The 55,233-nt window shown below is 66.3% G+C and carries 56 protein-coding genes and 3 tRNA genes (1 of these 59 only partly in view); 27 read left to right on the top strand and 32 right to left on the bottom strand.

Annotated features, from left to right (window positions below; all coding sequences use genetic code 11):
* The 8 genes in view from A9G05_RS20175 to A9G05_RS20140 are tightly spaced (at most 7 nt apart) and all read left to right on the top strand, a layout consistent with a single transcriptional unit that may run on beyond the window.
* On the top strand, positions 1-474 hold the 3' portion of the coding sequence (locus A9G05_RS20175; RefSeq protein WP_044404502.1) for a MerR family transcriptional regulator. It extends 462 nt beyond the left edge of the window; the window shows 474 of its 936 coding nt (coding positions 463-936); its start codon lies beyond the left edge, outside the window; the stop codon is at positions 472-474.
* 7 nt (positions 475-481) lie between these two features.
* Positions 482-1,912, top strand: a complete 1,431-nt coding sequence (gene phrB, locus A9G05_RS20170; protein ID WP_069562637.1) for a deoxyribodipyrimidine photo-lyase — start codon at positions 482-484, stop codon at positions 1,910-1,912.
* On the top strand, positions 1,912-2,337 hold the full coding sequence (locus A9G05_RS20165) for a nuclear transport factor 2 family protein (RefSeq protein ID WP_069562636.1): 426 nt from the start codon (positions 1,912-1,914) through the stop codon (positions 2,335-2,337). The genes phrB and A9G05_RS20165 overlap by 1 nt, the downstream gene beginning before the upstream one ends.
* Positions 2,334-3,095 (top strand): SDR family oxidoreductase, encoded by a 762-nt coding sequence (locus tag A9G05_RS20160; protein ID WP_069562635.1) that lies wholly within the window; start codon positions 2,334-2,336, stop codon positions 3,093-3,095. Before A9G05_RS20165 ends, A9G05_RS20160 begins: the two co-directional genes overlap by 4 nt.
* Complete coding sequence (locus A9G05_RS20155; RefSeq protein WP_069562634.1) at positions 3,092-4,339, top strand: NAD(P)/FAD-dependent oxidoreductase; 1,248 nt, start codon at positions 3,092-3,094, stop codon at positions 4,337-4,339. The genes A9G05_RS20160 and A9G05_RS20155 overlap by 4 nt, the downstream gene beginning before the upstream one ends.
* Positions 4,336-5,136 (top strand): DUF1365 domain-containing protein, encoded by an 801-nt coding sequence (locus tag A9G05_RS20150; protein WP_069562633.1) that lies wholly within the window; start codon positions 4,336-4,338, stop codon positions 5,134-5,136. Before A9G05_RS20155 ends, A9G05_RS20150 begins: the two co-directional genes overlap by 4 nt.
* Positions 5,123-6,391, top strand: coding sequence for a cyclopropane-fatty-acyl-phospholipid synthase family protein (locus A9G05_RS20145; protein WP_069562632.1), 1,269 nt, complete (start codon positions 5,123-5,125; stop codon positions 6,389-6,391). Before A9G05_RS20150 ends, A9G05_RS20145 begins: the two co-directional genes overlap by 14 nt.
* Positions 6,384-6,902, top strand: coding sequence for a DUF2878 family protein (locus A9G05_RS20140; RefSeq protein ID WP_083272619.1), 519 nt, complete (start codon positions 6,384-6,386; stop codon positions 6,900-6,902). The genes A9G05_RS20145 and A9G05_RS20140 overlap by 8 nt, the downstream gene beginning before the upstream one ends.
* 144 nt (positions 6,903-7,046) lie before the next feature.
* Here the strand turns inward: A9G05_RS20140 and A9G05_RS20135 are convergent, their stop codons facing one another.
* The 6 genes from A9G05_RS20135 to hemA all read right to left on the bottom strand — a co-directional run bounded on the left by A9G05_RS20135 (position 7,047) and on the right by hemA (position 12,401).
* Entirely contained in the window at positions 7,047-7,562 is a 516-nt protein-coding gene (locus A9G05_RS20135; protein ID WP_069562631.1) for an acyloxyacyl hydrolase, read from the bottom strand.
* Between the two features lie 113 nt (positions 7,563-7,675).
* Positions 7,676-8,473, bottom strand: coding sequence for a glutamate racemase (murI, locus tag A9G05_RS20130; RefSeq protein ID WP_069562630.1), 798 nt, complete (start codon positions 8,471-8,473; stop codon positions 7,676-7,678).
* Positions 8,466-9,221, bottom strand: coding sequence for a molybdopterin-synthase adenylyltransferase MoeB (locus A9G05_RS20125; protein ID WP_069562629.1), 756 nt, complete (start codon positions 9,219-9,221; stop codon positions 8,466-8,468). Before A9G05_RS20125 ends, murI begins: the two co-directional genes overlap by 8 nt.
* Entirely contained in the window at positions 9,215-10,045 is an 831-nt protein-coding gene (gene prmC / locus A9G05_RS20120) for a peptide chain release factor N(5)-glutamine methyltransferase (RefSeq protein WP_069562628.1), read from the bottom strand. Before prmC ends, A9G05_RS20125 begins: the two co-directional genes overlap by 7 nt.
* Before the next feature lie 2 nt (positions 10,046-10,047).
* Positions 10,048-11,130 carry a peptide chain release factor 1 gene (gene prfA / locus A9G05_RS20115; RefSeq protein ID WP_044404472.1) on the bottom strand — a complete coding sequence of 361 codons (1,083 nt, stop codon included), beginning with the start codon at positions 11,128-11,130 and terminating at the stop codon, positions 10,048-10,050.
* Positions 11,127-12,401 (bottom strand): glutamyl-tRNA reductase, encoded by a 1,275-nt coding sequence (gene hemA, locus A9G05_RS20110; protein WP_069562627.1) that lies wholly within the window; start codon positions 12,399-12,401, stop codon positions 11,127-11,129. Before hemA ends, prfA begins: the two co-directional genes overlap by 4 nt.
* 186 nt (positions 12,402-12,587) lie before the next feature.
* Between hemA and A9G05_RS20105 the strand changes: the two genes are divergently transcribed.
* The 9 genes from A9G05_RS20105 (at position 12,588) to ychF (ending at position 19,531) form a co-directional block, all read left to right on the top strand.
* Entirely contained in the window at positions 12,588-14,315 is a 1,728-nt protein-coding gene (locus tag A9G05_RS20105) for a tetratricopeptide repeat protein (RefSeq protein ID WP_069562626.1), read from the top strand.
* A 3-nt stretch (positions 14,316-14,318) separates the two neighbouring features.
* Complete coding sequence (gene lolB / locus A9G05_RS20100) at positions 14,319-14,936, top strand: lipoprotein insertase outer membrane protein LolB (RefSeq protein ID WP_069562625.1); 618 nt, start codon at positions 14,319-14,321, stop codon at positions 14,934-14,936.
* Between the two features lie 8 nt (positions 14,937-14,944).
* Positions 14,945-15,796: a 4-(cytidine 5'-diphospho)-2-C-methyl-D-erythritol kinase gene (gene ispE, locus A9G05_RS20095; protein ID WP_069562624.1), complete on the top strand. Its 852-nt coding sequence runs from the start codon at positions 14,945-14,947 to the stop codon at positions 15,794-15,796.
* A 34-nt stretch (positions 15,797-15,830) separates the two neighbouring features.
* Positions 15,831-15,905 (top strand) — tRNA-Gln (locus A9G05_RS20090).
* 56 nt (positions 15,906-15,961) lie between these two features.
* Positions 15,962-16,036: transfer RNA gene (locus A9G05_RS20085), tRNA-Gln, on the top strand.
* An 85-nt stretch (positions 16,037-16,121) separates the two neighbouring features.
* Positions 16,122-17,063, top strand: a complete 942-nt coding sequence (locus A9G05_RS20080; RefSeq protein WP_044404458.1) for a ribose-phosphate pyrophosphokinase — start codon at positions 16,122-16,124, stop codon at positions 17,061-17,063.
* 108 nt (positions 17,064-17,171) lie between these two features.
* Positions 17,172-17,774 (top strand): 50S ribosomal protein L25/general stress protein Ctc, encoded by a 603-nt coding sequence (locus A9G05_RS20075; RefSeq protein ID WP_069562623.1) that lies wholly within the window; start codon positions 17,172-17,174, stop codon positions 17,772-17,774.
* A gap of 30 nt (positions 17,775-17,804) precedes the next feature.
* Complete coding sequence (gene pth / locus A9G05_RS20070; protein WP_044404452.1) at positions 17,805-18,389, top strand: aminoacyl-tRNA hydrolase; 585 nt, start codon at positions 17,805-17,807, stop codon at positions 18,387-18,389.
* 41 nt (positions 18,390-18,430) lie between these two features.
* Entirely contained in the window at positions 18,431-19,531 is a 1,101-nt protein-coding gene (gene ychF / locus A9G05_RS20065; RefSeq protein ID WP_069562622.1) for a redox-regulated ATPase YchF, read from the top strand.
* Positions 19,532-19,682: 151 nt separating this feature from the next.
* Here the strand turns inward: ychF and A9G05_RS20060 are convergent, their stop codons facing one another.
* Genes A9G05_RS20060 through A9G05_RS20035 form a run of 6 tightly spaced genes read right to left on the bottom strand, consistent with a single transcriptional unit; the run spans position 19,683 to position 24,432 of the window.
* On the bottom strand, positions 19,683-21,023 hold the full coding sequence (locus tag A9G05_RS20060; protein ID WP_069562621.1) for a dihydroorotase: 1,341 nt from the start codon (positions 21,021-21,023) through the stop codon (positions 19,683-19,685).
* A gap of 2 nt (positions 21,024-21,025) precedes the next feature.
* Positions 21,026-21,586, bottom strand: coding sequence for a carbonate dehydratase (locus tag A9G05_RS20055; protein WP_043245640.1), 561 nt, complete (start codon positions 21,584-21,586; stop codon positions 21,026-21,028).
* Positions 21,583-22,014 (bottom strand): phosphoribosyl-AMP cyclohydrolase, encoded by a 432-nt coding sequence (gene hisI / locus A9G05_RS20050; RefSeq protein WP_069562620.1) that lies wholly within the window; start codon positions 22,012-22,014, stop codon positions 21,583-21,585. The genes A9G05_RS20055 and hisI overlap by 4 nt, the downstream gene beginning before the upstream one ends.
* A complete protein-coding gene (locus A9G05_RS20045) occupies positions 22,011-22,886 on the bottom strand; it encodes a metal ABC transporter solute-binding protein, Zn/Mn family (RefSeq protein WP_069562645.1) in 876 nt (291 codons plus the stop codon). The genes hisI and A9G05_RS20045 overlap by 4 nt, the downstream gene beginning before the upstream one ends.
* A gap of 17 nt (positions 22,887-22,903) precedes the next feature.
* The gene (locus A9G05_RS20040; RefSeq protein ID WP_043245644.1) at positions 22,904-23,764 is read right to left on the bottom strand and encodes a metal ABC transporter permease; all 861 of its coding nucleotides are present in this window, start codon (positions 23,762-23,764) and stop codon (positions 22,904-22,906) included.
* Positions 23,764-24,432 (bottom strand): metal ABC transporter ATP-binding protein, encoded by a 669-nt coding sequence (locus A9G05_RS20035; protein ID WP_069562619.1) that lies wholly within the window; start codon positions 24,430-24,432, stop codon positions 23,764-23,766. The genes A9G05_RS20040 and A9G05_RS20035 overlap by 1 nt, the downstream gene beginning before the upstream one ends.
* Positions 24,433-24,651: 219 nt before the next feature.
* Here A9G05_RS20035 and A9G05_RS20030 point away from each other — a divergent pair.
* Positions 24,652-24,728: transfer RNA gene (locus A9G05_RS20030), tRNA-Met, on the top strand.
* A gap of 123 nt (positions 24,729-24,851) precedes the next feature.
* Here A9G05_RS20030 and A9G05_RS20025 read toward each other — a convergent pair.
* The gene (locus A9G05_RS20025; protein ID WP_069562618.1) at positions 24,852-25,220 is read right to left on the bottom strand and encodes a hypothetical protein; all 369 of its coding nucleotides are present in this window, start codon (positions 25,218-25,220) and stop codon (positions 24,852-24,854) included.
* Between the two features lie 238 nt (positions 25,221-25,458).
* Here A9G05_RS20025 and A9G05_RS28210 point away from each other — a divergent pair, with 238 nt between their 5' ends.
* Positions 25,459-25,605: a hypothetical protein gene (locus A9G05_RS28210; RefSeq protein ID WP_256548471.1), complete on the top strand. Its 147-nt coding sequence runs from the start codon at positions 25,459-25,461 to the stop codon at positions 25,603-25,605.
* 509 nt (positions 25,606-26,114) lie between these two features.
* Positions 26,115-26,573 carry a hypothetical protein gene (locus A9G05_RS27380; RefSeq protein WP_139131195.1) on the top strand — a complete coding sequence of 153 codons (459 nt, stop codon included), beginning with the start codon at positions 26,115-26,117 and terminating at the stop codon, positions 26,571-26,573.
* 478 nt (positions 26,574-27,051) lie between these two features.
* Here the strand turns inward: A9G05_RS27380 and A9G05_RS20015 are convergent, their stop codons facing one another.
* The 4 genes from A9G05_RS20015 to A9G05_RS20005 all read right to left on the bottom strand — a co-directional run bounded on the left by A9G05_RS20015 (position 27,052) and on the right by A9G05_RS20005 (position 28,663).
* Positions 27,052-27,648 carry a Fic family protein gene (locus tag A9G05_RS20015; protein WP_069562616.1) on the bottom strand — a complete coding sequence of 199 codons (597 nt, stop codon included), beginning with the start codon at positions 27,646-27,648 and terminating at the stop codon, positions 27,052-27,054.
* On the bottom strand, positions 27,648-27,818 hold the full coding sequence (locus A9G05_RS27375) for a YhfG family protein (RefSeq protein ID WP_139131194.1): 171 nt from the start codon (positions 27,816-27,818) through the stop codon (positions 27,648-27,650). Before A9G05_RS27375 ends, A9G05_RS20015 begins: the two co-directional genes overlap by 1 nt.
* 363 nt (positions 27,819-28,181) lie before the next feature.
* Positions 28,182-28,397, bottom strand: coding sequence for a hypothetical protein (locus A9G05_RS20010; RefSeq protein ID WP_069562615.1), 216 nt, complete (start codon positions 28,395-28,397; stop codon positions 28,182-28,184).
* Positions 28,394-28,663, bottom strand: a complete 270-nt coding sequence (locus A9G05_RS20005; protein WP_044403789.1) for a hypothetical protein — start codon at positions 28,661-28,663, stop codon at positions 28,394-28,396. Before A9G05_RS20005 ends, A9G05_RS20010 begins: the two co-directional genes overlap by 4 nt.
* Before the next feature lie 166 nt (positions 28,664-28,829).
* Between A9G05_RS20005 and A9G05_RS20000 the strand changes: the two genes are divergently transcribed.
* Entirely contained in the window at positions 28,830-29,015 is a 186-nt protein-coding gene (locus A9G05_RS20000) for a DNA-binding protein (RefSeq protein ID WP_240915819.1), read from the top strand.
* A gap of 160 nt (positions 29,016-29,175) precedes the next feature.
* Here the strand turns inward: A9G05_RS20000 and A9G05_RS19995 are convergent, their stop codons facing one another.
* Positions 29,176-29,637: a hypothetical protein gene (locus A9G05_RS19995; protein WP_069562613.1), complete on the bottom strand. Its 462-nt coding sequence runs from the start codon at positions 29,635-29,637 to the stop codon at positions 29,176-29,178.
* Positions 29,638-29,837: 200 nt separating this feature from the next.
* Here A9G05_RS19995 and A9G05_RS19990 point away from each other — a divergent pair, with 200 nt between their 5' ends.
* Positions 29,838-31,616, top strand: a complete 1,779-nt coding sequence (locus A9G05_RS19990; protein ID WP_069562612.1) for an acyl-CoA dehydrogenase C-terminal domain-containing protein — start codon at positions 29,838-29,840, stop codon at positions 31,614-31,616.
* Between the two features lie 741 nt (positions 31,617-32,357).
* Here A9G05_RS19990 and A9G05_RS19985 read toward each other — a convergent pair.
* The 11 genes from A9G05_RS19985 to A9G05_RS19935 all read right to left on the bottom strand — a co-directional run bounded on the left by A9G05_RS19985 (position 32,358) and on the right by A9G05_RS19935 (position 44,784).
* Positions 32,358-32,714: a hypothetical protein gene (locus A9G05_RS19985; RefSeq protein WP_083272618.1), complete on the bottom strand. Its 357-nt coding sequence runs from the start codon at positions 32,712-32,714 to the stop codon at positions 32,358-32,360.
* A gap of 682 nt (positions 32,715-33,396) precedes the next feature.
* Positions 33,397-34,785, bottom strand: a complete 1,389-nt coding sequence (locus A9G05_RS19980) for an amino acid permease (protein WP_083272617.1) — start codon at positions 34,783-34,785, stop codon at positions 33,397-33,399.
* 395 nt (positions 34,786-35,180) lie between these two features.
* Entirely contained in the window at positions 35,181-36,089 is a 909-nt protein-coding gene (locus A9G05_RS19975; protein WP_069562610.1) for a DMT family transporter, read from the bottom strand.
* Positions 36,090-36,092: 3 nt separating this feature from the next.
* The gene (gene can / locus A9G05_RS19970) at positions 36,093-36,737 is read right to left on the bottom strand and encodes a carbonate dehydratase (RefSeq protein ID WP_069562609.1); all 645 of its coding nucleotides are present in this window, start codon (positions 36,735-36,737) and stop codon (positions 36,093-36,095) included.
* A 114-nt stretch (positions 36,738-36,851) separates the two neighbouring features.
* Positions 36,852-37,304 carry a ribosomal protein S18-alanine N-acetyltransferase gene (rimI, locus tag A9G05_RS19965; RefSeq protein WP_044407854.1) on the bottom strand — a complete coding sequence of 151 codons (453 nt, stop codon included), beginning with the start codon at positions 37,302-37,304 and terminating at the stop codon, positions 36,852-36,854.
* Positions 37,301-38,107, bottom strand: a complete 807-nt coding sequence (locus tag A9G05_RS19960; protein ID WP_069562608.1) for an energy transducer TonB — start codon at positions 38,105-38,107, stop codon at positions 37,301-37,303. Before A9G05_RS19960 ends, rimI begins: the two co-directional genes overlap by 4 nt.
* On the bottom strand, positions 38,104-39,654 hold the full coding sequence (locus tag A9G05_RS19955) for a 2-isopropylmalate synthase (protein ID WP_069562607.1): 1,551 nt from the start codon (positions 39,652-39,654) through the stop codon (positions 38,104-38,106). Before A9G05_RS19955 ends, A9G05_RS19960 begins: the two co-directional genes overlap by 4 nt.
* 153 nt (positions 39,655-39,807) lie before the next feature.
* The gene (locus A9G05_RS19950) at positions 39,808-42,129 is read right to left on the bottom strand and encodes a DUF6160 family protein (protein ID WP_069562606.1); all 2,322 of its coding nucleotides are present in this window, start codon (positions 42,127-42,129) and stop codon (positions 39,808-39,810) included.
* 15 nt (positions 42,130-42,144) lie between these two features.
* On the bottom strand, positions 42,145-42,741 hold the full coding sequence (locus A9G05_RS19945; RefSeq protein WP_069562605.1) for a DUF6160 family protein: 597 nt from the start codon (positions 42,739-42,741) through the stop codon (positions 42,145-42,147).
* Positions 42,731-43,753 carry a hypothetical protein gene (locus A9G05_RS19940; RefSeq protein ID WP_069562604.1) on the bottom strand — a complete coding sequence of 341 codons (1,023 nt, stop codon included), beginning with the start codon at positions 43,751-43,753 and terminating at the stop codon, positions 42,731-42,733. The genes A9G05_RS19945 and A9G05_RS19940 overlap by 11 nt, the downstream gene beginning before the upstream one ends.
* A 2-nt stretch (positions 43,754-43,755) precedes the next feature.
* The gene (locus tag A9G05_RS19935) at positions 43,756-44,784 is read right to left on the bottom strand and encodes a DUF6160 family protein (protein WP_069562603.1); all 1,029 of its coding nucleotides are present in this window, start codon (positions 44,782-44,784) and stop codon (positions 43,756-43,758) included.
* A 311-nt stretch (positions 44,785-45,095) separates the two neighbouring features.
* Here A9G05_RS19935 and A9G05_RS19930 point away from each other — a divergent pair, with 311 nt between their 5' ends.
* From A9G05_RS19930 to mksF, 5 genes are all read left to right on the top strand, one after another.
* On the top strand, positions 45,096-45,779 hold the full coding sequence (locus tag A9G05_RS19930; RefSeq protein WP_069562602.1) for a hypothetical protein: 684 nt from the start codon (positions 45,096-45,098) through the stop codon (positions 45,777-45,779).
* 147 nt (positions 45,780-45,926) lie between these two features.
* The gene (locus A9G05_RS19925) at positions 45,927-46,532 is read left to right on the top strand and encodes a hypothetical protein (RefSeq protein WP_069562643.1); all 606 of its coding nucleotides are present in this window, start codon (positions 45,927-45,929) and stop codon (positions 46,530-46,532) included.
* 101 nt (positions 46,533-46,633) lie between these two features.
* Positions 46,634-47,881 (top strand): Mks condensin complex protein MksB, encoded by a 1,248-nt coding sequence (mksB, locus tag A9G05_RS19920; protein ID WP_069562601.1) that lies wholly within the window; start codon positions 46,634-46,636, stop codon positions 47,879-47,881.
* Positions 47,871-48,575 (top strand): Mks condensin complex protein MksE, encoded by a 705-nt coding sequence (mksE, locus tag A9G05_RS19915; protein ID WP_069562600.1) that lies wholly within the window; start codon positions 47,871-47,873, stop codon positions 48,573-48,575. Before mksB ends, mksE begins: the two co-directional genes overlap by 11 nt.
* The gene (gene mksF, locus A9G05_RS19910) at positions 48,572-51,412 is read left to right on the top strand and encodes an Mks condensin complex protein MksF (protein ID WP_069562599.1); all 2,841 of its coding nucleotides are present in this window, start codon (positions 48,572-48,574) and stop codon (positions 51,410-51,412) included. Before mksE ends, mksF begins: the two co-directional genes overlap by 4 nt.
* Positions 51,413-51,478: 66 nt before the next feature.
* Here the strand turns inward: mksF and A9G05_RS19905 are convergent, their stop codons facing one another.
* From A9G05_RS19905 to A9G05_RS19895, 3 genes are read right to left on the bottom strand one after another with little or no spacing between them, the layout of a single operon-like run.
* Positions 51,479-53,770 carry a PqiB family protein gene (locus A9G05_RS19905; protein ID WP_069562598.1) on the bottom strand — a complete coding sequence of 764 codons (2,292 nt, stop codon included), beginning with the start codon at positions 53,768-53,770 and terminating at the stop codon, positions 51,479-51,481.
* Entirely contained in the window at positions 53,763-54,386 is a 624-nt protein-coding gene (locus A9G05_RS19900) for a paraquat-inducible protein A (protein ID WP_069562597.1), read from the bottom strand. The genes A9G05_RS19905 and A9G05_RS19900 overlap by 8 nt, the downstream gene beginning before the upstream one ends.
* Positions 54,373-55,035, bottom strand: a complete 663-nt coding sequence (locus A9G05_RS19895) for a paraquat-inducible protein A (RefSeq protein WP_069562596.1) — start codon at positions 55,033-55,035, stop codon at positions 54,373-54,375. Before A9G05_RS19895 ends, A9G05_RS19900 begins: the two co-directional genes overlap by 14 nt.
* Positions 55,036-55,233 lie beyond the last annotated feature (198 nt).

The following is a 55,233-nucleotide window of genomic DNA, read 5'->3' as shown; positions in this document are numbered from 1 at the left end:
GACCAGTACGGCGCGCGGCTGGAGCGGGTCTTCTTCAATGCCTGGCTGCGCAGCAAGCTGGGCACCCGCATCCACCACAACAACCGCCAGAACAGCGGCGCGCCGCTGCTGCTGATCAACCCCTGCGAGCAGCCGATGAACCCCGGCCTCTGGCTCACCGCCTGGCTGGCGAGCAACACCGGCTGCCCGGTGGAGGTGCTGGAGTGGCCGGTGCCGGTGGCCGAGCTGCCCCTGGCCCTGGCCCGCATGGAGCCCCGCGCCCTGGCCTTCCACGCCGACCACGCATTGAACGGGCAGTTGCCGCGCCTGCTGATGGGCCACGCCTGCCCGGTGCTGCTCAGCGGCGCCGCCGTGCGCATCCACCGCGAAGCGCTGGCACCGCTGGAGCACGACCACCCCGACATCCACCTGGCCGACGACCCGGTCGCGGCCCTGAACACCCTGTACGGGCTCGGCCTGCTGGCCGGCTCCTGAGGTTCCCATGCAGCAACTGATCTGGTTCCGGTGCGACCTGCGGGTCCACGACAACACCGCCCTGACCGCCGCCCTCCAGGCCGGCCCGACCCTCGCCCTGTTCCTGGTCAGCCCCGGGCAGTGGCAGGCCCACGATGACGCACCGGCCAAGGTCGACTTCTGGCTGCGCAACCTCGTCGAACTGCGACGCGAGCTGCAGGCCCTGAACGTGCCGCTGCTGGTGCGCCACATCGGCCATTGGGACGAAGCGCCCGAGGTCATCGCCCAACTGTGCCGCGAGCAGGCCGTGGGCAGCGTCCAGGTCAACGAGGAATACGGCATCCACGAGCAGCGCCGGGACGAGGCCGTGCGCGCCCGCCTGGCCCGCGACGGCATCATCCTGCACAGCCACCTCGACCAGTTGCTGCTGCGCCCCGGCAGCGTACTGACCCGCACCGGCGGCTACTTCCAGGTCTACAGCCAGTTCCGCAAGGTCTGCTACGAGCGCCTGCACAGCGCCCTGCCTCCGTGCCTGCCGCTGCCCGCCGCCCAGGCGCCGCTGAATGTGGCCAGCGACCCGCTGCCGGAAGCCGTGGACGGCTTCCCGACCCCGCCGCAGAGCCTGCGTGACCTGTGGCCCGCCGGTGAACGCGCAGCCCTGGCCCGCCTGGCGGCCTTCACCGAGGATGACCTGCACGGCTACCGTGACCGCCGCGACCTGCCCGCCGAGCCCGGCACCAGCCAGCTCTCGCCCTACCTCGCGGCCGGCGTGGTCTCCCCCCGCCAGTGCCTGCACGCCGCCCTGACGCAGAACCGCGGCGAGTTCGACAGCGGCAGCGAAGGCGCCGTGACCTGGATAAACGAACTGCTCTGGCGCGAGTTCTACAAGCACATCCTGGTGGGCTATCCCCGCGTCAGCCGGCACCGCGCCTTCCGCCCGGAGACCGAAGCGCTGCCCTGGCGCGACGCCCCCGCCGACCTGGAAGCCTGGCAGCAGGGCCGCACCGGCGTGCCCATCGTCGACGCCGCCATGCGTCAACTGCTCGCCACCGGCTGGATGCACAACCGCCTGCGCATGATCACCGCCATGTACCTGACGAAGAACCTGCTCATCGACTGGCGCGAAGGCGAGCGCTGGTTCATGCGCCATCTGGTCGACGGCGACCTGGCCGCCAACAACGGCGGCTGGCAGTGGAGCGCCTCCACCGGCACCGACTCCGTGCCCTACTTCCGCGTGTTTAACCCGGTCACCCAATCCCGTCGCTTTGATCCCAAGGCGCGCTTCCTGCGCCAGTGGCTGCCGGAGCTGGGCCGCCTGGACGACGACGCCGTGCACGACCCGTCCGCCCTCGGCGGGCTGTTCGGCGTGCAGGGCTACCCGCGCCCGCTGGTGGACCTGGCGGCCAGCCGTGACCGCGCCATCGCCGCCTTCCGCGACCTGCCCAAGGAGCCCCGCTGATGGACGCCTTCCTGCCGCGCTTCGCCGAGGACTTCGCCGCCATCGGCCGCGACAGCCTGGACCGCCTGGGCCAGCTCTACAGCGACGACGTGGTGTTCCAGGACCCGCTGCACCGCATCGAGGGCCTGACCGCACTGCGCCGCTACTTCGCCGAGCTGTACGAGAACGTCGAGGCCCTGGCCTTCCAGTTCCACGGCCACGACAGCGTCGGAGAGGGCGAGGGCTACCTGCGCTGGACCATGCGCTACCGCCACCCACGCCTGGCCGGTGGCCGCGAGATCGCCGTGGAGGGCTGCTCGCACCTGCGCTGGCGCGACGGCCGCGTGTACCACCACCGTGATTATTTCGACGCAGGCGCACTGCTCTACGAACACCTGCCGCTGATGGGGCGGGTCATCCACTGGCTGAAAGGGAGATTGGCATGAACATCCGACGCATCTGGCTCACCGGTGCCAGCAGCGGCATCGGCGCCGCCCTGGCCGAGTGCCTGCTGGAACAGGGCCACCACCTGGCCCTCACCGCGCGCTCGCTGGCCGCGCTGCAAGCCTTCGAGCAGCGCTATCCCGGCCAGGTACTGGCCTTGCCCGGTGACCTCGGCGCCCCCGGCGTGGCCGCTGACATCGGCGAGCACATCAAGGCGCACTGGGGCGCGCTGGACACCGCCATCCTCAACGCCGGCACCTGCGAATACCTCGACGCCCGCCAGTTCGACGCCGACATGGTGGCCCGGGTGGTCAACCTCAACCTGGTGGGCAGCGCCCGCTGCATCGAGGCGGCCCTGCCGCTGCTGCGGGCCGGCCGCGCCCCCCATCTGGTGGGCGTGGCCAGCGCCGTGACCCTGTTCGAACTGCCCCGCGCCGAAGCCTATGGCGCCTCCAAGGCGGGCCTGCGCTACCTGCTGCAATCGCTGCGGGTGGACCTGGCCAGCGAAGGCATCGACGTCACCGTGGTCAGCCCCGGCTTCGTCGACACCCCGCTGACCCAGCGCAACGACTTCCCCATGCCCATGCGCTGGCCGGTGGAGCGGGCCGCCCGCTACATCGCCGACCGCCTGGAACGCCGCCCGCTGGACATCGCTTTCCCGCGCCCCTTCATCCTCACCCTCGGCCTGCTCGGGAGCTTGCCCGCGCGGCTGCGACTGGCCATCGGCAAACGCCTGTCGCGCAACGGAGCCCCTTCATGAAGATCGCCATCATCGGCAGCGGCATCGCCGGCCTCACCACGGCCTACCTGCTGAACCGCCGCCACGACATCCAGGTGTTCGAAGCCAGCGACTGGATCGGCGGCCACACCCACACCGTGGACGTCACCCTGCACGGGCGCAGCTACGCAGTGGACACCGGGTTCATCGTGTTCAACGACTGGACCTACCCGAACTTCATCCGCCTCATGGAGCAGCTCGGCGTGGCCCACCAGCCCACCGAGATGAGCTTCTCCGTGTGCGACCCGGTCAGCGGCCTGGAATACAACGGCAACAACCTCAACAGCCTGTTCGCCCAGCGCAGCAACCTGCTCTCCCCGGGGTTCCTGGGCATGCTGCGGGACATCCTGCGCTTCAACCGCGAATCCCTGGCCGACCTCGACAGCGGCCGCGTGCCCGCCACCGCCACCCTCGGTGACTACCTGCGCGAGCGCGGCTACGGCCAGCGCTTCCGCGACCATTACCTGGTGCCCATGGGCGCGGCCATCTGGTCCACCTCACTGGAAGACATGCTGGCCTTCCCCCTGGCCTTCTTCGTGCGCTTCTTCAAGAACCACGGGCTGCTCTCGGTCAACGACCGCCCGCAGTGGCGGGTCATCAGCGGCGGCTCGCGCAGCTACGTGGCGCCCCTGACAGAGAGCTTTGCCGAACGCATCCGCCTGGCCTGCCCGGTCAGCCGCGTGGAGCGCGATGGCGACGGGGTGACCGTGCACAGCGCCGCCGGCGCCGAACGCTTCGACCAGGTGGTGTTCGCCTGCCACAGCGACCAGGCCCTGAGCCTGCTGGCCGAGCCGAGCCAGGCCGAGCGCGAGATCCTCGGCGCCCTGCCCTACGCCGACAACGAGGTGGTGCTGCACACCGACGCCCGCCTGCTGCCTCGCCGCAAGCTGGCCTGGGCGAGCTGGAACTACCGCCTCGGCGGCCCGGCCCACCAGCCGGCAGCCGTGACCTACGACATGAACCGCCTGCAAGGCATCGAGGCACCGGAAACCTTCTGCGTCAGCCTCAACCAGACCGACGCCATCGACCCGGCACGCATCCTCGCGCGCTTCACCTACGCTCATCCCCAGTACAGCCTGGCCGGCATGCAGGCTCAGGCTCGCTGGGCGGAAATCAGTGGCCAGCAGCACAGCCATTTCTGTGGCGCCTACTGGGCCAACGGTTTCCATGAGGACGGCGTGGTCAGCGCCCTGCGCGTGGCCCGTGCATTCGGGGAAAACCTGTGAACAGCGCCCTTTATAGCGGCTGGGTGCAACACCGCCGGCACAGCCCGCGGGCCCACGCCTTCCGCTACCGCATCGGTCTGCTGTATCTGGACCTGGACGAACGCGAGGCAGTGCTCGGCCTGTCGCCCCTGGCCGGCAGCGGGCGCTTCGCGCCGTTCTCCTTCCGCGAGCGGGACTACCTGTGCGCCTACACCGCCAACGGCCAGCCCCTGGCCGAGGCGGCCCGCCAATTGGTGGCCGAAGCCCTCGGCGAGCGGCCGGAGGGCCCGGTGTGCCTGCTGACCCAGGTGCGCAGCTGGGGCCTGGCCTTCAACCCGGCCAGCTTCTACTACTGCCACCACGCCGACGGCCGCCTGGCGGCCATCCTCTGCGAGGTGACCAACACCCCCTGGCGCGAGCGCTACCACTACGTGGTGCCGGCCCAGGGCGACGGCGCCCAGCGCATCCAGGTGGACAAGGCGTTCCACGTCTCGCCCTTCATGCCCCGCGACATGACCTACCGGATGGCCTTCACCCCGGTGAGCCAGCGCCTGGGGGTGCACATCGAAAACTGGCGCGAGGGCCAACGCGCCTTCGACGCCACCCTCGACCTGACCCGCGAACCACTGGACCGGGGCAGCCTGCATGGCTACCTCGCACGCTTCCCCTGGATGACCGCCAAGACCGGCCTGGCCATCTACTGGCAGGCCCTGCGCCTGCTGATCAAACGCACACCCATCTTCAACCATCAGGTGGCGGCGGACGCCTACCGCGTTGCCGTCCCGCTTTCCCAGGAGCATGACCATGAAAAACCCTAGCCTCGCCCGGACCGGTCTGTTCGGCGGCAACGGCCTGGCCAGCGGCCTGCTGAGGCGGCTGGTGACCTCGCGCCTGGCGCAACTGCGCCACGGCCAGCTCACCGTGCTGGAAGACGGCGAGGAGCACGTCTACGGCGACCCGCGCGCCACCCTGCGGGCACGCATCGAGGTCCTTGATCCGGCAGCCTGGGCGCTGGTGGCCAGCAACGGCTCCATCGGCTCCGGCGAAGCCTACGTTCACGGCTACTGGACCACCCCGGACCTGACGGCGGTGATCCGCGTGTTCGTCGCCAACCTTGACGTGCTGGACGACATGGAGGGCGGCCTGGCGCTGCTCGGCCGCCCCCTGCTGCACGGCCTGCACTGGCTCAACCGCAACACCCGCGCCGGCTCCCAGCGCAACATCTCCGCCCACTACGACCTGGGCAACGACCTGTTCGAGCGCATGCTGGACCCGACGATGATGTACTCGGCGGCCCAGTACGAGCACCCGGAGCAGTCCCTGGAGGCCGCGCAACTGAACAAGCTGGAGCGCATCTGCCAGAAACTGCGCCTGACCCCCGACGACCACCTGCTGGAGATCGGCAGCGGCTGGGGCGGCATGGCCATCCACGCTGCCACCCGCTTCGGCTGCAAGGTCACCAGCGTGACCCTCTCCCACGAGCAGCACGCCCACTGCCAGAAGCGCATCGCCGAACTGGGCCTGCAGGACCGCGTGAAGGTGTTGCTGAAGGACTACCGCGACCTGGAGGGCCGCTTCGACAAGCTGGTCTCCATCGAGATGATCGAGGCCGTGGGCCACCGCTTCCTGCCCACCTACTTCGCCCAGTGCGCGCGCCTGCTGAAGGACGACGGCCTGATGCTGCTGCAGGCCATCACCATCCGCGACCAGCGCTACGAGCAGGCCAGGCGCAGCGTGGACTTCATCCAGCGCTACATCTTCCCGGGCGGCGCCCTGCCCTCGGTCACCCGCATGCTGCAGGTGGCCACCGAGGCCAGCGACCTGAACCTGGTGCACATGGAAGACTTCGGCACCGACTACGCCCGCACCCTGCGCGCCTGGCACGAAAACCTCGCCCGCGCCCGCAGCGAGCTGGAGGGCCTGGGTTACGACGCCTACTTCTACCGGCTGTGGGAGTTCTACCTGTGTTACTGCGAAGGCGGCTTCCTGGAACGTGCCATCGGCACTGCCCAGTTGCTGCTGGCCAAGCCCGGCGCCCGCCACGCCCCGCTGCTCGGCCAGTTGGATGCGTAAGTTGCCGCCGCTGCTGGCGAACGGGCTGAACGCCCTGGCCTTCCAGGGCGGATGGTTCGCCTGCGTGTTCGCCAGCCAGCACCCGCTCCTGCTGCTGGTACCGCTGGGCGCGCTGGCGCTGCACCTGGGCCTCGTCGCCCACTGGCGTCAGGAGCTGCCGCTGGTGGCAGCCGTCGCCCTGCTGGGTGCGGCGCTGGACAGTCTGCTGCTCAACCTGGGGCTGTTCGATTTCGCCGGGGAGAGCCGCTGGGCGCCGCTCTGGCTGATCCTGCTCTGGGCCCTGCTGGCCACCACCCTGCGCCACTGCCTGGCCTGGAGCGCACGCCCGCTGTGGCTGTCGGCGCTGCTCGGCGCCCTCGGCGGGCCGCTCTCCTACTACGCCGGCGCGCGCCTGGCGGACGTGGGCCTGCCACTGGGTCAGGTGACGAGCCTGGCGCTGCTGGCGGCGATCTGGGCGCTGGTGTTCCCGCTGCTGCACACGCTGGCAGCCCGGCTGGCGCCCGCGCGCTGAGGCGCGACACGGGGTGACCGGTGCTCGTGGGCGCTGGAAATCAATCGAAGAAGAAACAGAACGCCCGCTCCCCATAGGGGAGCGGGCGCTTGACCGTTCATGGCGGCGCGAGCCAGAAGCGCGCAGCCGATGATGGACGGGCTCTTAGAAGGCGACGCGGTAGTGCAGGGTGTAGGCCTCTACGCCATTGTTGGGCTGCTTGATGCCCGCGTTGGAGTAGTGGATGGCGCGCACGCCGACTTCCTGGCCGTTGAAGCGCAGGCCCGCGCCGATGCGGTCCTCGAACTGGAAGGAGGAGCCCAGCTTGTTGTCCTCCAGCTCGGTGCTGGAGAACAGCGCCACGCCGATGCCGGCCTCGACATAGGGTTTCACGCTCTCGCCGGCGAATTCGTAGACGAACACCGGGGCGAAGGAAATGCTGTGGTTGCTGGCGGTGTCGTCGCCGTCCCAGTAGGTGTAGCCAGCATCCCAGTAGCCGGTGAGATGACCGACGCTGCTTTCCAACCAGCGGGTGCCGAAGTCGAACTGCGTACCCAGGCGGTAGACCATGGTGGAGTCACCGGTCTGGCCGATGTCGAGGGAGACGTCGGCGGCCTGGGCGTTCAGGACTGGAGCCACGCACAGGGCTGCGAGGGCAGCCAGGGAAAACAGTTTCTTCATAATGGAAACTTCCTTATTCAGGCTGATCAGGAGGGGTACCACGCTAGGAGTTGAGCGAATTATAGAGTGGCTGTTTCTAAGAGAAAGGCGACGAACGGAGAGTTCAGAGTTTTTTATACCGACAGCGGCTGCACGTCTTCGCCGCATTCTCCCCACAACACCGGCAATACCGCCTGCAACGCGCTGGCATCCCCGGAACTCCAGAAACGGCAGGGTGCTGCTTCGCCTTCGGCGAGGGCATTGCCGGTCTGCAACAGACGCTGCAACTGGCGCGCCACCGCGGCGCCGGTGTCCACCAGGCTCACCGACTCCGGCACCAGCTCCCGCAGCAGCGGGCGCAGGAAGGGGTAATGGGTGCAACCGAGGATCAGCGTGTCGCAGCCCGCTTCCAGCAGGGGCTGGACGTAGCCCTGCAACAGCGCGCGAGTCGCCGGCCCGCCCAGGTCGCCGGCCTCGATGCGCTCCACCAGCCCCGGGCAGGGCTGGGTCACCACTTTCACATCCCCGGCGAAGCGGTCGAGCAAGGCAGCGAACTTGGCACTCCTGAGGGTGCCGGTGGTGGCCAGCACGCCCACCACGCCGCTGCGGGTTGCACGAGCCGCCGGCTTGACCGCCGGTTCCATGCCAACGATGGGCAGGTGCGGGTGGCGCGCGCGCAGGTCGGCCACCGCTGCGGCGGTGGCGGTGTTGCAGGCCAGGACCAGGGCCTTGGCGCCCTGTCCGAGGAGGAAGTCGGCGATGCGCTGGCTGCGCTCGCGGATGAACTCGGGGCTCTTCTCGCCATAGGGCACGTGGCCGCTGTCGGCCACGTAGAGCAGGGATTCGGCCGGCAGCAGCGCGCGAATCTCGCGCAGCACCGAGAGGCCGCCCACGCCGGAGTCGAAGACCCCGATCGGCGTGCGATCAGGCATGGCGCTCGCCACAGACGCTGCAGGCCGGGTCGCGCTTGACCCGCAGCTCGCGGAAGCGGGTACCCAGGGCATCCACCAGCAGCAGGCGCCCCACCAGCGGCTCGCCGAAACCGGCCAGCAGCTTGAGCGCCTCCAGGGCCTGCAGGCTGCCCACCAGGCCCACCAGCGGGCCGACCACGCCGGCCTCGCTGCAGGTCAGCTCGGCTTCGCTGCCGTGGCCGTAGAGGCAGTGGTAACAGGGGCTGTCGTCGCGGCGCGGGTCGAACACCGAGAGCTGGCCGTCGAGGCGGATGGCAGCGCCGGACACCAGCGGCTTGCCAGCCGCCACGCAGGCAGCGTTGACCGCCTCGCGGGTGCCGAAGTTGTCGGTGCAATCGAGCACCACGTCCACCTGGGCCACGGCAGCCGCCAGGCTGTCCACGTCGAGTGCGCGGGTGATCGGCACCAGGCGCACGCCGGGGTTGAGGGTGGCCAGGCGGGTCATGGCCGACTCCACCTTGAGCACGCCGACGCTGGCACTGTCGTGGATCACCTGGCGCTGCAGGTTGGTCAGGTCGACGCTGTCGAAGTCGGCCAGGTGCAGCTCGCCGACACCGGCGGCGGCCAGGTAGAGGGCGGCAGGGGACCCCAGGCCACCGAGACCGACGATGAGCACGCGACCTTGCTTGAGCCGGAGCTGCCCGTCGACGTCGATCTGCGGCAGGAGGATCTGCCGGCTGTAGCGGAGCAGTTCCTCGTCGCTCAGCATGGCCGGCGGCCCAGGCTGATGCGTTCGTGGCCGCCCAGGTCGCGACGGCTTTCCACGGCGTCGAAGCCTTCGCGGGCGAGCAGTTCGCGCACGGCAGCGGCCTGGTCATAGCCGTGTTCCAGCAGCAGCCAGCCTCCGGCATTCAGGTGCGCGGGCGCCTGGCTGACGATCAGGCGGATGTCGTCCAGCCCGTCGGCACCGGCCACCAGCGCGCTGCTGGGCTCGAAGCGCACGTCGCCCTGGGCCAGGTGCGGGTCCTGGGCGGCGATGTAGGGCGGGTTGCTGACGATCAGGTCATAGCACTCGGCGCCCAGGGCGCTGAACCAGTGGCTCTCGCGGAAGGCGGCATTGCCCAGCCCGAGGCGCTCGCGGTTGCGCTCGGCCAGGGCCACGGCCTCGCTGATGCGGTCGACGCCGGTGACCTGCCAGCCCTGGCGCTCACAGGCCAACGCCAGGGCGATGGCCCCGGTGCCGGTGCCGAGATCGAGCACGCGGGCCTGGGGCAGCGTGACCAGGGCCAGGGCGGTTTCCACCAGCAGCTCGGTGTCGGGGCGGGGAATCAGGGTGTGCGGAGCGACTTCCAGGTCCAGGCTCCAGAAGCCCTGGTGGCCGAGGATATAGGCCACCGGCTCGCCCTGGCGGCGGCGTTCGAGGTAGCGGGCGTAGCGCTCGGCTGCCTCGCCGCTGACCACCCGTTCGGGCCAGGTGTGCAGGAAGCTGCGCGGCTTGCCGAGGGCGGCGGCGAGCAGCAGTTCGGCGTCCAGGCGGGGGCTGGGCGAGTCCGGCAGACGGGGGTCGCTCAACAGGCTGGCGATGATGCTCACGGTCAGTCTCCGAGGGCGGCCAACTGGTCGGCCTGGTATTCCGCCAGCAGCGGCTCGATGACGGCTTCCACGCTGCCGGCGAGCACGTCGTCCAGGGCGTAGAGGGTCAGGTTGATACGGTGATCGGTGACCCGGCCCTGGGGGTAGTTGTAGGTGCGGATGCGCTCGGAACGGTCCCCGGAGCCCACCAGCAGCTTGCGGGTCTCGGAGATTTCCTTGTGCGCGGCGGCTTCCTGCTGGTCGTTCAGCTTGGCCGCGAGCCAGGCCATGGCCTTGGCGCGGTTCTTGTGCTGGGAGCGCTCTTCCTGGCACTCGACCACGATCCCGCTGGGGATGTGGGTGATGCGCACGGCGGAGTCGGTCTTGTTGACGTGCTGGCCGCCGGCGCCGGAGGAACGGTAGGTGTCGATGCGCAGGTCCGCCGGGTTGATCTCGATGGCGGCCTGCTCGTCCGGTTCGGGGAGCACGGCGACGGTGCAGGCGGAGGTGTGGATGCGGCCCTGGGACTCGGTCTCCGGCACGCGCTGCACACGGTGGGCGCCGGATTCGAACTTGAGCTTGGCGTAGACGTTATCGCCCTCGACACGGGCGATCACCTCTTTATAGCCGCCGTGCTCGCCCTCGTTCTCGGAGAGGATCTCCACCCGCCAGCCCTGCCGTTCGGCATAGCGCGAGTACATGCGGAACAGGTCGCCGGAGAAGATCGCCGCCTCGTCGCCGCCGGTGCCGGCGCGGATCTCGAGGAACACGTTGCGGCCGTCGTTCGGGTCCTTGGGCAGCAGCATGCGCTGCAGGCGTGCCTCCAGACCCACCAATTGCTCGCGGGCCTGGGCGACTTCCTCTTCGGCCATTTCACGCAGGTCCGGGTCGCTGTCCTTGAGCAGCGCCTGGGCGCCTTCGAGGTCGTCCTGCACCTTGCGGAACTCGCGGAAGGCGAGGATGACCGGCTCGACCTCGGCGTACTCCTTGGAGTAGGCGCGGAAGCGGGTCTGGTCGCTGATGACCTCGGCATCGCCGAGCAATGCGGTGAGCTCCTCGTAACGATCCTGGAGGATGTCGAGCTTCTTGAGCAGTGACGCTTTCATTGAGGGTGCTTGTCCGGGCCCTCGTCGAGGGCGAAGAGTTCCTGGGCCACGGCCAGCGCATCGAAGCGGCCGTCGGCGGAGAGTTTCTTCAACTGCACGCTGGGGGCGTGCAGCAGCTTGTTGGTGAGGCCACGGGCCAGTTGGGCGAGGACATCTTCCGGGGCGGCGCCGTTGACCAGCATGCGCTGGGCCTTGGCCAGCTCCTCGTCGCGCAGCCGCTCGGCTTGCTGGCGGTAGGCGCGCAGCACGTCCACCGCAGCCAGCTCGCGCAGGCGCTGCATGAACTCGTCGACACCGCCGCTGACCAGCTCCTCGGCGGCCTGGGCAGCGCCCTGGCGGCTCTTGAGGTTCTCCTCGACCACGTCATGGAGGTCATCGACGGTATAGAGGTAGACGTCGTCCAGCTCGCCCACTTCGGGCTCGATGTCGCGGGGGACGGCGATGTCGACCATGAAGATCGGCTTGTGCTTGCGCTGCTTCAGCGCGCGCTCCACGGCGCCCTTGCCGAGGATCGGCAACTGGCTGGCGGTGGAACTGATGACGATGTCGCTGTTGACCAGCTCGTCCGGGATGTCGGCCAGCAGCACCGCGTGGGCACCGAACTGTTCGGCCAGCAGGCTGGCGCGCTCCAGGGTGCGGTTGGCGACGACGATGCGCTTGACGCCCTGCTCGTGCAGGTGGCGGGCGACCAGGGTGATGGTCTCGCCGGCGCCGATCAGCAGCGCCTGGCTGCGGCTCAGGCTGGAGAAGATCTGCCGGGCCAGACTGACGGCGGCGAAGGCCACGGAGACCGGGTTCTCGCCGATGGCGGTGTCGGTGCGCACGGTCTTGGCGGTGCTGAAGGTGGCCTGGAACAGGCGCCCCAGCAACGGCCCGACGGTGCCGGCCTCACGCGCCACGGCGTAGGCGGACTTCATCTGCCCGAGGATCTGCGGCTCGCCGAGGACCATGGAGTCCAGGCCAGAGGCCACGCGCATCATGTGGCGCACGGCAGCGGCATCGTGGTGCACATAGGCACAGGCACGCAGTTCTTCGAGGCTGAGGTTGTGGTAGCCGGCCAGCCAGGTCAGCACCTCGTCGGCACAGATTTCGTCCTGCTCCAGGTAGAGCTCGCTGCGGTTGCAGGTGGAGAGGATCGCCGCCTCGCGGCTGGGAGTGAGGCTGCAAAGCTGCTGCAGGGCCTCGACCATCTGCTCGGGAGTAAAAGCCACGCGCTCGCGCACATCCACGGAGGCGGTTTTGTGGTTGATACCGAGGGCTAGAAAGGCCATGCAGGGTCGCTAACGGATACGGAAGGCGCGCAATTGTCCTACTTCGATTCAGTGAGAACAACCACCGCTTGCCATTGTCACAGGCCTGTATACGCGCCATGCAATCTATGGGGTCCGGCCCCATGGGCTTGCCTGGCGGCTTGTGTCATGATGCTCCGACCGCAGGTTAGTCGCCCTTTCCCCCTTATGAACAAATCCCTCGCGTTGCTGACCGCCTTCCTGTTCCTTGGCGGATGCCAGACCCTGGCCCCTTCATCCACGGACGGCACCCCGCCGGTGGAAGACAGCGCCCAGGCACCCGAAGCCAAGCCCCAGGTCTATGCGTCGTTCAGCCGCGACACGCTGTTCGCCCTGCTCACCGCTGAGCTGGCCGGGCAGCGCAACCGCTTCGACATCGCCCTTGGCAACTACGTCCAGCAGGCCAACGCCACCCAGGACCCCGCCGTCGCCGAACGCGCCTTTCGCATTGCCGAGTACCTGGGCGCCGACCAGGCCGCGCTGGACACCGCGCTGATCTGGGCCACCAACGCCCCCGAGAACCTCGACGCCCAGCGCGCCGCCGCCATCCAACTGGCCCGTGGCGGTCGCTACGACGAATCCATGACCTACATGGAGAAGGTGCTGCAGAAGCAGGGCAACACCCATTTCGACTTCCTCGCCCTGTCCGCCGCCGAAACCGACCCGGACACCCGCGCCGGCCTGCTGCAAAGCTTCGACCGCCTGCTGGCCAAGTACCCGGACAACAGCCAACTGGTGTTCGGCAAAGCCGTGCTGATGCAACAGGACGGCCGCACCGAAGACGCCCTGGCCCTGCTGGAAGACCTGCCCTCCAGCGACAAGCAGATCCCGCCGATCCTCCTGCGTGCCCGCCTGCTGCAAAGCCTGGACCGCACCCACGACGCCCTGCCGCTGCTGGAGCGCGCCATCAAGCAACACCCGGACGACAAGCGCCTGCGCCTGACCTATGCCCGCCTGCTGGTGGAGGCCGACCGGCTGGACGAAGCCAAGTCCGAATTCGCCGGACTGGTCCAGCGCTTCCCCGATGACGACGACCTGCGCTTCTCCCTTGCCCTGGTGTGCATGGAGGGTGAAGCCTGGGACGAAGCCCAGGTCTACCTGCAGGAACTGGTGGAACGCGGCAGCCATGTCGACTCCGCCCACTTCAACCTCGGCCAGGTCTACGAGAAGCGCAACGACCTGGAAAGTGCACTGATCGAATACGGCCTGGTGGGCCCCGGCAACGACTACCTGCCCGCCCAACTGCGCTACACCGAGCTGCTACTGGACGCCAAGCGCGGCGACGAGGCCGCCAGCCACCTGGCCAAGGCACGCGAGGCGCAGCCCGACTACGCCATCCAGCTCTACCTGATCGAAGCGGAGAACTTCGCCGAGCGCCAGCAGATCGACCACGCCTGGGCCACCATCGCCCAGGGGCTGAAGCAGTTCCCGGACGATCTCAACCTGCTCTACACCCGCGCCATGCTGGCCGAGAAGCGCGGCGACCTGGCCCAACTGGAGCGTGACCTGCGCTTCATCATCGAGCGCGAGCCCGAGAACGCCATGGCGCTGAACGCGCTGGGCTACACCCTGGCCGACCGCACCACCCGCTACGAGGAAGCCCGTGCCCTGGTGGAACAGGCGCACCAGCTCAAGCCGGATGATCCGGCCATCCTCGACAGCCTCGGCTGGATCAACTACCGCCAGGGCAAACTGGACGAGGCCGAGCGCCTGCTGCGCCAAGCCCTGGAAGCCTTCCCCGACCACGAAGTAGCCGCCCACCTGGGCGAAGTGCTGTGGGTCAAAGGCAAGCAGGACGAAGCCCGCAAAGTGTGGGCCGAAGCCCTGAAGAACCAGCCCGACAGCCCCATCCTGCGCAGCACCCTGAAGCGCCTGACCGGTTCCGAGACCCTCTGATCCATGCGTCTACGTCATCTACTGGCTGCAGGGGCGCTGCTCCTGCTCACCGGCTGCGCCGGCCTCACCTCCCGTGAATCGGTGGAAGGCAAAGGCGACGCCACCCTCTGGAAAGCCCACAAGCAGCAGGTCGCCGCCCTCGATGGCTGGCAGATCGCCGGCAAGGTCGGCATCCGCGCCCCGAAGGACTCCGGCAGCGGCACGCTGTTCTGGCTGCAACGCCGCGACTACTACGACATCCGCCTGTCCGGCCCGCTGGGCCGTGGCGCCGCCCGCCTCACCGGCCACCCCGGCGCCATCGTGCTGGAAGTGGCCAACCAGGGGCGCTTCGAAGCGGAATCCCCCGAAGCCCTGCTGGAAGAACAGCTCGGCTGGCGCCTGCCCGTCTCCCACCTGCAATGGTGGGTACGCGGCCTGCCCGCCCCCGACAGCCGCAGCCGCCTGACCCTCGACAGCGACAGCCACCTCTCCCGCCTGGAACAGGACGGCTGGGAGGTGAACTACCTCAGCTACGTCGAGCAGAACGGCTTCACCCTGCCCGAGCGCATCAAGCTCAAGGGCGCCGACCTCGACGTCACCCTGGTGATCAAGGACTGGCAACCGCGCCAGCTCGGCCAGTGAGTTCCGCCATGCAAGACGCCCAACTGATCCTGCCGGCGCCGGCCAAGCTCAACCTCATGCTGCACATCCTCGGGCGCCGTCCCGACGGTTACCACGAGCTGCAGACGCTGTTCCAGTTCCTCGACCACGGCGATGAGCTGGGCTTCTCGCTCCGTGAGGATGGCGAGATCCACCTGCGCACCGAGATGCCCGGCGTCCCCCATGACAGCAACCTGATCGTCCGCGCCGCGCGCAGCCTGCAGCAGGCGTCCGGCACCCGCCTGGGCGCCGACATCTGGCTCGACAAACGCCTGCCCATGGGCGGCGGCATCGGCGGCGGCAGTTCCGATGCCGCCACCACCCTCCTCGGCCTTGACCACCTCTGGCAGACGCACCTCGGCGAAGAGCGTCTGGCCGAGCTGGGACTGGCACTGGGTGCCGACGTGCCGGTGTTCGTGCGCGGTCGCGCCGCCTTCGCCGAAGGCGTCGGCGAGCGCCTGCAACCGGTCACCCTGGAGGAGCCTTGGTTCCTCGTCGGCGTACCGCAAGTCTTTGTCAGCACAGCAGAAGTTTTCACCGATCCCGAGTTGACACGGAATTCTGCGCCCATTACTCTTCGCAGCCTTCTTGAGGGGGGCAGTCGTAACGACTGTCAGCCAGTGGTCGAGAAGCGTTACCCAGAAGTTCGTAACGCACTGATGTGGTTGAACAAATTCACATCTGCCCGACTAACCGGCACCGGAGCTTGTGTGTTTGGGAGCTTCCCAAACCGGGACGATGCTGATAAAGTCGCCCGCCAACTTCCGGCCACTCTGCCAAGTTTCGTCGCCAAGGGCAGCAACATCTCGATGCTGCATCGCCGCCTCGAAAGCCTGGCTTGAAAGAAGTGTGCAAGTCCTCCGGTTATACCGACACAGGGGCGTCGCCAAGCGGTAAGGCAGCAGGTTTTGATCCTGCCATGCGTTGGTTCGAATCCAGCCGCCCCTGCCATAACCCTCCCCAGGGTCCTCGGTAGAACAGGTCTTGCAACGGTAGTTAAACGATATAGGGGCGTCGCCAAGCGGTAAGGCAGCAGGTTTTGATCCTGCCATGCGTTGGTTCGAATCCAGCCGCCCCTGCCATACACGAAGAAGCTGTTCAAAGGCCTCGCGCGTTTGAACAGCTTTTTAATTCATCAGGTCCACCCTCAGCCGGCAGGTACTGCGCGTGTCCAAGATGATGGTCTTCACGGGGAACGCCAACCCCGATCTGGCGCGTCGCGTCGTACGTCAACTGCATATCCCCCTCGGTGACGCCTCTGTAGGCAAGTTCTCCGACGGCGAAATCAGCGCGGAAATCAACGAAAATGTCCGCGGTAAGGACGTCTTCCTGATCCAGCCCACGTGCGCGCCCACCAACGACAACCTGATGGAGCTGGTGGTGATGGCTGACGCCTTCCGCCGCTCCTCGGCGTCCCGTATCACCGCTGTGATCCCCTACTTCGGCTATGCCCGCCAGGACCGCCGCCCGCGTTCCGCTCGCGTGGCGATCAGCGCCAAGGTCGTGGCCGACATGCTCACCGTGGTCGGTATCGACCGCGTGCTGACCGTCGACCTGCATGCCGACCAGATCCAGGGTTTCTTCGATATCCCCGTGGACAACATCTACGGCTCCCCCGTTCTGGTGGATGACATCGAAGACCAGCGTTTCGACAACCTCATGATCGTCTCCCCGGACATCGGTGGCGTGGTACGTGCCCGTGCCGTCGCCAAGTCCCTGGGCGTCGATCTGGCGATCATCGACAAGCGTCGTCCCAAGGCCAACCAGTCCGAAGTCATGCACATCATCGGTGATGTGGACGGCCGGACCTGCGTTCTGGTCGACGACATGGTCGACACCGCCGGCACCCTCGGCCACGCCGCCAAGGCCCTGAAGGACCACGGCGCTGCCAAGGTCTACGCCTACTGCACCCACCCGGTGCTGTCCGGTCGTGCCATCGAGAACATTGAAAACTCCGTGCTGGACGAGCTGGTGGTGACCAACACCATCCCCCTGTCCGCCGCGGCACAGGCCTGCTCCCGTATCCGTCAACTGGATATCGCGCCGGTCGTGGCTGAAGCGGTCCGCCGCATCAGCAATGAGGAATCGATCAGCGCGATGTTCCGCTAAGGAACGCGCCTGACGAAAACGCCCCGCTCCGGTGGGGCTTTTTTGCCTAACCGCCCAAGATGCTGGTCGCAAGCACTCGGGGCGGTTTGGCTATTTTGGAGAACTGTAATGACTGAATTCGCCCTGAACGCTTCCGTACGTTCCGACCTGGGGAAAGGTGCGAGCCGCCGCCTGCGTCGTAACGAAGCCCAAGTACCCGCCGTTGTCTACGGTGGCGACAAGGCTCCGCAATCCGTCAGCCTGCTGGCCAAAGAACTGGCCAAGCTGCTGGAAAACGAGGCTGCCTTCAGCCACGTGATCGCCCTGAACGTCGCCGGTGCCACCGAGACCGTTCTGATCAAGGCCCTGCAGCGCCACCCGTCCAAAGGCTTCGTCGTACACGCTGACTTCCAGCGCGTCGTTGCCGGCCACAAACTGACTGCCCACGTACCGGTTCGTTACCTGAACGAAGAAAGCTGCGTTGGCGTCAAGCAAGGCGGCGGCGAAGTCTACCGCGTGACCCCCGAGCTGGAAGTTTCCTGCCTGCCGCAAGACCTGCCCGAGCACATCGATGTCGACGTGGCAAATCTTGAAGTTGGCCAGAACATCCACCTGTCCGACCTCAAGCTGCCGAAAGGCATCGAGCTGGTTGCACTGGCCCACGGCAACGACCTCGTGGTCGCCAACGTGAAAGCCTCCCGCGTGAAGGATGAAGAAGGCTCCGCCGAGTAATTCGCGCAGCCTGAAGGAAGGGCCCCTGTCGTGACCGCCGTACAACTGATCGTCGGCCTGGGAAATCCAGGCCCCGAATACGACCAGACCCGGCATAACGCAGGGGCCCTTTTCGTTGAGCGCGTGGCAGACAGCCAGCGCGTCAACCTGTCTCTCGACAAGAAGTATTTCGGCCTCGTTGGCAAATTCAGCCACCAGGGCCGCGACGTTCGTCTGCTCATCCCCACCACCTACATGAACCGCAGCGGCCAGTCCGTGGCGGCGCTCGCCGGTTTCTTCCGCATCCCGGTCGACGCGATCCTGGTGGCCCACGACGAACTCGACATGCCCCCCGGCGTCGCCAAGCTCAAGCAGGGCGGTGGCCATGGCGGGCACAACGGGTTGCGCGACATCATCGCCCAGCTCGGCAACCAGAACGGCTTCCATCGCCTGCGCCTCGGCATCGGCCATCCCGGGCACGCCAGCCTGGTATCCGGCTACGTCCTCGGCCGCGCCCCGCGCAGCGAGCAGGAACTGCTCGACACCAGCATCGACTTCGCCCTCGGCGTGCTGCCCGACATCCTCGCGGGGGACTTCACCCGCGCGATGCAGAAACTGCACAGCCAGAAGGCCTGATCCACACCTCTTAATCGCCCCATTGGCGCGAGGGACATAGCATGGGATTCAATTGCGGCATCGTCGGCCTGCCCAACGTCGGCAAGTCCACCCTGTTCAACGCCCTGACCAAATCCGGCATCGCGGCGGAAAACTTCCCCTTCTGCACCATCGAGCCGAACAGCGGCATCGTTCCCATGCCCGACGCGCGCCTGGAAGCCCTGGCCGAGATCGTCAAGCCGGAGCGGGTCCTGCCCACCACCATGGAGTTCGTCGACATCGCCGGCCTGGTCGCCGGAGCCTCCAAGGGTGAGGGCCTGGGCAACAAGTTCCTCGCCAACATCCGCGAGACCGACGCCATCGCCCACGTCGTGCGCTGCTTCGAGGACGACAACGTCATCCACGTCTCCAACAGCGTCGACCCCAAGCGCGACATCGAGATCATCGACCTCGAACTGATCTTTGCCGACCTCGACAGCTGCGAGAAGCAACTGCAGAAAGTGGTCCGCAACGCCAAAGGCGGCGACAAGGACGCCATCGCCCAGAAGGCCCTGCTGGAACAACTGATCGCCCACTTCACCGAAGGCAAGCCCGCGCGCAGCCTGATGAAGAACATGGACGACGAGCAGAAGCGCGTGATCCGCGGCTTCCACCTGCTCACCAGCAAGCCGGTGATGTACATCGCCAACGTCGCCGAGGACGGCTTCGAGAACAACCCGCACCTGGACGTGGTGAAAGCCATCGCCGCCGAAGAAGGCGCCATCGTGGTACCGGTCTGCAACAAGATCGAAGCCGAGATCGCCGAACTGGACGACGACGAAGAGAAACTGATGTTCCTCGAGTCCATGGGCATGGAAGAGCCGGGCCTGAACCGCGTGATCCGCGCCGGCTACAACCTGCTCAACCTGCAGACCTACTTCACCGCTGGCGTGAAGGAAGTCCGCGCCTGGACCGTGCGCATCGGCGCCACCGCCCCCCAGGCGGCAGCCGTCATCCACACCGACTTCGAGAAAGGCTTCATCCGCGCCGAAGTGGTCGCCTATGACGACTTCATCCAGTACAAGGGCGAAGCCGGCGCCAAGGAAGCCGGCAAATGGCGCCTGGAAGGCAAGGAATACATCGTCAAGGACGGCGACGTGATGCACTTCCGCTTCAACGTCTGAGCCCTCCCCGCTTCACCCGAAGCCCCCTGCGGATTCACGCCGCCGGGGGCTTCGTGCTTCAGGCCGCCTCACCCCGCTGCTCGAACACCTCCCGCGCCAGCGCCAGGCCGTTCAGCGCAGTGGCGCAGGCCGCCCCCAATCAACACAGCCCTCAACGCCGTCGAAAACGCAGGGGCAGGCCCTGGCAATCCTCCCCGAAGCGCCCCTGGTGCCAGCCCAGTTGGCCCGACACCAGCGTGGTGCGCACCGCGTGGCGGAAGGTCCGGCCCTGGAACGGCGTCCAGCCGCATTGCGCGTGGATCGGGTCCGCCTCCACCGGCCGTGGCTCGGCCAGGCGCTCCACCAGCACCAGGTCCGCCCAGTAGCCCTCGCGCAGGTAGCCCCGCCGCTCGATGGCGAAGCGCTCCGCCACCGCGTGGCTGGTCTTGTGCACCAGCAGCGTCAGCGGCAGCAGCCCGTCGGCCACCAGCTCCAGCAGCGCCGGCAGGCTGTGCTGCACCAGCGGCAAGCCGGCGGGCGCCTGGGCGTAGGGCCGGGCCTTCTCCTCCCGGGTGTGGGGCGCGTGGTCGCTGCCGATCACGTCCAGCCGCCCGTCCAGCAAGGCCCGGCGCAGGGCATCACGGTCGGAGGGCGCCTTGATCGCCGGGTTGCACTTGATCAGGTGGCCCAGGCGCGGGTAGTCGCGGTCATCGAACAGCAGGTGGTGCACGCACACCTCAGCGGTGATGCGCTTGCCCGGCAGCGGCCCAGGGATGAACAGCTCCAGCTCCCGCGCCGTGGTGATGTGCAGCACATGCAGGTCGGTGCCGAAGCGACGGGCCAGCGCCACCGCCCGGCTGGAGGAGCGGTAGCAAGCCTCCGCATCGCGGATCAGCGGGTGCGCCTCGGGTGGGATGGCCTCGCCGTAGTCGGCCGCCCATTGCGCCTCGCGCTCGCGGATGCGCGGCGTGTCTTCGCAGTGGGCCAGCAGCAGCGTCGGACAATCGCGGAACAGCCGCTCCAGGGAGGCCTCGTCGTCCACCAGCAGGTTGCCGGTGGAGGCCCCCATGAACACCTTCACCCCCGCCACCCGCTCCGGGTCGAGCCGGGCCACGGTGTCGAGGTTGTCCCGGCTCACACCGAAGTGAAAACCGTAGTTCACCGACGAACAAGCCGCCGCGCGGCGCTCCTTCGCCGCCAGCGCCTCCAGGTCCAGGGTCGGCGGCTGGGTGTTGGGCATGTCCATCACACTGGTCACACCCCCGGCCAGCGCCGCGCGGGACTCGCTGAGGAAAGTGCCCTTGTGGGGCGCGCCGGGGTCACGGAAGTGCACCTGGTCATCGATCATCCCCGGCAGCAGGTACTGGCCGCGGGCGTCGATCACCCGCACATCCGGGCGGGCGCTGATGCTGCGGTCGATGCGTTCGATACGGCCGTTGTGCACCAGCAGGTCGGCCTCCCACTCGCAGCCTTCATTGACCAGGCGGGCATTGCGGATCAGCAGGTTATGCATGGCTAGAACTCGTTCTGCAGGGCCTTGTAACCGCGCACCAGATCGATGTTGGTGCGGGCCACGTCTTCGGAGAATTCGGCGGCGGAAACGCTCACCCGGGGCAGGCTGTCCAGATCGGTCTTCGGCCCGATGCGCTGGGTCGAGGTCACGTGGAAGCCCGGGGGCAGGTCGCAGCCGTCCACCACCGCGTTGTGCCGCACCACGCAGCCATCGCCCACGGTGCAGTTGAACAGCACGCTGTTGAAGCCGATGAACACCCGGTCCCCCACCTGGCAGGGGCCGTGGATGATCGAGCGGTGGGCGATGGAGGTGTGGCTGCCGATGGTGACCGCCGCCCCCGACTTGGAGTGGATCACCACCCCGTCCTGGATGTTGGAGTTGGCGCCGATGACGATCGGCTGCATGTCACCGCTCGCGTCCACCTCATCCGCGCGGATCACCGCATAGGGCCCGATGAACACGTTGTCCTGCACGATCACCTTGCCGCAGAGGATCGCGGTCTTGTCCACATAGGCGGACTCGGCGATCACCGGCAGGTGGCCGGAAGGGTTCTTGCGGATCATGGACGGCCTCCCGCAGAAGGCACCGGCACCGAGCTCACCACCCGCAGCCCCGCGCCGGAGAGCTGGTTGTAGAAGCACGAACGACGCCGGGTGTGGCAGGCCGGGCCGGCCTGGTCCACCTGCAGCAGCAGCGCATCGCCGTCGCAATCCAGGTGGGCGCTCACCAGATGCTGCACATGCCCGGAGGTGTCGCCCTTGCGCCACAGGCAGCGCCGCGAGCGCGACCAGTAGCACGCCCGCCCCTCCTCCAGCGTGGCCCGCAGAGACTCGGCGTTCATCCACGCCAGCATCAGCACCTCGCCGCTGTCGTACTGCTGCGCCACGGCGGCGATCAGCCCGTCGGCATTCCAGGGGATGGCCGCCATCACCGCCTCCAGATCCCGCCCGGTGCCGGCCGGGCTCCGCTCCAGTTGCAGCCAGAATTTCATGGCGCCAGCGCCTGCAGCAGCCGCTCCACGTTCTGCCGGTACATGCCGAGGTAGGTGCTGGCTGCGCCCTCGGCCGCCAGCGCATCGGAATACAGCGTGCCGCCCACCCGCGCGCCGGCCTCCTCGGCGATCTGCTTCACCAGCCGCGCATCGCGGATGTTCTCCACGAAGATGGCGCGCACCCCCTCCGCCCGCAGTTGGCGGATCAGTGCCGCCACCTCGGCGGCGGAGGGCTCGGCGGCATCGCTCACGCCCTGGGCCGCGAGGAACTGCAAGCGCCACTCCTGGGCGAAGTAACCGAAGGCATCGTGGCTGGTCAGCACCCGGCGCCGCTCCGGCGGCAACGCCATCAGGCGCGGGGCGATGCTCTGGCGCAGCGCCCCCAGCCGCCCCAGCCAGGAATCCCGCCGCGCCTCGAAGGCCGCCGCCCGGGCCGGCACCAACTGCGCCAACGCCTGGGTGATGTTGCGCGCGTAGATCTCCGCATTGCCCAGGCTCTGCCAGGCGTGGGGGTCCACCAGGCGCTGGTCGTGCTCCAGCACCGTGATCGGCACCACGCCCTTGCTCGCATCGATGCGCGTGCCCCGCGCCTCACCGTTGGCCAGCAGGCGCTCCAACCAGGGCTCGAAGCCCAGCCCGTTGGCGATCACCAGGTCCGCCTCCAGCACCGCCCGCACCTGGGCCGGAGCGGGCTCGAAGACGTGGGCATCGGCATCCGCCCCCACCAGGTTGGTGAGCTGGATATCGTCCCCGCCGATCTCGCGGGTGATGTCCGCCAGGATGCTGAAGGTGGTCACCACCCTCGCCTTCTCTGCAGCGGACAGTGAAACGGGCAGGCACAGCAGCAACAGCAGCACAACGCACAGGCGCATGAACATGCGGAGACTCCTCAACAGGGAACGGGAAGGGGCGCGCGTCGCAGCAAGCCGTGGACCGGCCCGACGAACACCGAAATCAGGTAAGCCAGCCCCGCCAGCAACACGATGCAGGGGCCGCTGGGCAGGTTGGCGTGGAACGACAGCAACAGCCCCAGCCACACGCAGCTCGCACCGATGCCCGCCGCCGTCAGCAGCAGCACCGGCAGGCGCCGGCTCCAGAAGCGCGCCGCAGCGGCCGGCAGCATCATCAGCCCCACCACCATCAGCGCGCCGATGGCGTGGAAGCCGGTCACCAGGTTGAGCACCACCAGCGCCAGGAACAGCGCATAGGCCGGCGCCCCGAAGCGGCTCACCCCGCGCAGGAACACCGGATCGAAGCTGTCCCACAGCAGCGGGCGGTAGATCAGCGCCAACAGCGCCAGGCTCGTGCCGGCCACCGTCAGCATGCTGCGCAGCGTCTCGCCGTCCACCGCCAGGGCCGAGCCGAACAGCAGGTGCAACAAATCGATCCGACGCCCGGCCAGCCCCAGCAACAGCACACCGCCCGCCAGGGAAATGGGGTAGATGGCCGCCAGGCTCGCATCCTCCCGCAGGCCGGTGCGGCGGGTGATCCACGCCGCCAGCCCGGCCATCCCCAGCCCCGCCACCAGGCCGCCGAAGGTCAGCGCCGGCAGGCTCAGGCCGAAGAACCAGAACGCCAGCGCCGCACCGGGCAGCACCCCGTGGGAAATCGCATCGCCGATCAGGCTCATGCGCCGCAGCATCAGGAACACCCCCAGCGGCCCCGCGCTGCACGCCAGCGCCACCCCGCCCAGCAGCGCCCGCTGCAAAAAGGCGAACTCCGCAAAGGGTTGCCAGAGCGCCGCGAGCATCAGGCCACCTGCTGGCGGGTCGACGCCGGCAGCAGCACGCGGCTGGCGCCATGACGGCAGCCGTCAGCGCGGATCAGCAGGCAACGCGGCAGGTGCTCACGCACCGCCTCCAGGTCATGGCAGACCACCAGCTGCGTGCGCCCCTCCCGCTGCCAGCGGGCGATGCGCTGCCAGAGAATCGCCTGGCCCTCCGCGTCCAGCGCCGCGTCGGGCTCGTCCAGCAACAGCAGCGGCGCGTCCATCAGCTCCAGCCGCACCAACAAGGCCCGCTGCAACTCCCCGCCGGAAAGCGCCAGCAGCGGCTGGTCGGCCAGCGCCTCCAACTGCCAATCCACCAGGGCCGCCGCGCAGCGCCGACGCCGCTCCGCCCGGCTCAAGCGGCTGCGCCACAACCCCGCCATCGCCAGCTCCCCCAGGCTGAGGGGGAACTGCCGGTCCAGCGCCTGTTGCTGCTGCAGAAAGCCCACCGCCCCCAGGCCCGCCGCCCCGACGCTCACCCGCCCCGCCAAGGGGCGCTGCAAACCGGCGATCACCCGCAGTAGGCTGCTCTTGCCGCACCCGTTGCGCCCCACCACCGCCGTAAGGCTGCCGGCCGGCAACGCCAGGGAAAGCGGCGGCGCCAACGGCCGCGCAGGCGGCCCCCATTGCAAGGCATCGAACTGAAGCATCGTCAGGTCCAGGGCGTGGGAGAAAGGGCTGTAGGAAAACGCAAATGTTATAAAGTAACAAATCGCGCTTCACAACCCATTTCCCCGCGCACACCCCCTCCCCTTTTCCAACCCGAACGCCAACCGGCACCCACCGCTAAGCGGTTGATCGCCCTTCGAAAAATTCTGAAAAGTGGGGTTGACAGAGGCAGGAAGCGAGAGAATAATGCGCGCCACGTTGGCTACGTAGCTCAGCTGGTTAGAGCATAGCATTCATAATGCTGGGGTCCGGGGTTCAAGTCCCTGCGTAGCCACCATATAAAACAAAGGGTTAGCTTCGGCTAACCCTTTGTGCTTTCTGGGGTGTTGATTTCTTGACGCTCCCCTGCCCGCCTCCCTGCATCACGCCCTCCCCCTGATTGATTTCACCGCAGCGTCCCTCATGCTGCGCCGCCCTTCCCTGGCTCCCCGCTCTGGCACGCGCCTCCGTCAACAGCACCGCCTGTTGGGTCCCGTGACCACAAGGCCCGGATCGTGCGGATGGTGGAAAGGAAGACCTCGCTGGGAAAGCGCTCACGGCAATGACCATCGATGGTCATGAAGAACGCTTCCTCATACACGCCCGCCATGGGCAGGACCACGCCGACGATGTGCTTGCAGCACCAGATCGGCGCCTCGCTGTCGTCCCACACCAGCTCGACGAGCACCGTCTTGCCGATGTAGCCGATAGCCGTGTTCGCATCGAAATCCAACGCGCCACGCTTGCCAGTCGTAGCCGCTCCGAAGGGTGAATCCAGGTGCCGTCTCATTGCCTATCCCTGCCTCTGAAATGCCCATAAACTGTGACTCAATCACGCTCACGAATGACGAAATATTCGTCATTTGAGCCCACTATACACGACGAAATATTCGACACAACGAAATATTCGTCAATTTTATAGATGGTTTTTGAATATGGAAGATCGGCTCAGGGAGGTTGTAAGGCATATAGGCCCTTCAACCTTGGCGAAAAATACGACCATCAGTGATCGACGCCGGTGGCAAACCGTGGCGACTGACTTCAGAACGAAAACCCGGGTCGAAGACCTGGCAGCGCTGCTGGCCATCTACCCCGAGTACGAGCTCTACATCATCCACGGTGAGACCGACCTGGCCCGGGGGCAAATCAGCCCGGGCGTTGCCGAAGCAGACTGAAGTTGGCGGGGGACGGAGCGGGGAGTAGGTAAGGGTGAGAGTGGTGTGGCAGGAGTTTAGGTGGGCGAGATGATTTCAGGGAGGAGGTAGCAAGTGGGCGTCAAGGAAGAGCGAGTCAGATCATTTGTTCGACACCTCACCCCATCGTGGTGACAAAAACACCGGTATCGAAAAGACGCGATGTGGAACCGTTGCGCACAACCAGAAGGTAAAGGTCCGTCTAGAAGACCTTGATGCCTTGATCGAAGCATTTCCCGAATACGAACTTTGGCTTTGGAAAGGAGAGGTTGATCCTGGGCAAGGGCAGATCAGCCCTGCCTGTGCAGAAGTAGATCCAAAGTTGACGAAATAGGGGACATGCAAGAAGCCTTATAACCGAGAAATTTTATAAAATATTTATATAATTTTCATTATAAAAACTTGGTATTTCCCAAAACTCAAATCAAGTGAGAACATAGCCTCACTACTTTATCTTAAGTAGAAAACCACAAAAACAAATAGAGGTATTTATGAATAAAAATGCAATCCAAGAGCTTTACTCAAAAAGCAATGTAGCAAGAGCTTTTATCGACAATATGGGAGCGAGAAAGAGAAATCAAAGCGAGACCAAAATAGATAGAACCCTTGAACTTCTATCGAGCGTTATAAAGGATATAAATCGCAAAGACGTCATTGATTTATTCAGGGATTTAGAGCAGGTCGGTTGCGGCCAGTTCGTTTCAGGTAGTAGAGGATACAGCACACGTTTTGTTTGGAGCGTAAGCTCTCTCGGGCTCGCAAAATTAGCAACAGGAGAGTCTCAAAGCGAAGAAACCGGGGCCGACACCCATGATGAACTAGAGACGCTCCAACACGTATTTCATTTGCGAGACTCGTTTACTGTTTCCATTGACCTACCTACTGACCTAACAAAATCAGAATCTCAAAGACTGGCGTTATTCTTGAAGAGCCTGCCACTGGATGATTAGGCCAGAGTCTGGAAATCCTAGCGGACGATATATACAGAACGCACGACAACTAAATTGCGGCGACATACGCTTACTTACTTCAAGTCTTTTTCTATAACGGAGCTCAGTAGCTCCAAAAACTTGAGACAAGACTTTAAGCAACCGTACAATTAAAAAAGCAAAGGGTTAGCTTTAGTTAACCCTTTTTGCTTTCTGTGGCGCTATCCCCTCACCCCGCTCTCCTAGACTCCGGGAGCTCTTCACTCTTAGGCTATCGAATCCGCAACTACTCTCACCCAACCATGTTAATGTGCGTGCAACATCGCCCGACGCCAAATCGCACTGCAGTGTCCATTGACACCTGCCTCGCCAAGCATCTGGGATATCTGCTTGTAGTAATCCACATGGCTGTGATGACATCCCATGACTACTGCCAGATTGAGGCTTTCTTTATAGGGGTAGCAGCCTCAATTCAACGCCAGGTTGCTGGAAGGGGGCTTCAGCCAATAAGCGACCCAATACAGCGATCAAAGATATGGGCAAGAGCGCCATAGTCGCAGACGACAGCATCGATGTTGGCCTGAATCCACTCATGCTCATCAACCGCCCACCAACTCAGTTCAAAACCAGCGTTGATGATGATGAACTCAAACAGGATGCGCTGAGCTCGACCATTTCCGTCGCGGAAGGGATGAATCATATTCAAATCGCCAAAGGCTTCAGCCACAGCGGGAACCAGGTGGTTGCGATCAAAGCCTTCGAACCAGTTTGCCTGCGCCAAACCGTGAAAGATTTTTTCAGCCTCGGGCTCAATACGACTGACATTGCAGAAGTGCGTGTTTCCCTTGGAGATATCCACGGTACGCAACTCACCGGCCCAGTCGTATACGTCCCGGAAGAGCTGCTGGTGAATGCGCTTCAGGGCAAACACGTCATAGGGCGGTGCAATGAACTCGATGTTGCTGGCAGCGATTGAAGAAAGGGTGCGCTCAGCTTCGCTAAGTGCGTCGCCATCGGTAAGGCCCAGGCGGTTTCGAAGAACCGACGTGCCGGGGTAGCAATAAGGGTCCTGACCAACTCCGTATTTGTCGACCATCAGCCTTTCTTGTTGCGGTAGGCGCTCATGGCGGCTTCGCGGGTAGGCAGCTCGCGCTTCGCATCGGCCGGGGTTACATCAAACCCCTCCAGGCGAAGGCTGGCGACATAGTTGGATTGGCGAACTTTGGCGAAATAGGCCTTTTTGGCCGCTAGGGACGGGGCAGGCATGGTGTGCGTCTCTCGCTGGGAACCGCGCCATTATAGCGGATCGTCAGCTTCCCCTTGAGGGAATGCCGTCCCGATCCCTACCCATCAGAGCCCTTCCCTGGAGCTCAGTGAATCGACTGGCAGCGGACTATTTTGGGCCGGGAGAGCACCGGAGCGGCCGGCCAACCCACGCCCTTATCCACACCTCCCGCATATACAACTCCTCCGGCAGCACATAGCCCCAACGCCCCCGGATATCGGTGCGGGGTGCGCGGGGGCGGTGGGTGGCGGCTGGGACGGGGCGCCATTGGCCGTAGGGCGTGGGGGTGAGGATGCAGAGCAGGCGCAGTACGGGGCGCGCCTGCTGGGGGTGAACGGCCTTGTTCATATCAGCTCCCGGTTGTGGCGGTTGGTGCGCTGGTTGTAGGCGTTGAAGGCGAGGCGGTCGAGGCGCTTGATTTCGGCGGTGTCGAAGGTGTTTGTGTCCTGCAGGGCGTCGAGGTAGCCGCCCATGCGGATGTAGTAGGCGAGCGAGCGCTCCGAGTCGGCGTAGCGAATGGCCTTGAGGAGCAGGCGCAGTTGAACGTTGATGGCTTTCATTGGGCGTAGTCCCCCGCGCTGAACACTGTTTTGCCGCTCTCCAGGTCGAGGCGGATGCGGTGCAGGTTGATGACGCGGCGCCGGCCGATCTTCACGGTGGGGATGGTGTTGCTCTCTACCCAGCCGCGCACCACGTCTTCGGTGATCTCCGCGATGCCGCACATTTCCGCCAGCACCAGTTGCGTGCAAAACGGCGCACAGCGGAAATCGTTCATTCGCTCAGGCTTTGCGCCCGTGCTGAACCTCACTACTCCAGACTGTTCCATACAGACACCCTATAATCGGCCAATCTAAGCCACCATGAGTAATAAATACTCAAAGCAATCTAGGGCACTGTTGCTTTTGAGTAAAGGTTACTCAAGCCGAGAAAACTCAATGGACGCCGTAAGAAACAGAGCACTTCAACTGATTCGGGCTGTAGGACCGAAGCACTTGAGCGAGCTCGGGGGCAAGAACTACGAACGCTGGCGGAACATCAGCGGCGGCAAGATCCGGATCAGCACCGACGAAGTGGGCATCCTTGCCGAGGCTTATCCACAGTTCGCGCTCTGGCTGATATCCGGGCGCACGGAGCCGGAGAACGGGCACATCAGCCCGGATGACGTGCCTTCTGCGTGATGACAGAGGGTTGAAGCCAGGCCAGGGGCAGAGCAGCCCCGAACACGACGGCCTGATCGCCCCGCCCTCCCAGGACTAGCTTCTCCTTCCACCTTCCCCCGCTCGGTGCCCACGTCATGAGGCGCCGGGCCCTTTCCTCTTCGATCCCCCGGCTTCACGCCTACCCTCCCCCGCTGCGTGCGGCCAACTGCTCATGCAGGGACCACGCGACGGCGTAGGGCTGTTCGCGCTGGCTGAAGGCGGCCCCGGCCTGGTGCCAGTGCGCTTCCTCCAGCCCGCTGCGGGCGATTTCGTGGGCGAGTGCATCGATCTGCCGTTCGAGCGTGCTGCCCAGGCCGGCGGTGACGGTGAGCGGCAGGCCGAACAGCGGTCGCCCGATGAAGGCGGGGTAGCGCTCCGTCGGTACGTCGAGACCGGTGGCCTGGAGGCCCAGCAGGACGACACGGCCCTCGGCATCCACCACCTCCAGCCCGTACGAGCCGCCATCGCTCAGGGCCCAGCCGTCGAGGCGCTGGAGGGGGTAGGCCAGGCGGGGCACCTGGGTGAGGTAGAGGTAGCCGGCGCCTGCGGCACTGGCGGCGAGTGCCAGGGCGAGTGAGGTGATCCCTGATGCGCGTTTCATCGAGGCCTCCTTGCGGGTGGGCGAAGCCTACAGGGCGCGGGGCCTGGCGGGCCATGGCGGCTTGCCGGGGTGCTGAAAGCAGAACTGGCCGGTCATCCCCCCGGTGGGAAAAAGTTGTACAAGCCTCTTGCGTAAACTTATACGCAGCGTTAGAAAAGCTATACAAATTTACTGAATGTACAGCTTTAGAGGACTCGATCATGCCGGCCTACCGCGCGCCGCTCCGCGACATGCGCTTTGTGTTCGATGAAGTACTCGATGCCTATTCGCACCTGCAGGCGCTGCCGTCCCAAGGGGAATTCGGCGCGGACCTGGGCAGCGCGATCCTCGAAGAGGCGGCGCGGCTGGCTGAGGGCGTGCTGGCCCCGCTGAACAGCTCGGGCGACAAGGAAGGCTGTCATTACGACCCGTCGACCCGCGCGGTGAAGACGCCCGCCGGGTTCCGCGAGGGCTACCGCCAGTTTGCCGAAGGCGGCTGGACAGCGCTGGCCTGCCCCACCGAGTTCGGCGGCCAGGGCCTGCCCCATGTGCTGAACATGATGGTGGAGGAGATGGTGTGCTCGGCGAACCTGTCGCTGGGCATGTACCCGGGCCTGACCCACGGCGCCATCAATGCGCTCTCCGCCCACGGCACCCGCGAGCAGCAGGAGGCTTACCTGCCGAAGCTGATCAGCGGTGAGTGGACCGGCACCATGTGCCTGACCGAGCCGCAGTGCGGCACGGACCTGGGGCTGATCCGCACCCGCGCCGAACCCCAGGCGGACGGCAGCTACGCGCTGAGCGGTACGAAGATCTGGATCACCGGCGGTGAGCACGATCTGGTGGAGAACATCGTCCACCTGGTGCTGGCCCGCCTGCCCGACGCGCCGGCCGGGGTGAAGGGGATTTCGCTGTTCCTGGTGCCCAAGTTCCTCGCCGATGGCAGCCGCAACCCGGCGTTCTGCGGCGGGCTGGAGCACAAGATGGGCATCAAGGGTTCGGCCACCTGCGTGATGAATTTCGAGGGTGCCAAGGGCTGGCTGATCGGCGAGCCCCACAAGGGTCTGCGCTGCATGTTCACGATGATGAACTCGGCACGCCTGATGGTCGGTATGCAGGGCCTGGGCATTGCGGAGAACGCTTACCAGATCAGCCTGGGCTTCGCCCGCGAGCGCTTGCAGAGCCGCTCGCTGAGCGGGCCGAAGGCGCAGGACAAGCCGGCGGACCCGATCCTGGTACACCCGGATGTGCGGCGCATGCTGCTGCGCCAGAAGGTGATGATCGAGGGCAGCCGCGCGCTGGCCTACTTCACCGGTCTGCATCAGGACATCGCCCACGACCACCCGGACGCCGAGGTGCGCCAGCAGGCGGACGACCTGGTGCAACTGCTGACGCCGGTGGTGAAGGCCTTCCTCACCGACGAGGGCTTCGCCTGCGCCAACGAGGGCCTGCAGGTGATGGGCGGCTCGGGCTTCACCGAGGATTGGGGCATCGAGCAATTGGTGCGGGACTGCCGCATCACCCGTATCTACGAAGGCACCAATGGCATCCAGGCGCTGGACCTGGTGGGCCGCAAGCTGGCCCTGGGCGGCGGCCGTGCGGTGCGTGGCTTCTTCCAGTTGGTGGATAAGTGGCTCAAGGCCAACCCCGAGGCGGCCCACGTGGCCAAGGTGGACAAGGCGCTGCGCCAGTTGCAGCAGGCGACGATGTGGCTGGCCACCGAAGGCATGAAGGACCCGGAACAGGCCGGCGCGGCGGCCACGCCCTATCTGCGGCTGTTCGCGCTGACCGCGCTGGCCTGGCTGTGGGCCCGCATGGCTCAGGTGGCCCAGGCCAAGCTGGACGCGGGCAGTGAGGAGAAGACTTTCTACGGCGCCAAGCTGAAGTCCGCCGACTTCTACATGACCCGAACCCTGACCGAGACCGACGGCCTGCTGGCCGAGGTGATGGCAGGCAAAGCATCCCTGATGGCGTTCAACGAGGACGAGTTCGCCGCATAGCCAACCCTCCCCCTCCGTATGCGCACGCCGGCAATCCCTCCCTTTTTTGATTGCCGGTTTTTTTTTGCCCGGAATTTGGTCGGCCCGTGGGCTGACGGGGCCGTCGTAGGGCGGATTTCAGCCCATCGGCCGACACCGACCGGGACCGATGCGGTTCGCCGAGCTCACCGCATCCTACGGGCAGGCGATGGGCCGGTTTGTGGGGGCGGGTTCGTTCGCGATGGGTCGGGAATGGTCAGCGCCGTTCCCGGGCTGAAGCCCGGGCTACGAGTGACAACGTGCCGGCCCACTGCCATTCGTACAGGCACACCCCGTAGGGTGGATCGCGCTTTATCGATCCACCGGCGATGTCGCGTCAGATGCCAGTGGTGGAGAAAAGCATCGCGAATGAATTCGCTCCCAGGGAGTGCGTCATGGGGCCGTGTCGAACGCCATCGGTGGATGGAAAGAGCGCCATCCACCCTACGCCCCGAGAGGCGATGTGCCGGTTTATGGGGGCGAAATTATTTGCGATTGGTCGGGGAGTGATCGGGCCGCGCCCATGGGTGAAGGCACACCCCGTAGGGTGGATCGCGCTTTATCGATCCACCGACGGAGCCACGCCGGATGCCGGTGGTGGGCAGGAAAAGCATCGCGAATGAATTCGCTCCCACGGGGTGCGTCATGGGGCCGTGTCGAACGCCATTGGTGGATGGAAAGTGCGCCCCCCCGGGAGGCGATGTGCCGGGCGTGGGAGCGAATTCATTCGCGATTGGTGAGATGGCCGAGGTGGCGCACCAACGTGTCGATCAAGAACCAACCGGAAAGCGGCAGCCCGATGAACATCATCGGTACGCTCAGGAACAGCGCTCGTCCAACCCAGGCGGTCATGTCCTGCCCGTTCGACAGGCAGTCATGCAGCCCCTTGGTGTTGCCTTGGCAGTCGAAGTGTTCGAAGGCCCAGATGCCCCATTGCCATCCCAGCCAGGTAACGCCCATCGGGAGCAGGGCCAGCACGTAGCGGCTCAACCAGCCCAGCCGCTCGGCACGCCTCCAGAGCAACCAGGGCGGCGCGAACAAGAAGGTGGCGAGCAGTGGCCAGAACAGCAGGTCGATCATGGGGTACGTCCTGTACTGAAAGCGTCCAAGCAAGGCGCACGATTTTAGCGTCGTCGGCACCGGAGGGAGAGCCTCGCGAATGAATTCGCACGGGGTACGGCACGGAGCCGTAGGGTGGGCTTCAGCCCACGCTGTCTGCCGTTGGTGGACTGAAGCGGAACGCCGCCCGGCCCACCCTACAGGGCATACGCAGAACGCCATTGGTGGATGGAAAGAGCGCCATCCACCCTACGCCCCGAGAGGCGATGTGCCGGTTTGTGGGGGCGGGTTCGTTCGCGATGGGGCGGGAATGGTCGGTCAGCGCCGTTCCCGGGCTGAAGCCCGGGCTACGAGTGACAACGTGCCGGCCCACTGCCATTCGTACAGGCACACCCCGTAGGGTGGATCGCGCTTTATCGATCCACCGGCGATGTCGCGTCAGATGCCAGTGGTGGAGAAAAGCATCGCGAATGAATTCGCTCCCACGGGGTGCGTCATGGGGCCGTAGGGTGGGCTTCAGCCCACGCTGTCTGCCGTTGGTGGGCTGAAGCGGAACGCCGCCCGGCCCACCCTACAGGGCATGTGCCCTGGGATCGGGAGGGAATTGATGCGGTTCGCTGAGCTCACCGCATCCTACGGGGCACGCTTTGGGTGACGGCAAACAAAAACACCCCGCCAGGGCGGGGTGTTTGTGGGGGTGCCGTCAGGAGGCGGTGTTGCCTGTCAGGTGGGCGTCGGGTTGGTTGCCGAGCTTGAACAGCTTGAACAGCACGGTCAGCAGTACGAGGAAGGCCGGGCCGATGTAGAGGGCGATGCGGGTGTCTTCGAAGAAGGCCATGAGCGCCACCACCAGGACCAGGAAGGCCAGGGCGAGGTAGGAGCTGATGGGGAACAGCCACATCCTGAACTGCAGCTTGCCCTGTTCGGCGGGGCTGAGGCTGCGGCGGAACTTCATCTGGGCGAGCAGGATCATGGCCCAGGTCCAGATGGCGCCGAAGGTGGCGATAGAGGTGACCCAGACGAACACCTTCTCCGGCACCAGGTAGTTCAGCAGCACGCCCAGCAGCAGGGCGAAGATGGACAGCAGCAGGGCGTTGCGCGGGACGCCATTGCCGGAGGTGCGGCCGAAGGCGCGCGGGGCCTGGCCGTGCTGGGCGAGGCTGTAGAGCATGCGGCCGGTGCTGAAGATGCCGCCGTTGCAGGAGCTGAGGGCGGCGGTGATGACCACGAAGTTGATGATGCCGGCGGCGGTCTTGATGCCGAGGCGCTCGAAGGTCATGACGAAGGGGCTGCCCTGGGTGCCGATCTCGTTCCACGGGTAGATGGACATGATCACGAACAGCGCGCCGACGTAGAACAGCAGGATGCGCCAGAACACGGAGTTGATGGCGTCGGGGATGGTCTTCTGCGGGTTGCGCGCTTCACCGGCGGTGAGGCCGATCATCTCTACGCCGAGGTAGGCGAACATGACCATCTGCAGGGACATGAGCACGCCCTGCACGCCGTTGGGCATGAAGCCGCCGTGGGTCCAGAGGTTGCTGATGCCGGTGGCGATGCCGCCGTTGCCGATCCCGAAGAGGATCATGCCGGCGCCGGCCACCACCAGGGCGATGATGGTGACGATCTTGATCAGGGCGAACCAGAACTCGAACTCGCCGAAGGCGCGCACGGTGATGAGGTTGATGGCGCCCATGCTCGCCAGGGCCAGCAGGGCCCAGATCCAGCGGTCCACGTCGGGGAACCACATCTGCATGTAGATGGCGACGGCGGTGATCTCGGCGACGCAGGTCACCAGCCAGAGGAACCAGTAGTTCCAGCCGGTGAGAAAGCCCGCCAGCGGGCCGAGGTAATCCTGGGCGTAGCGGCTGAAGGAGCCGGCCACGGGGTTGTGTACGGCCATCTCGCCGAGGGCGCGCATGATCACCAGGATGGCGAGGCCGCCGATGATGTAGGAGAGCATGATGGCGGGGCCGGCCATCTGGATGGCCTTGGCCGATCCCAGGAACAGACCGACACCGATGCAGGCGCCAAGCGCCATGAGCCGTATGTGTCGTTCACCCAAACCGCGTTGCAGTTGATCGCTGCTGGACATGAAGAACCTCTTATTTTTGTAAAAGGGCTGACACCCGCCAGGGGGTAACCCGGCGGGCGCTCTCGTTTCCCGCGGGCCCGGTTGGGGCGGGCGGGAGCAGAGGACGTCCGTGACCACAGGGCGTGCCTGTCAGTCCGGTTCGGACGGCCGGCTGTTGTATAGGGGGGTGTGCCGGGGGGCAACTTGCTAATCGGCTTCCGGGTTAAAACAGCTGAATCTGCTGCGCGGACTATACAGCGCAGTGAAAATGTCTTCGATACGACCAATTGGCAGGAATAGAGCGGCTGGCACGCCCGTTCTGACCTGTGAACGACGGGGAAGCCGCGATTCCTGGCCGTTTCACCAGAAAACCCCTGGCCGGCCTGCGCTGTGGTGTCGCAGGCCGGCGGGCGGGTTCAGCGCAGCTTGGGGCGGGTGCCGAGCAAGAGGCCGGCGAAGATCATGGCGCCGCCGAGCCAGTGGTAGGCCTGCAGGGACTCGCCGAGCACCAGGTAGCCCAGCAGCGCGGTGAACACCGGCATGAGGTAGTTGGTCAGCGATACCTTGGCCACGCCGAGCACGGCGATGCCCCGGTTCCACAGCAGGTAGGCGATCAGCGAGGCGAAGGTGCCGGTGTAGCCGATGGCGGCGAGGTTGGCCGGGCTGGGGGCGAAGCCCTGGCCGCTGGCGATCTCCAGCAGGTACAGCGGCAGCAGCATGGGCACGCCGCAGAGGATCAGCGCGCCGAGGAACACCAGCGGGGGGATGCCCTGGAACCAGGCGGCCCAGCGCCGTTGCAGCAGGGTGTAGAGCGCCCAGTCGAGCACGCCGAGCAGCATGATCAGGTCGCCAGGGTTGAAGCGCAGGCCGGCCAGGGTGGCCAGGCTGCCCTGGCCGATCAGCACCAGCAGGCCGAGGATGGCGACGGCCATGCCACCCCAGGCGCGTCGGGCCGGCCATTCCCCCAGCAGCACCCCGGCGCCGATGAAGGTGGCCAGGGGCAGGCAGGTGTTGAGCAGGGTGAGGTTGATGGCCACGGTGGTGCGTGCGGCGAAGTACATCAGCACGCTGAAGGTGCAGATGCCCAGCGCGGCCACCACCAGCAGGCGCCAGCCGGCGCGGCGCAGGGCGGCACGGTGCTGCCACAGGGGCTTGGCGATGAAGGGCAGGAGCAGCACCAGGGCGACGCTCCAGCGCCAGAAGGTCAGGGCGAAGGGCGGGATGTCGTCATGGAAGGCGCGGGCCACCAGGGCGTTGCCGGCCCAGCAGGCGCTGGCCAGTACCAGGCCGGCCCAGGCGAGCGCCGGGGCGTGTGTGCGGTTCATGGGTCAGCGCGCGCCCTGGGGGCGCAGGCGGTACTGCGGCGGTAGCTGGTCGATGCCGCTGACGGTGACGTTGAGGTCTTTCCAGAGGCCGTCCTTGATGCCGTAGATGCAGCCGTGAACGGACAGCGACTGGCCGCGGTGCCAGGCGTTCTGGACGATGGTGGTGTGGCTGACGTTGGCCACCTGCTGCATGACGTTCAGCTCGCAGAGGCGGTCGACCCGCGCTTCGTCGGTGGGGAACTGGGCGATGTGGTCGCGGTGTTCGTAATAGAGGTCGCGGATGCTGCGCAGCCAGCCGTCGATCAGGCCGAACTGGGCATCCTGCATGGCGGCGCGCACACCGCCGCAGCCGTAGTGGCCGGTGACGAGGATGTGCTTCACCCGCAGCACGTCCACGGCGTACTGGACGACCGACAGGCAGTTGAGGTCGGTGTGCAGGACGACGTTGGCGACATTGCGGTGGACGAACAGGTCGCCGGGCAACATGCCGACGATCTCGTTGGCCGGTACGCGGGCGTCGGAGCAACCGATCCACAGGTATTCGGGCGCTTGCTGCTTGGCCAGTTTCTCGAAGAACTGGGGGTCGTCTTCCTTGATGCGTTCAGCCCAGCGGGCGTTGTTGTCCAGCAGCTGCTGCAGGTCGCTCATGGTGCTTTTCCTCCGTTGGCCGGCGCACCTTACGAAGGGGGGCCGGCTTTGACAAGGCTGGATGCCGAGCCGGCCGGCCCGGGGGCGTGGCTTTCGGGAAGGGCGGGCGCGGTGTCAGTCGAGCAGGGTGCAGGCCATGACGAGGGCGTCTTCACGGCCGCCAACGGCGGGGTAGTAGCCACGGCGGCGGCCGACTTCGTTGAAGCCGTAGCGCTCGTAGAGGCGGTAGGCCGATTCGTTGCTGGCGCGCACTTCGAGGAAGCATTCGCGGGCGTTGAGCGCGCGGGCGCGGTCCATCAGGTGCTCCAGCAGGCGCAGGCCGAGGCCGCGCCCCTGGCTTTCCGGCTTGACGGTGATGTTGAGCAGGTGCGCCTCGTCGATGATCACGTTGATCACGCCGTGGCCGACCTGCTGGGAGCCTTCGAACATCAGCCAGCAGTCATAGGACTTGATGCCGTCGGCGAAGATGCCGCGCGTCCAGGGGTGGCTGAAGGCGGCGTATTCGATCTTGAGTACGGCGTCGAGGTCCGCCTCGGTCATGGGGCGGAAGGTTACGGCATCGGTCATTCAGCGTTGTTCCAGCGGCGCATGACCCGGCGCATGGCGCGCCAGAGGTCCGCCTTGCGGTGCGGTTCGTCCATCAGCAGCTCCAGGCCGGGTACGGCCCAGGCGGCACAGAGCCCTTCGATCTGCAGTTCGCGGCCAAAGGCCTCGGCGTCGGCTTCGCCGGCAAAGCGCACGGCGGGCAGCCCCACCAGCCAGAGGCAGGCGCAGGCCGGGCCCTCTTCCAGGCGGGCAGCGAGGAAGCCCTGGAGGAAGTCGCGGGCGGCGTCGGGGCCCTGGTCCATGTTGCCGCGGGCCAGCAGCGGCCAGCGGATCGGCTCGCCGATGAGCTGCGGCGCATCCGGCAGGCCGGCGGCGCGCAGCAGGTCCTTGAGCAGCAGGTAGGCCGGGTCGCGGCTCTGGAAGCCTTCCCCGGTGGGCAGTTCCACCAGCAGCAGGCAGGCACCGGCCCGCAGCAACTGGAGGGCGAAGCGCGGCGGGGCCACCGGGGCGGCCTTCACCGGCTGGGGTGCATCCACCTCGGGCTCCGCCGCCGGCTCGGGCACGGCCACGCGGGGCGTGCTGCCCGGGCGCGGCACCTCAATCTTCGGCCGGGGCGCTGCCGGGGCTTGGGTGCGTTCGGCCACGACGGCTGCGGCCGCCGGTTCCGGGCGCGCGGGGCGGACCGGTTCCGGCGTGGGCAGGGGCTCGGGCAGCACCAGCAGTTCGGGGCGCGAGGGGGCGGCGAAGGGCAGCGCCGTGCGCGGCAGCCAGGTGGCGACCTGCATGGCGTCGAGGTATGCGCGGCGGCGAAGCTCTGGGATCAAACGTCAGCTACCTGTGGATGGGCTTTGCGTACGCCGGCCTGCATGAGGTTCAGCGCGTTGAGATAGGCCTTGGCGGAGGCGAGCACTATATCCGTATCGGCGCCGTTGCCGTTGACGATTCGTCCGGCTTTTTCCAGGCGCACGGTCACTTCGCCCTGGGAATCGGTGCCCTGGGTGATGGCGTTGACGGAGTAGAGCTGCAGGCTGGCGCTGGAGCGGGCCAGGCTTTCGATGGCCTTGAAGGCGGCGTCCACCGGGCCGGAGCCCTGGGCGCGGGCTTCGTGGTCCTGGCCGTCGATGCTGAGCACCACGCGGGCTTCGGGGATCTGCCCGGTGCGCGAGGTGACTTCGAGGAAGGCCAGGCGGAAGTGCTCGGGGGCTTCTTCGCCGAGGGTGTCGGAGACCAGGGCCTGGAGGTCTTCGTCGAAGATCTCGTGCTTCTTGTCGGCCAGGGCCTTGAAGCGGGCGAAGGCTTCGTTCAGTTCGGTCTCGCCGGGCAGGTGGATGCCCAGCTCTTCCAGGCGGGTGCGGAAGGCGTTGCGGCCGGAGAGCTTGCCGAGGGAGAGCTTGTTGGTGTGCCAGCCCACCGACTGGGCGGACATGATTTCGTAGGTTTCGCGGTGCTTGAGCACGCCGTCCTGGTGGATGCCGGACTCGTGGGCGAAGGCGTTGGCGCCGACGATGGCCTTGTTCGGCTGCACCGGGAAGCCGGTGATGCTGGAGACCAGGCGCGAGGTGCTGAGGATGTGCGGGGTGTCGATGCCGGTGTGCACCCCGAGGACGTCGGCGCGGGTCTTGATGGCCATGACGATCTCTTCCAGCGCGGCGTTACCGGCACGCTCGCCGAGGCCGTTGATGGTGCATTCCACCTGGCGGGCTCCGGCGGCGACGGCGGCCAGGGAGTTGGCGACGGCCAGGCCCAGGTCGTTGTGGCAGTGCACGGAGAACACGGCCTTGTCGGCGTTGGGGATGCGCGCCAGCAACTGGCGGATGGTCTCGGCGTACTGGTGCGGGATGGCGTAGCCGACGGTGTCGGGGATGTTGATGGTGCGGGCACCGGCGTCGATGGCGGCTTCGATGATGCGGCAGAGGAAATCGAGCTCGGAGCGGCCGGCGTCCTCGCAGGAGAACTCCACGTCGGCGCAGAGGTTGCGGGCATGGCGCACGGCGCGCACGGCCTGCTCCACCACCTGGTCCGGCTGCATGCGCAGCTTGTACTGCATGTGGATGGGGCTGGTGGCGATGAAGGTGTGGATACGCCCGGCATTGGCGCCCTTGAGGGCTTCGGCGGCGCGCTCGATGTCGGCCTCGACGGCGCGGGCCAGGCTGCACACGGTGCTGTCCTTGATGCTGTCGGCGATGGCCTTGACCGCTTCGAAGTCGCCGGGGCTGGCGATGGCGAAGCCGGCCTCGATCACGTCCACCCGCAGGCGCTCGAGGGCCTTGGCGATGCGCAGTTTCTCTTCCCGGGTCATGGAGGCGCCGGGGCTTTGCTCGCCGTCACGCAGGGTGGTGTCGAAAATGATGACGCGATCGTTGTTGTTCATTGTGGTCACTCTCCTCTTGTCCCGCCGGGGGTGCGGCCGAGCGCTGGCTAATGACGCCGCGGCTCGTGGCCGCGACGACGGATGGCGGATTGTGGCGCGAAACGCGCGGGGCGGGAAGGCGCGGGCGGCGCACAGGGGCGCCGCCGTACAGGCTCAGTTGATGGGCGTGGCGGTGAGGTTGGCGCGGATGTCGGCGTTCTGCAGCTTGACGCCGTACATGGAGGTGACGGCCCCGCCGGTGGGGTGTACGTGCTGGACGCGGTCGATGTCCACTTCCTTGAAGTGGACGCGCCCGTTCACCGCGAAGCCCAGCGGGTCGGGGGTGACGGGGGTGCAACTGCTGCCGTTCTTGGTGCAGACCTTGGTGGGCGCGACGTCGAGGTTGAGGTCGGCGTTGAAGCCGTAGGTGTTGGCGTTGGGGTCCTTGGGGTCGCCGTCGGAGGTGTGGAAGTTATCCACAACCAGTTGGGCGCCGCTGCCGTTCACGCCGTTGACGCGGTCGGTCTCGAGGATGATCTGGTTGCGCTTCTCGTCGGTGGCGACGCCGTTGACGGAGCTGTCGATGGTGGTGTCGCGGACGAAGACGTTCTTCAGCTTGACCGAGACGCCTTCGTTGCCCCGGTCTTCCCAGCGGCCGCCGCTGGCGGAACAGGCGCTGGCGGTGGCGCCGCTGCCGCCCACGCAGAGGGCGCCGGCCCCGCCGGAGCTGAGGGCGAGGGTGGAGCCCTGTTCGTAGCGCTTGAGCACCAGCCGGCCAAGGCTGGCGCCGGTGGCGCGGTCGCCCCAGCGCAGGTCGGAGACGTCGAGGTTGGACCAGTAGGTGCCCTTGCGCAGTTCGACGCCGTTGTGGGTGACGTCCACGGTGCCGTCGCGGAAGTGCATGTCGTAGCGGGTGCCGGACAGCCACAGGCCCTTGCCGGTTTCGTCGACGGTGATGGCGGCGCGGGCGTCGCTGACCACGAAGTCGGCGTTGTAGCCGATGCCGTCGCCCACCAGGCCGCCGGGCTTGAGGGTGATCTGGCCGTTGAGGGTGAAGTCGTAGGCCGGGAAGATCTCCATCAGCACCAGCAACTCGGTGCCGCCCTGCAGGGGGGCGTTGGCGCTGCCGACTCGCAGGCCGTCGAAGCTGTAGCTGCCCTTGAGGTTGTTGAGCCCCAGGCGCAGGCCGTCGAAGTGGCCGTTGTAGTTGCCCTTGCTCATGTCGCTCTGGGTGCCGGCGTAGCACCCGGTGGCGCCGCCGCCGGCGCAACTGCGGGTGATGTCGAGGGTGAGCTGGCCGCTGCCGTAGGTGCGCAGGCCGCTGAACCACATGCTGTTGCCGTTATCGGTGAGCGAGACCGCGCTGTTGGCCATGTTCCAGTTGAGGTCGGCGGTGAGGCCGGCCAGCCCGGAGTTGGGGTCGCCGCCGGGGCGCAGGGCGATGCTGTTGCGGCGGCTGCCGTCGTCGACGAAGTTGAGGTCGATGCCGAGGCTGCCGAGCTTCTGGTTGGTGGGGTTGCCGAGGATCAGCCCGCCGAGGGTGGCGTTGAGCTTGAGGTCGGCGAAGGCGATCTGGACGAAGCTGCCGTTGGCGTCCTGCACCAGGTCGAGGGTGAGGCCGTTGAGGCTGCGCAGGGTGCCGGAGAAGTTCTCGGCGCGGAGGATGCCTTCGTCCTGGTACTGGAACAGGCTGTTGCTGATGCTGACGTCGGTGCGCACCCGCAGGCCGGAGCCGCTGGCGCCGCCGCTGGAGACGCTGACGGTGCCGCCCAGGCGCAGGTCCATGTTGAGCTTGCCGAAGCTCTTGTCGGCGCCGGGGCCGCGCAGGTCGGGGGCATCCGGGGTGACGGGGCTGGCCGTGGGGTCGCCGCTGGCCAGGTCGAGCCCGATGCCGCCGATGGCGGCGATGAAGCGCGAGTTGCCGAGGTCGAGCTTGACGGCCTGGCCGTCGCCGCCGCTGACGATGTCGAGGTAGGCGTTGTTCAGGTAGGCGTCCAGGCTCATGCCCTTCACCACCAGGTCGTAGCCGTTGTCGCGGTAGTAGAAGGTGACGTCGGAGAGCGACAGGCGGCTGTCGTCCACCGAGATGCCGGTGACGCCGCTGGCGCCCCCGCCCTTGAGCTTGAGCACGCCGCCGAGGGTGTAGAAGGCGCGCAGGCCGCCGAAGCTGCGGGGGCTGCCGCCCATTTCGACGCTGTTGACGTTCATGACCCGGGCGCCGCCCTGGTGCTGCACCTGCAGGCGGCCGCCGGTGACGTCCACCTGGGTGGTGGAGGTGGTGGTGGCGCCGGTGCGGGCCTGGTTGCTGACGCCCTTGAGGTTGAGGCTCTGGCCGTCCTCCTGGTAGCTGATGGAGCTGGCGGACCAGGTGCCGGTGGTGGTTTCCAGGGTGATGCCGTCCCGGCCGCTGACATCGGAGAGCGCGGAGTCGTCCAGCGCCTGCATGGCCTGGGCCAGGGGGCTGAGGAGGACCGCGAACAACGCCACTGCACGCATCGCCTGCTCCTTCTTCTATTTGGGGAACACCAGCACGCTGCCTTGCATGCGGATGCTGCCGTCGATCCGGGCGGAAAAGATGTTGGTCTGCTGGTAGGTGGCGTCGCCGCCGTTGGCGACGGTGCCGGCCTTGTTGCGCCAGCCGCCCTGGTTGGCGACGGCGAAGGCGAAGCTGCCGTCCTTGAAGCGCACGTTGTTGGGCAGGCCCAGTTCGATCACGTCCTGGTTGAAGCCGGCGCTGGCGTCGTTGATGGCGCGGGTGCGCAGGGTCAGGCCCTCGAAGCTGAACACGCCCTTGAGGTTGTCCAGCACGTACCAGCCACCGTTGGCTTCGGTGCGTATGGCGACGCGCATGCCGCAGGCTTCGGGGGTGCTGGCACCGGCGGTGGCGCAGCTGCGTTCGTTGACCGTCCACTGCGCGGGGTTGTTGCCGGCGGGGGTGTTCCACAGCACGCCGCCGGCCTTGTTGATGCTGAACTCGCCGGAGAGGTAGACCCCGCCCTGGCCGCTGGTGGCGCTGAGGTCGGCGTCGTCCAGGGGCTTGAGTTCGGCCTGGGCGCCAGCGCTGGCGAGCAGCAGGGCCAGGGTGAGCAGACGGGTCCTAGAGGTCATGGCTGGTCACCTTCAGGTAGTTGATGCTGAGGCCGCCGATCTCGTTGTAGCCGAAGTTGTAGCCGCCGGTGGCGGGGTTGCCGGTGCCGGACTTGAGGTTGTTGATGATGATGCTGGTGCGCGGGGCGTTGGCGTAGAAGTCGTCGGCCAGGGCCTGCTTCTGCGCGGCGGTGGTGCCGGATGCGGTGGGGTTCTGCAGCTCCAGCACGAACTGGCCGTTGCTGCTGACGTCGAACAGCAGCGGCTGGCTCTTGCCGTAGCCCAGCGCCACGGTGGCGTAGGCGCCGCTCATGAAGAGCGTGCGGTCGCGCTGCTGTTGGGCGGTGGTGCAGTTGGTGGTGCCGGCGGCGCAGGACATGAGCTGGATGCCCTTGGCGAAGACGTTCAGGCGCAGTTCGCCGACCATCTGGTTCTTCACCTTGTCGCCCCAGAGGCGCAGGTAGGAACCGTCCATGGCCAGTTCGGCGATGTCGAGGTTAATGACGTCGGTGCGCCCGGCGGCGACCTGGAAGTCGAAGCGGATGCCCAGGTCGACCTTCTCGCTGGCCCGGCTGGAGCAGGTGTTGCCGCCGGTGCTGTAGCCGCTGATGCAGGCCGACCCGCCGCTGGTGAGGCGCTCGGGGAAGGTGAACTCCAGCACCGAGATGCCGCTGGGGGTGGTCTGCACCCACTGCCCGGCATCGTTGAGGGTGCGCATCGACTCGCCCCGGGCGAAGTTGAGGGTGAAAGGATGGTCGAGCCGGCCGATGGTCACCGGGTTGAGGTTGGCGCCGTTGTTGCTCCCGGTGGCCCCCAGGTAGAACTCCTTCACGGCGATGGGCACGTTCTGCCCGCTGCCGTTGGTGATGTCATTGAGGGTGATGATGGCGCCGCTGGCATCGAGCATCACCTTGTCCAGCACGAAGCCGATGCCGGCGCCGTCCACGGCGGACAGCTCGGAATCGTCCATGGCCTGCATCTCGGCGTTTGCCAGGGCCGGCAGCAGACACGACAACAGGGCCAGGGTGCGCATGGTCAGCACCCCTTGGTGGCGGAGCCGAGGCAGGTGTCCTGGCGGGGGATGCCGTTGAACGCCTGGTTGAAGTCGATGTTGATCGGCGACACCAGGTTGCCGTTGGCGTCCCGGTACTTGGGCATATTCAGGAAGGCGCCCTTGAGGGCGGTCATGAAGGCGTTGCTGTCCATGTCGCGCCAGGCCACATCCTGGGTCTGCAGGGAGATGAAGAAACCCTTCGCAGCGCCCTCCATGCCTGCCATGTTGCTGGTGTTGCCCACGGGCAGGGACTGGAACTGGGAGAGGTTGAAGCAGGTCTGGATACCCAAGATGCCGCAATTGTTGGAGCGAATGATGGCAAGCGCGAGATCAGATACCACCGGAAAGCAGCCGCTGGTGCACTTCAGGCCGTCGCCGTTGACCACCCCCGCACTGGATGACCTTGTAGGGTCCGCCCTGCCAGAGCTGTCGACCAGGTTCGCGTCAGCCTCCAGCGTACTGGTTTCATAGATACCCCCCGCCCCTAAAAGGAATTGCTGCCATCCGCTGGCATTGGCATAAATCGCCCTGGCCGAGCCTTTGATATGCACGGGAATATTCCCGGTCAGGCTCTGGATGTCACCCGAGAGAATCCCCTTGGCCTCGCCAAAGCCGATGCGCACCCCCACCACCTGGTTGCCCGAGTAGGCGAACTCGACGAAGGGGTTGGAGACCTTGAAAGGGTTGATGGTGTTGTCGGCATTGACGGTGCCGAGGGCAAAATTGTTGATCAGGATGTCCGACGAGCCGGCCGCCTCACCGGCGCGATCGTACTGGCCGAGCTGGAGCTTCTTGATGTTGAGCTGGGTGTCGACGTCCACCCCGAAGTTGACGCGGGTGTAGTTGATGCCGGCGTTGGCGTCGGTGGTCAGGTTGATGAAGGCCTGGCCGGTGATGGTCGAGAGTTCAGCGTCATCCAGGGCCTGCATCTGGGCCTGGGCAGCGGTGGCCAGCACACTGGCGGCGAGCAGGAAGACAGCGCCCCTGAAGGGACTGCGAGACGGACGCATGGCGGGTTCCCTCACTTTTCTTGTTATCCGGGGCCGCTCCGGGGGCGGCGCGGTTCCGTGTTGCCACTATAGGGGCGCCCCTGCCATTTAGGCCCGACCCATAGGCGGGAAAAGGGCGGAATTGCATGGGCCCCGTACCGAGCGGCCGCTGCGGTTGTTACCCAAATCCACACCCGGGCTTGCCGCCCTGGCTTCGGACTGGTGATGCGCCACCGCTATCCGCCCTCGGCGTTCACCCGTCTTTGGATAGCTGGGCGAGTACCGGGGCACCTGTTCAACTGCCGGCTCCAAACCAACAAGGAGCCGTTGCCATGCTGAAATTCCCTGTCCTTCCCATCGCCCTCGTTGCGCTCGGCCTGCCCTTCATGGCCTCGGCGGCGGGTGAGCAGAGTGCGCTGGATCGTCAACTCAGTCTGATGAAGGGTGAGCCCCGCGCAGTGCTCGCCCCGTCCACGCTTAAGCCCAAGCTGTTCGGACGAAATGCACTGAGCACGGCTGCGGCCATCGCCGGCACGCTGACTGTCGGCAAGGTCATTACCTATGACGGGAACAACCACACGCCTTACAACCAGGAGCCCATGGATACCACCACGTTCAACATGGTCGTGACCGGGTACTTCAACCTCCCGCCCACCTCCGGCTCCTTGAGCCCCAACCTGGCCGCAACCACTACTCAGCTAGCCTTCGGCAGAGTGGTCAAACTGTTCAACCCCGCCCCGATCCCGGAGGCGGACCTGCTGTGCAATCTGTTCGTCACCTCCACCCTCGACCTGCAAGGCGTCAGCCTCGATGGCACCTACCTCCCGCTCAGCAAGGTCGGCTCATCGGTCAAGAACGGGACGACCTACTTCGACTACTTGGCCGTCGCCCTGGATAGCAACGCCCCCAACTATCCGCAGTACTTCCTCGACGAGCACGCCTTCTGCACCACCTTCGAATCCTTCAACAGCACCTACCCCAACGGCGCCTCGGTCCCGGTGACGCTGGTGCCCTGATCACCCAGGTGACGCACTGCGTCAGTTTGCGACTGGCGCAGGAGGGGGGCCGGGGGCGTAGAATCGCCCCAGGCCATGCCAGGCCGTGCCTTCATGGCCTGGCATGTTTTCTGCTCCCACCCTGCCATGGCTGCCCTCCTCTCCCTCATGACCACAGACCCGGATCACGCCGACGCCCGCTGGGACGAACTGAAGAACCAGAACGACCTGGCCTGGGACCTCGACGCCATCACCGACCGCCAGCAGGCCATCGACTTCCTGCTGCGCTTCGAGAACCGCCTGTGCGTCTATTCCAGCTACGTGAAGAAGCTCTACAGCAACTACAGCTTCGTGGTGCCGGAGGAGGCCCACGGCAGCATCGCCATCCTGCCCGACGAGCAGGCCTGGCATGACACCTTCCACGAAATCCCGCCGGAGGCGGTGCAGCCCACGGGCATCCACATCCTCCCTGGCGAGACCATGGGCCACACCGGTCTGTACCTGAAGATCCCCGGCGAGCATCGCCTGGCCGCCTCCCGCGAGGTGCCCTTCCAGGAAGGCCTGAAGCTGCTGATCCAGCGCTACCAGGCCAAGCACGACCACTTCCTGCCGGTGCTGGCCAAGGGGGACCTGCGCGAGTACGAGGCGCGCATGCCGTCGCTGCACCTGCACCGCGTCGATATCTCGCGCCTGGGCCACCTGTCGCAGTTGGAGGTCAACACCATCAAGGCCGCCATCGCGGATCACCTGATCGGACTCTTCCGCCACGCCTGACCGGGTGCGGCACGCGATCCTTTGATCGCTTCGGGCTGATTCGTCGCCCCCCTCATGCAGTACAATCGCCCCCTTTTTCCTGGCAGGGACCGTCTCCCACGATGATCGAACCCAAGCGCGTCTTGCGCGCCCTCGCCGAACACTGGTCGCTGCTGGAGCCGCTGTGCGAGCGCTTCGATACGGGCACCCTGAGCCTGTCCGAGCTGCGCATGCAGGTCGGCGCCCAGTTGCCGGCGGGCACGCCCACCGATATCACCGCGTTGCTCGACCAGTGGATCCGCCTGGATATCCTGGTGCCGGTGGCCAAGAGCCCCAACCGCTTCGAGCTGAACGCCCAGATCCACGACTTCCTCGCCTACCTGCGCCGCGAGCACCGCCTCGGCCTGTGCCTGGAGATCGAGGCCTACCTGCGCCACCTGGAGCGCCTGGCCGGGCACATCCAGGAAGCCTTCGAGATCCGCGACGGCAACGACCTGGCACGCCAGCTGCGCCTGCTGGACATGCGTGTGCGTGACGTGCTGAAGAAGCTCGACAACGACGAGCAGGCGCTGGTGGGCGTGGCCGAGCGGGCCAAGACCAGCGACCGGCAGATTCCGCTGCGCCAGCGCTATGCAGAAGTGCTGGCGACCTGGGACGAGTACGTCGAGCCGATGATCCAACTGGTGTCCGCCGATGGCGCCTTCGAGCAGGGCGTGCGCCGTGTGGAACAGGTGCTGCTCAAGCTGCTCGGTGAGCAGCAGCGCCTGGGTCAACTGGTGGACGATGACCTGCTGCTGCGCACCCATGCGCGCATCCTGGAGATGCAGACCACCGCCCAGTTGACCCTGCGCAAGGCCCGCGAGCTGCTGCTGCCGCTGCGCGAGGAAGCGCGCCGGCACAACGCCGTGACCCGTGGCGCGGCCCTGGCGCTCTCGGTGATCCGCAAGAAGGGCCTGGACGGGGTGCCCCAGGCGGCGATGCCGCTGTTCACCCGGCCGCAGAGCACCTTCCTCGGCAGTGCATCGCAGGTGGAGGCCTACGTCTACGCCCTGGCGCGCTTCGAGCCCAAGCCGGCGCACTTCCCCAAGGCCGGTGCCGGCCGCAAGGGCGCGCCGCCCAAGGCCCCGCGCACGGCACGGGAGATGATCGAGCGCTGCGAGCAGGCCCTGCCGCTGCCGGACCTGATGGCCTGGCTGCTGGAGCAGGAGCCGGACGGCGCCACCGACGAATTGCTGTACTGGTTCTCCCGCCTGTCGCGGGATGGCCGCTTCCAGCGCGAGCGCCTCGAGCGTCGCGACTACCTCACCGCCGAGCATCAGGTCAGCCTGAGCTCCTTCGCCCTCATCAAGAGCGAAAACCATGCAACTTGATCTTTCCGAAATGACCCAGCTCCAGGCGATCTTCCGCGAGCTGTTCAAGGGCTATCACCTCTCCCGCAGCGAGCCGGAGTGCTACGCCCAGTTGTCCACCATGCAGGACCAGTACCGGGCGCTGTTCAAGGCCCTGGGCTTCGAGCTGGTGTGCGACCCGCGCGGCTTCTACTACTTCGTGCCCGAGCAGATGGGCGCGCAGGTGAACAAGACGGCGCAGCGCCTGGCACTGTTCACCTTCATCCTGGTGGAGCACCTGGCCGACCAGGGCCGCGATCCGCTGGCAGTGCTCGACGGCGGCAGCATCGGCCGTGACGAGCTGCCGGCCCTGCTGGACAAGTACCGCGATCTGTTCCTGCAGGCCGAGGTGACCACCCACGAGGAGCTGGAGGAGAAGATCATCCGCCGCCTCACCCAGTTGGGCTTCGCCGAGGACAGCAACGGTGTGTACCGCTTCCTGCCGCCGATGCACCGCTTCCTCGATGTGTGCCTGTCGGTGCAGCACGACCGCGACCTGGCGGCCAGCCTGCACAGCACCGACCTGCCGCTGCAGGCGCCGGTGCTGATGAACGACGACGGCGACGAGCCCATCGTCAGCCTCGATCCGCAGGAAAGCCCTGTGGATGAGTCCGAAGAAGACGCCCTGGCCCGCGCCATGGCGGAAGAGCGCGCTGCACAGGAGATCGACGCATGAGCCAGGAACGCTACGGCATCCGCCGCTTCGCCCTGCTGAACACCGCCGGCTACAGCCTGGGCCTGTTCCCGCTGGAGAACCCGCTGTCGGTCTACGGCGCCAACAACCTGGGCAAGTCCGCGTCGATCAACGCGCTGCAGTTCCCCATCCTGGCGCGCATGTCGGACATGAGCTTCGGCAAGTACAGCCTGGAGCAGTCGCGCAAGTTCTACTTCGCCACCGACACCAGCTACATCCTCGTGGAAGTGTCCCTGCCCCACGGCCCGCACGTGATCGGCGTGGCCGGTCGCGGCCCGGGCGGCGGCTTCGGTCACCAGTTCTTCGCCTACCAGGGCAGCCTGGACCTGGATCACTACCAGAAGAACGGCACCTGCCTGCGCCAGCGCGAGCTGTTCGCCAACCTGGAGCGCGAGGGCATCAAGGCCTACGAGCTGAAGCCCGATGAGCTTCGCCGTCTGCTGGTGGGCGGGCATACCTCGATCCCGCTGGACCTGACGCTGATCCCGCTGCGCTCCACCAGCGAGCACAGCCTGAAGACCTTCCGCGCGCTGTTCATCAACCTGCTGCACATGCGCGAGATCACTGCGGCCAAGCTCAAGCAGCTGTTCCTCGATGCGTTCGAGCACAGCCTGCGCTCGGGCAGCGTGGACTACATCGCGGCCACCGAAGAGGCCTTCCGCGATGTGCGCCGCATGGAGCAGGACTACCAGGCGCTGGTGGCTGCCGGCCCGCTGGTGGAGGCGCTGGCCAACGGCGTGACCCAGCGCGAGATCCTGCGCGGCAAGCTGCATCGCCTGTCGCCCCTGCTGGATTCGCTGCTGGGCACCTGGCACGACTATTCGGGCGCGCGCCGCGAGGAGCTGGTGATCCAGGCCGAGCACTACCGCAGCGAGCAGGACGGCCTGCAGAACGAGCAGCGCGGTGGCACCACCGAGCTGATGCGCCTGGAGCGCGAGATCACCGAGACCCAGCGCTGGCTGGGCGAGCTGGCGGTGCTGAAGAACCGCTTTGCGCTGGTGGAGGACGCCAAGGTGCTGGAACAGCAACTGCTGGCCGCGAAGGACGCCCACGACGAGCTGGCCGGTGCGCTGGCGCAGTCCCGCCAGTTCTCCACCGAGGACCTGGACGAGCGCGTGCGCGACCTGGAGAAGCGCCTGAAGGCGGTGAAGCAGCAGCTCGACCATGCCGACAACAACAGCTACTCGCGCCTGCGCGAGGAGTTCTCCCAGGCCGACGTGGATCGCCTGATGCGCCTGTTCAACGGCCAGCTATTCAGCCTGCCGCTGGGCGAGAAAGGCATCCAACTGGATGACGCGGACGCCTGGGTTAAGACCCTGGAAGCGGTGCTGGATGGCTTCAAGGGCGATCACTTCATCGCCCCCGGCCTGGAGGTGGACCTTTCCCACATCGAGCCGCCGGCCCTGCAGGCCCTGGCCGACCGGGCGGCGCTGCGCGACCAGAAGGACCGCCTGGAGCGCGAGCTGAAGCAGTTGAAGACCCAGCAGTCCGTGGCCGCCGACCGTTCCGCGAGCAAGGCCCAGGCCGAGCAGTTGTACCAGGCGGTGCTGGATGCGCAGAAGGCCCTTGAGGACTTCCGCAAGACCCAGACCCTGACCGCCGAGGAGCCCGCCAAGCTGGAGAAGCTGGCGGTGCTGGAAGCCTCGCAGGACGAGCTGAAGCGCTCCAGCGATGCGTTCACCGAGCGCGTCCAGCAGCTGTCCGCCAAGCTGCAGCTGGTGGGCCGTCAACTGGCCGACCTGGAAGCCAAGGAACGCACCCTGGAAGACGCCCTGCGTCGTCGCCAACTGCTGCCGGCCGACCTGCCCTTCGGTACGCCGTTCACCGACCCGGTGGACGACAGCCTCGATAACCTGTTGCCGCTGCTCAACGACTACCAGGACACCTGGCAGGCGCTGCAACGCATCGATGGCCAGATCGACGCGCTCTATGCCCAGGTCCGCCTGAAGGGCGTGGCGAAGTTCGACAGCGAGGAAGATGCCGAGCGCCGCCTGCAACTGCTGATCAACGCCTACGCCCACCGCCAGGACGAGGCGCTGACCCTGGCCAAGGCCCGCCGTGCGGCGGTGACCGACATCGCCCGGACCCTGCGCAACATCCGCAGCGATTACGACAACCTGGAACACCAGCTGGCGCTGTTCAACCGCGAGATCAACAAGCGGCAGGTGTCGAACCTGGCGAGCTTCCGTATCGTGCTGGCGCCGAACAAGGATGCGCTGCGCCACATCGATCAGATCATCCACAGCGCCGGCCAGTACGAGGAAGGCGAGACGCTGTCGGTGTTCGACCTGACCCAGTCCGCCGAGCAGGACGCGAAGAACGAGGAGGCCAAGGAGTACCTGGCACGCCTGGTGGCGGCCAACGGCAACCAGTTGGGCCTGAAGGACCTGTTCGAGCTGGCGTTCGAGATCACCAAGGTGCATGGCCAGCCGGTGATCCACACGGACATCGATGGCGCGGCGTCCAACGGTACGACCATGACCATCAAGGCGCTGACCAACATGTACCTGTTGCTGCACCTGATGGACCGCGAGCAGGCCGGGCGCATCCGCCTGCCCTACTACCTGGACGAGGCGGCGGACATCGACGAGCGCAACCAGCAGGCGCTGATCGAGACCAGCGCGCAGTTGGGCTTCACGCCCATCCTGGCGTCGGTGAAGCCGCAGGTTTCGGCCCATGTGGCCATCGACCTGGAAGGCGGCAGCGGCCCGAACGGCATCTACATCGACGAGGCGGACTGGAAGTTCATCAAGCCCCGCGAGAAGGCGGCCAGCCCGGCTACCACTGAGGCGACGGGCTCCGAGGTGGAGCCCGCCTGATCGGGATGCTGTTTCGCTGACAACAAAAAGGGCCGCTTCGCGGCCCTTTTTGTTATCGGGGTGGGGTCATTTGTCGAGTTCGATCTTCGGTGCCCATTTCAACCACTCTTCGTTGAGTTCGTCGTGCAGGGCGAAGGTCTGGCCGGGGATGGCCGGGCTGCCCATCTGGGCGTTGTCCGGGGTGGCGAAGGCGATGCCGCCTTCCAGCAGCGCTTCGAGGGACTCGGTGCGTACCTTCACGCCTTTGAACAGGCCGGCGTCGATGCCGACGCCGCTGGCATTCCAGAAGCGCGTGCCGCTGCGCACCAGGGGTGCGTAGCGGGGCTCGATGAGGATGTGGATCAGCACCCGGTCGGCGGAGCTGCCGAGTTCGAAGCTCTCGACCTTGCCCACCGGCACTTCGCGGTAGCTGACCACGACGCCGGGCTTGATGGAACCCCGGCGGGCGGTGCTGAGGGTGACGCGCAGGCCCTCTTCCCGGGCGATGGTGGACGGCGGCTGGGTCAGGGCGGTGAAGCGCGTCTGGCTGGCGCCCTTGCGCATGGACGGCTGGACTTCGAGGTACTGGCCGCTGACCAGGGTGTCGAGGTTGGCGGTGCGTACCAGGCCGAGCTCGGGCTTGACCACCCAGAACTGGGTGCCTTCGCGGGCGATGCGCTCGGCGGACTCGGTGATGCGTGCGACCACGACGACACGGCTGAGGTCGTCCGCCAGGGAGATGCGCTCGACGCTGCCGACGTCCAGGCCCTTGTAGCGGACCGGGGTGCCTTCGCGCAGGCCGTCGGCCTGGGGCATGAGGATCTCCACCAGGGTGCCTTTGCCGAGGGCGAGGTTCTCGTTGTCGTAGAGGGTGAAGCGGCGCGGCTTGGTGACGGGGGTGGCCTTGGCGTCGGGGGTGGCGAAGGCGATGCCGCCGGCGAGCAGGGTCTGCAGGGACTCGCTCTTCACTTCGACGCCGGAGAGCCCGCCTTTGATGCTGACGCCGCTGACATTCCAGAAGCGGGTGGATTCGTTCACCAGGGAGGCGAACTCGGGCTCGATGTGCACGCCGACCACGACGCGCTGGCGGTCGCGGGAGAGCTGGTAGCTCTGGATGCTACCGACGCGCATCTGCTTGTAGAGGATAGGGCTGCCGACATCGAGGGAGCCGAGCTTGTCGCTGGTGAGCACCAGGTGCAGGCCGGGGGCGTCGGTGTTGAGCGGCGGAGCCTTGGGCCGTGCGGTGAATTCGCGGGTGGGGGTGCCGCTCTTGGCGAAGCGCACGGCGATGTAGTTGCCCTTCACCAGCGCTTCGATGCCGCTGATGCCGGCGAGGGAGATGGAGGGTTTGACCGTCCAGAACTCGGTGCCTTCGACGAGGAAGTCTTCGGTGCGGGGCTCCATGGTCAGTTCGGCAGTAGCCCCGGCGAAGTTCTTGTCCATGTCGAGCTTCTTGAGGGTGCCGACCTGGACGCCGTTGTACATGACGGGGGTGTTGCCGGGGTTTAGGCCGCTGACGTCTTCCATGCGCAGCATGACCTTGAGCCCGGCCTCGGCGGCTTCGAAGCCGTCGTACAGGCGGAAGGGGATGCTGGGGTCGGTGGGCGGGCTGTCCTGGCGGTTCTCGGGCGTGGCGAAGGCGATGCCGCCGGCGGCCATGCTGAGCAGCGATTCGGTGCGGATCTTCACCCCGGAGAGGCCGGCGGTGACGTTGAGGCCGCTGGCGTTCCAGAAGCGGGTGTGTTTGCGCACGAGGTGGGCGTAGGGCTGTTCGACCAGCACCTTGATCTCGACGGTGCGCTGGTCGGCGGCGAGCTGGTAGCTCTTCACCTGGCCGACCTGGATCTGCCGGTAGTAGACGGGGCTGCCCTGTTCCAGCGAGCCGAGGCGCTCGGCCTTGAGGGTGATGTGCAGGCCGGGCAGCGAGTCGGAAAGCGGCGGCGGTTCGGCGAGGGCGTGGTACTTGCGCTCGGGCTCGCCCTTGACTGGGTCGATGGCGATGTAGATGCCGGAGACGAGGGTTTCCAGCCCGGTGACGCCAGCGAGGGAGACGCGGGGGCGGACCAGCCAGAAGCGGGTTTCCTTGCTCAGGTAGGGCTCGGCCTCCTTGAGCACTTCGACGGTGGCGACCACGCCCTTGATGTCGTCGCTGACATGCAGGTCGGTGACCTTGCCAACCTGGATGCCCTTGTACATGAGCTGGGTCTTGCCGACCTGGATGCCTTCGCCGTTCTCGAAGTAGATGGTGATGTTGATCCCGGCTTCGTTCATGGACTTCCAGCCCAGCCAGAGGCCGATCGCGAGCGCTATCAGGGGCAGGACCCAGATGGCGGACCAGTTGGTGGTTTTCTTCTTCGTGGGCTTGGGCAGGTCAGCCATGCTCGTCGTCCATATCGGTGTTGTCCCAGATGAGTCGGGGGTCGAAGGTCACTGCCGCCACCATGGTGAGGACCACGACGCTGGCGAAGGCCGCGGCGCCGATGTTGGCCTCGATGCTGGCGAGGTTCCCGAAATTGACCAACGCCACGAGGATGGCGATCACGAAGATGTCCAGCATGGACCAGCGGCCGATCCATTCGATGAATCGGTACATGAGGATGCGCTGGCGGGCGGACATCGGTTGGTGGCGTTGTACGGAGTAAAGCAGCAGGGCGATGCCCACGAGCTTGAAGGTGGGCACGAGGATGCTGGCGGTGAAGACGACCAGGGCGATGGGCAGCATGTCGGCGTGGATCAGCTCGATGACGCCCCCCATGATGGTGGAGGGCGAACCCTTGCCGAAGAAGTTGACCGTCATGATCGGCAGCACGTTGGCCGGGATGTAGAGGATGGTGGCAGTCAGCAGCAGGGCCCAGGTGCGTACCAAGCTGTCGGGCCGGCGGGCGTGAAGACGGGAGCCGCAGCGCGTGCAGCTGGGGGCTTCGTCATCGGGGGCCGGCCGGTTGAGCTGATGGCATTCGCCGCAGACGAGGATGCCGGCATCAAGCGCTCTCACTGGCGTGCCCTCCCTCGTCCAACGCGTCCCAGACCTGATGGGGCGACATGGTGACTTCGAGCCAGACCTGGGACAGCAGAAGGCCGATGAAGCAGGCCAGGCCGATGCCGAGGTGCAGGTCGGCGAGGTCGATCAGTTTGACGATGCTGACGAGGATGCCCATGAGGTAGACCTCGAGCATCCCCCACTCACGCAGGTGGTGATACAGGCGGTACAGGTGCAGGCCCACCACCTGGTAGCGCCGCCAGCGAATGCACAGCAGGACCAGCAATTGGCAGACGAGCTTGAGGAACGGGATGACCATGCTGCAGAGGAACACCAGCACGGCGACGCCCTGCATGCCGCTGTCGTAGAGGCCGAGCACGCCGGTCCAGATGGTGTCCTGGGTGGTCTGTCCGAGCAGGTTGAGCTTCATGATCGGCAGGAAGTTCGCCGGCACGAAAAGCAGCAGGGCAGTGAGCACGAGGGCCATGGCCCGTCGCTCCATGTGCGCACGGTGGACGATCAACTCGTAGCCACAACGGGGACAGCAGGCTTTCTGCTCCTCTTCGACGTGCTGGCGATGCATCAGCAGGTCGCATTCGGGGCAGGCGAGCAATTCCTCCAGGGGGTATTCGGACAACGGGCGGACTTCAGCCGAGTCAGGCATACGGGGAGCTCACGGAGATTCGCGCTTATTCTAGACGAGCACAGCGCCAAAAGAGACTGCCCGAGTGTGACTGCATCTGGCCGGGCGGGGTTCATTTCTCGCCCTGCTCCAAAGTCGGCACCTGGAGCGTTCATGCACTGCAACAGCGTTTCAGCCGGCTATATGCGCGTCGGAGTTCAGTGCGATTTTCTTCCGCCC

It is taken from the genome of Pseudomonas sp. ENNP23 (assembly GCF_001728945.1).
Classification (GTDB): Bacteria; Pseudomonadota; Gammaproteobacteria; order Pseudomonadales; family Pseudomonadaceae; genus Metapseudomonas; species Metapseudomonas otitidis.
The sequence above is the reverse complement of the archived record's forward strand: the minus strand, read 5'-3'. Positions and strand labels throughout refer to the sequence as shown.

Bases quoted from the DNA above. Each gene is read 5' to 3' on its own strand.
- A9G05_RS20045 (WP_069562645.1), bottom strand. From the start codon at position 22,886: ATGCGCCTGTGCGTTGTGCTGCTGTTGCTGCTGTGCCTGCCCGTTTCA.
- can (WP_069562609.1), bottom strand. From the start codon at position 36,737: ATGAGCGACCTGCAGCAGCTGCTGGACAACAACGCCCGCTGGGCTGAA.
- hemA (WP_069562627.1), bottom strand. From the start codon at position 12,401: ATGGCCTTTCTAGCCCTCGGTATCAACCACAAAACCGCCTCCGTGGAT.
- A9G05_RS20075 (WP_069562623.1), top strand. From the start codon at position 17,172: ATGACTGAATTCGCCCTGAACGCTTCCGTACGTTCCGACCTGGGGAAA.
- A9G05_RS20055 (WP_043245640.1), bottom strand. From the start codon at position 21,586: ATGATCCGCAAGAACCCTTCCGGCCACCTGCCGGTGATCGCCGAGTCC.
- phrB (WP_069562637.1), top strand. From the start codon at position 482: ATGCAGCAACTGATCTGGTTCCGGTGCGACCTGCGGGTCCACGACAAC.
- A9G05_RS20145 (WP_069562632.1), top strand. From the start codon at position 5,123: ATGAAAAACCCTAGCCTCGCCCGGACCGGTCTGTTCGGCGGCAACGGC.
- A9G05_RS20040 (WP_043245644.1), bottom strand. From the start codon at position 23,764: ATGCTCGCGGCGCTCTGGCAACCCTTTGCGGAGTTCGCCTTTTTGCAG.
- A9G05_RS19895 (WP_069562596.1), bottom strand. From the start codon at position 55,035: ATGCCTGACTCGGCTGAAGTCCGCCCGTTGTCCGAATACCCCCTGGAG.
- A9G05_RS19990 (WP_069562612.1), top strand. From the start codon at position 29,838: ATGCCGGCCTACCGCGCGCCGCTCCGCGACATGCGCTTTGTGTTCGAT.
- mksE (WP_069562600.1), top strand. From the start codon at position 47,871: ATGCAACTTGATCTTTCCGAAATGACCCAGCTCCAGGCGATCTTCCGC.
- ispE (WP_069562624.1), top strand. From the start codon at position 14,945: ATGCAAGACGCCCAACTGATCCTGCCGGCGCCGGCCAAGCTCAACCTC.
- A9G05_RS19985 (WP_083272618.1), bottom strand. From the start codon at position 32,714: ATGATCGACCTGCTGTTCTGGCCACTGCTCGCCACCTTCTTGTTCGCG.
- A9G05_RS19925 (WP_069562643.1), top strand. From the start codon at position 45,927: ATGACCACAGACCCGGATCACGCCGACGCCCGCTGGGACGAACTGAAG.
- A9G05_RS20105 (WP_069562626.1), top strand. From the start codon at position 12,588: ATGAACAAATCCCTCGCGTTGCTGACCGCCTTCCTGTTCCTTGGCGGA.
- A9G05_RS20015 (WP_069562616.1), bottom strand. From the start codon at position 27,648: ATGGTCGACAAATACGGAGTTGGTCAGGACCCTTATTGCTACCCCGGC.
- A9G05_RS19905 (WP_069562598.1), bottom strand. From the start codon at position 53,770: ATGGCTGACCTGCCCAAGCCCACGAAGAAGAAAACCACCAACTGGTCC.
- ychF (WP_069562622.1), top strand. From the start codon at position 18,431: ATGGGATTCAATTGCGGCATCGTCGGCCTGCCCAACGTCGGCAAGTCC.
- A9G05_RS20025 (WP_069562618.1), bottom strand. From the start codon at position 25,220: ATGAGACGGCACCTGGATTCACCCTTCGGAGCGGCTACGACTGGCAAG.
- A9G05_RS27375 (WP_139131194.1), bottom strand. From the start codon at position 27,818: ATGCCTGCCCCGTCCCTAGCGGCCAAAAAGGCCTATTTCGCCAAAGTT.
- A9G05_RS19975 (WP_069562610.1), bottom strand. From the start codon at position 36,089: ATGAACCGCACACACGCCCCGGCGCTCGCCTGGGCCGGCCTGGTACTG.
- A9G05_RS19930 (WP_069562602.1), top strand. From the start codon at position 45,096: ATGCTGAAATTCCCTGTCCTTCCCATCGCCCTCGTTGCGCTCGGCCTG.
- A9G05_RS20165 (WP_069562636.1), top strand. From the start codon at position 1,912: ATGGACGCCTTCCTGCCGCGCTTCGCCGAGGACTTCGCCGCCATCGGC.
- A9G05_RS19995 (WP_069562613.1), bottom strand. From the start codon at position 29,637: ATGAAACGCGCATCAGGGATCACCTCACTCGCCCTGGCACTCGCCGCC.
- A9G05_RS20035 (WP_069562619.1), bottom strand. From the start codon at position 24,432: ATGCTTCAGTTCGATGCCTTGCAATGGGGGCCGCCTGCGCGGCCGTTG.
- A9G05_RS19955 (WP_069562607.1), bottom strand. From the start codon at position 39,654: ATGAACAACAACGATCGCGTCATCATTTTCGACACCACCCTGCGTGAC.
- prfA (WP_044404472.1), bottom strand. From the start codon at position 11,130: ATGAAAGCGTCACTGCTCAAGAAGCTCGACATCCTCCAGGATCGTTAC.
- A9G05_RS19950 (WP_069562606.1), bottom strand. From the start codon at position 42,129: ATGCGTGCAGTGGCGTTGTTCGCGGTCCTCCTCAGCCCCCTGGCCCAG.
- mksB (WP_069562601.1), top strand. From the start codon at position 46,634: ATGATCGAACCCAAGCGCGTCTTGCGCGCCCTCGCCGAACACTGGTCG.
- A9G05_RS27380 (WP_139131195.1), top strand. From the start codon at position 26,115: ATGAATAAAAATGCAATCCAAGAGCTTTACTCAAAAAGCAATGTAGCA.
- murI (WP_069562630.1), bottom strand. From the start codon at position 8,473: ATGCCTGATCGCACGCCGATCGGGGTCTTCGACTCCGGCGTGGGCGGC.
- mksF (WP_069562599.1), top strand. From the start codon at position 48,572: ATGAGCCAGGAACGCTACGGCATCCGCCGCTTCGCCCTGCTGAACACC.
- A9G05_RS20155 (WP_069562634.1), top strand. From the start codon at position 3,092: ATGAAGATCGCCATCATCGGCAGCGGCATCGCCGGCCTCACCACGGCC.
- A9G05_RS20135 (WP_069562631.1), bottom strand. From the start codon at position 7,562: ATGAAGAAACTGTTTTCCCTGGCTGCCCTCGCAGCCCTGTGCGTGGCT.
- A9G05_RS20125 (WP_069562629.1), bottom strand. From the start codon at position 9,221: ATGCTGAGCGACGAGGAACTGCTCCGCTACAGCCGGCAGATCCTCCTG.
- A9G05_RS20060 (WP_069562621.1), bottom strand. From the start codon at position 21,023: ATGCATAACCTGCTGATCCGCAATGCCCGCCTGGTCAATGAAGGCTGC.
- A9G05_RS19945 (WP_069562605.1), bottom strand. From the start codon at position 42,741: ATGACCTCTAGGACCCGTCTGCTCACCCTGGCCCTGCTGCTCGCCAGC.
- A9G05_RS20140 (WP_083272619.1), top strand. From the start codon at position 6,384: ATGCGTAAGTTGCCGCCGCTGCTGGCGAACGGGCTGAACGCCCTGGCC.
- lolB (WP_069562625.1), top strand. From the start codon at position 14,319: ATGCGTCTACGTCATCTACTGGCTGCAGGGGCGCTGCTCCTGCTCACC.
- rimI (WP_044407854.1), bottom strand. From the start codon at position 37,304: ATGACCGATGCCGTAACCTTCCGCCCCATGACCGAGGCGGACCTCGAC.
- A9G05_RS20160 (WP_069562635.1), top strand. From the start codon at position 2,334: ATGAACATCCGACGCATCTGGCTCACCGGTGCCAGCAGCGGCATCGGC.
- A9G05_RS20010 (WP_069562615.1), bottom strand. From the start codon at position 28,397: ATGAAAGCCATCAACGTTCAACTGCGCCTGCTCCTCAAGGCCATTCGC.
- A9G05_RS19935 (WP_069562603.1), bottom strand. From the start codon at position 44,784: ATGCGTCCGTCTCGCAGTCCCTTCAGGGGCGCTGTCTTCCTGCTCGCC.
- hisI (WP_069562620.1), bottom strand. From the start codon at position 22,014: ATGAAATTCTGGCTGCAACTGGAGCGGAGCCCGGCCGGCACCGGGCGG.
- A9G05_RS19980 (WP_083272617.1), bottom strand. From the start codon at position 34,785: ATGTCCAGCAGCGATCAACTGCAACGCGGTTTGGGTGAACGACACATA.
- A9G05_RS20005 (WP_044403789.1), bottom strand. From the start codon at position 28,663: ATGGAACAGTCTGGAGTAGTGAGGTTCAGCACGGGCGCAAAGCCTGAG.
- A9G05_RS19940 (WP_069562604.1), bottom strand. From the start codon at position 43,753: ATGCGCACCCTGGCCCTGTTGTCGTGTCTGCTGCCGGCCCTGGCAAAC.